Origin of the sequence: Pseudomonas sp. NY15354 (genome assembly GCF_048068075.1) — a bacterium.
GTDB lineage: Bacteria > Pseudomonadota > Gammaproteobacteria > Pseudomonadales > Pseudomonadaceae > Aquipseudomonas > Aquipseudomonas guariconensis_C.
This window is the reverse complement of the sequence record NZ_JBLUPV010000020.1, coordinates 1-56,120: the sequence shown is the minus strand read 5'-3', so window position 1 is coordinate 56,120 and position 56,120 is coordinate 1. Positions and strand designations below refer to the sequence as shown.

The 56,120-nt window shown below is 63.4% G+C and carries 51 protein-coding genes (1 of these 51 running past the window's edge); 28 read left to right on the top strand and 23 right to left on the bottom strand.

The window, feature by feature from the left end; translation table 11 throughout:
- Window positions 1-180: the 3' portion of a thioredoxin family protein gene (locus tag ACNFCH_RS18230; RefSeq protein WP_337158433.1), read on the top strand. It extends 351 nt beyond the left edge of the window; only the last 180 of its 531 coding nucleotides appear in the window; the start codon falls outside the window, past its left edge; its stop codon occupies window positions 178-180.
- 32 nt (window positions 181-212) lie between these two features.
- Here ACNFCH_RS18230 and ACNFCH_RS18225 read toward each other — a convergent pair whose 3' ends face one another.
- Both ACNFCH_RS18225 and ACNFCH_RS18220 read right to left on the bottom strand, forming a co-directional pair.
- Window positions 213-1,358 carry an MFS transporter gene (locus tag ACNFCH_RS18225; RefSeq protein ID WP_337158432.1) on the bottom strand — a complete coding sequence of 382 codons (1,146 nt, stop codon included), beginning with the start codon at window positions 1,356-1,358 and terminating at the stop codon, window positions 213-215.
- Window positions 1,359-1,465: 107 nt separating this feature from the next.
- The gene (locus tag ACNFCH_RS18220) at window positions 1,466-3,148 is read right to left on the bottom strand and encodes an amidohydrolase (protein WP_416743251.1); all 1,683 of its coding nucleotides are present in this window, start codon (window positions 3,146-3,148) and stop codon (window positions 1,466-1,468) included.
- Window positions 3,149-3,379: 231 nt separating this feature from the next.
- Here ACNFCH_RS18220 and ACNFCH_RS18215 point away from each other — a divergent pair, with 231 nt between their 5' ends.
- A complete protein-coding gene (locus ACNFCH_RS18215; RefSeq protein WP_070091257.1) occupies window positions 3,380-4,003 on the top strand; it encodes a TetR/AcrR family transcriptional regulator in 624 nt (207 codons plus the stop codon).
- Window positions 4,004-4,054: 51 nt separating this feature from the next.
- Here the strand turns inward: ACNFCH_RS18215 and ACNFCH_RS18210 are convergent, their stop codons facing one another.
- Both ACNFCH_RS18210 and aroQ read right to left on the bottom strand, forming a co-directional pair.
- Entirely contained in the window at window positions 4,055-4,903 is an 849-nt protein-coding gene (locus ACNFCH_RS18210; RefSeq protein WP_337158430.1) for a shikimate dehydrogenase, read from the bottom strand.
- Window positions 4,900-5,349 carry a type II 3-dehydroquinate dehydratase gene (aroQ, locus tag ACNFCH_RS18205; RefSeq protein ID WP_337158429.1) on the bottom strand — a complete coding sequence of 150 codons (450 nt, stop codon included), beginning with the start codon at window positions 5,347-5,349 and terminating at the stop codon, window positions 4,900-4,902. The genes ACNFCH_RS18210 and aroQ overlap by 4 nt, the downstream gene beginning before the upstream one ends.
- 249 nt (window positions 5,350-5,598) lie before the next feature.
- Between aroQ and ACNFCH_RS18200 the strand changes: the two genes are divergently transcribed.
- The 3 genes from ACNFCH_RS18200 (at window position 5,599) to ACNFCH_RS18190 (ending at window position 11,337) form a co-directional block, all read left to right on the top strand.
- A complete protein-coding gene (locus tag ACNFCH_RS18200; RefSeq protein WP_416743250.1) occupies window positions 5,599-6,861 on the top strand; it encodes a TolC family protein in 1,263 nt (420 codons plus the stop codon).
- A 105-nt stretch (window positions 6,862-6,966) separates the two neighbouring features.
- Window positions 6,967-8,181 carry an efflux RND transporter periplasmic adaptor subunit gene (locus ACNFCH_RS18195; RefSeq protein ID WP_337158427.1) on the top strand — a complete coding sequence of 405 codons (1,215 nt, stop codon included), beginning with the start codon at window positions 6,967-6,969 and terminating at the stop codon, window positions 8,179-8,181.
- A gap of 15 nt (window positions 8,182-8,196) precedes the next feature.
- Complete coding sequence (locus ACNFCH_RS18190) at window positions 8,197-11,337, top strand: efflux RND transporter permease subunit (RefSeq protein WP_416743249.1); 3,141 nt, start codon at window positions 8,197-8,199, stop codon at window positions 11,335-11,337.
- 115 nt (window positions 11,338-11,452) lie between these two features.
- Here ACNFCH_RS18190 and ACNFCH_RS18185 read toward each other — a convergent pair whose 3' ends face one another.
- From ACNFCH_RS18185 to ACNFCH_RS18155, 7 genes are all read right to left on the bottom strand, one after another.
- Entirely contained in the window at window positions 11,453-12,781 is a 1,329-nt protein-coding gene (locus tag ACNFCH_RS18185) for an MFS transporter (RefSeq protein ID WP_337158425.1), read from the bottom strand.
- A gap of 193 nt (window positions 12,782-12,974) precedes the next feature.
- On the bottom strand, window positions 12,975-15,125 hold the full coding sequence (locus ACNFCH_RS18180) for a TonB-dependent receptor (RefSeq protein ID WP_337158424.1): 2,151 nt from the start codon (window positions 15,123-15,125) through the stop codon (window positions 12,975-12,977).
- Between the two features lie 68 nt (window positions 15,126-15,193).
- Window positions 15,194-15,601: a DUF2946 domain-containing protein gene (locus ACNFCH_RS18175; protein ID WP_416743248.1), complete on the bottom strand. Its 408-nt coding sequence runs from the start codon at window positions 15,599-15,601 to the stop codon at window positions 15,194-15,196.
- A gap of 142 nt (window positions 15,602-15,743) precedes the next feature.
- Entirely contained in the window at window positions 15,744-16,517 is a 774-nt protein-coding gene (locus ACNFCH_RS18170; RefSeq protein ID WP_337158422.1) for a ParA family protein, read from the bottom strand.
- Window positions 16,518-16,639: 122 nt separating this feature from the next.
- Window positions 16,640-16,990: a hypothetical protein gene (locus ACNFCH_RS18165; RefSeq protein WP_416743247.1), complete on the bottom strand. Its 351-nt coding sequence runs from the start codon at window positions 16,988-16,990 to the stop codon at window positions 16,640-16,642.
- Window positions 16,991-17,074: 84 nt separating this feature from the next.
- On the bottom strand, window positions 17,075-18,649 hold the full coding sequence (locus ACNFCH_RS18160) for a diguanylate cyclase (protein WP_416743246.1): 1,575 nt from the start codon (window positions 18,647-18,649) through the stop codon (window positions 17,075-17,077).
- Between the two features lie 65 nt (window positions 18,650-18,714).
- Window positions 18,715-19,194 (bottom strand): hypothetical protein, encoded by a 480-nt coding sequence (locus ACNFCH_RS18155; protein ID WP_416743245.1) that lies wholly within the window; start codon window positions 19,192-19,194, stop codon window positions 18,715-18,717.
- Between the two features lie 242 nt (window positions 19,195-19,436).
- Between ACNFCH_RS18155 and ACNFCH_RS18150 the strand changes: the two genes are divergently transcribed.
- The 3 genes from ACNFCH_RS18150 to dgt are packed head-to-tail and all read left to right on the top strand — an operon-like array spanning window position 19,437 to window position 22,257.
- Window positions 19,437-19,628: a hypothetical protein gene (locus ACNFCH_RS18150; RefSeq protein ID WP_416743244.1), complete on the top strand. Its 192-nt coding sequence runs from the start codon at window positions 19,437-19,439 to the stop codon at window positions 19,626-19,628.
- Window positions 19,622-20,992 (top strand): B12-binding domain-containing radical SAM protein, encoded by a 1,371-nt coding sequence (locus ACNFCH_RS18145; RefSeq protein ID WP_416743243.1) that lies wholly within the window; start codon window positions 19,622-19,624, stop codon window positions 20,990-20,992. Before ACNFCH_RS18150 ends, ACNFCH_RS18145 begins: the two co-directional genes overlap by 7 nt.
- 44 nt (window positions 20,993-21,036) lie before the next feature.
- Window positions 21,037-22,257 carry a dGTP triphosphohydrolase gene (gene dgt, locus ACNFCH_RS18140; protein ID WP_416743242.1) on the top strand — a complete coding sequence of 407 codons (1,221 nt, stop codon included), beginning with the start codon at window positions 21,037-21,039 and terminating at the stop codon, window positions 22,255-22,257.
- 14 nt (window positions 22,258-22,271) lie between these two features.
- Here the strand turns inward: dgt and ACNFCH_RS18135 are convergent, their stop codons facing one another.
- Entirely contained in the window at window positions 22,272-22,622 is a 351-nt protein-coding gene (locus tag ACNFCH_RS18135; RefSeq protein ID WP_337158415.1) for a response regulator, read from the bottom strand.
- 231 nt (window positions 22,623-22,853) lie between these two features.
- On the opposite strand from ACNFCH_RS18135, the gene ACNFCH_RS18130 reads away from it, so the two are divergent.
- The 5 genes from ACNFCH_RS18130 to ACNFCH_RS18110 are packed head-to-tail and all read left to right on the top strand — an operon-like array spanning window position 22,854 to window position 29,335.
- A complete protein-coding gene (locus tag ACNFCH_RS18130; protein WP_337158414.1) occupies window positions 22,854-26,303 on the top strand; it encodes a response regulator in 3,450 nt (1,149 codons plus the stop codon).
- Window positions 26,300-27,121, top strand: a complete 822-nt coding sequence (locus tag ACNFCH_RS18125; protein ID WP_416743241.1) for a CheR family methyltransferase — start codon at window positions 26,300-26,302, stop codon at window positions 27,119-27,121. Before ACNFCH_RS18130 ends, ACNFCH_RS18125 begins: the two co-directional genes overlap by 4 nt.
- Entirely contained in the window at window positions 27,118-27,693 is a 576-nt protein-coding gene (locus tag ACNFCH_RS18120) for a chemotaxis protein CheB (RefSeq protein ID WP_416743240.1), read from the top strand. The genes ACNFCH_RS18125 and ACNFCH_RS18120 overlap by 4 nt, the downstream gene beginning before the upstream one ends.
- Window positions 27,687-28,913, top strand: a complete 1,227-nt coding sequence (locus ACNFCH_RS18115) for a hybrid sensor histidine kinase/response regulator (RefSeq protein WP_337158411.1) — start codon at window positions 27,687-27,689, stop codon at window positions 28,911-28,913. Before ACNFCH_RS18120 ends, ACNFCH_RS18115 begins: the two co-directional genes overlap by 7 nt.
- Window positions 28,914-28,957: 44 nt before the next feature.
- Window positions 28,958-29,335, top strand: coding sequence for a response regulator (locus tag ACNFCH_RS18110; RefSeq protein ID WP_337158410.1), 378 nt, complete (start codon window positions 28,958-28,960; stop codon window positions 29,333-29,335).
- 399 nt (window positions 29,336-29,734) lie between these two features.
- Here the strand turns inward: ACNFCH_RS18110 and ACNFCH_RS18105 are convergent, their stop codons facing one another.
- Window positions 29,735-29,920 carry a hypothetical protein gene (locus tag ACNFCH_RS18105; protein ID WP_416743239.1) on the bottom strand — a complete coding sequence of 62 codons (186 nt, stop codon included), beginning with the start codon at window positions 29,918-29,920 and terminating at the stop codon, window positions 29,735-29,737.
- Window positions 29,921-30,232: 312 nt separating this feature from the next.
- On the bottom strand, window positions 30,233-31,045 hold the full coding sequence (gene xthA / locus ACNFCH_RS18100; RefSeq protein WP_337158408.1) for an exodeoxyribonuclease III: 813 nt from the start codon (window positions 31,043-31,045) through the stop codon (window positions 30,233-30,235).
- A 160-nt stretch (window positions 31,046-31,205) separates the two neighbouring features.
- Between xthA and ACNFCH_RS18095 the strand changes: the two genes are divergently transcribed.
- Genes ACNFCH_RS18095 through ACNFCH_RS18085 form a run of 3 tightly spaced genes read left to right on the top strand, consistent with a single transcriptional unit; the run spans window position 31,206 to window position 37,322 of the window.
- Window positions 31,206-31,856, top strand: coding sequence for a GNAT family N-acetyltransferase (locus ACNFCH_RS18095; RefSeq protein ID WP_337158407.1), 651 nt, complete (start codon window positions 31,206-31,208; stop codon window positions 31,854-31,856).
- 52 nt (window positions 31,857-31,908) lie between these two features.
- Window positions 31,909-33,651 (top strand): autotransporter assembly complex family protein, encoded by a 1,743-nt coding sequence (locus tag ACNFCH_RS18090; RefSeq protein ID WP_337158493.1) that lies wholly within the window; start codon window positions 31,909-31,911, stop codon window positions 33,649-33,651.
- Window positions 33,648-37,322, top strand: a complete 3,675-nt coding sequence (locus tag ACNFCH_RS18085; RefSeq protein WP_416743238.1) for a translocation/assembly module TamB domain-containing protein — start codon at window positions 33,648-33,650, stop codon at window positions 37,320-37,322. Before ACNFCH_RS18090 ends, ACNFCH_RS18085 begins: the two co-directional genes overlap by 4 nt.
- An 89-nt stretch (window positions 37,323-37,411) precedes the next feature.
- On the opposite strand, the gene ACNFCH_RS18080 is transcribed toward ACNFCH_RS18085, so the two are convergent.
- Window positions 37,412-37,792, bottom strand: coding sequence for a Mor transcription activator family protein (locus tag ACNFCH_RS18080; protein ID WP_337158405.1), 381 nt, complete (start codon window positions 37,790-37,792; stop codon window positions 37,412-37,414).
- A 408-nt stretch (window positions 37,793-38,200) separates the two neighbouring features.
- On the opposite strand from ACNFCH_RS18080, the gene ACNFCH_RS18075 reads away from it, so the two are divergent.
- Window positions 38,201-38,395 carry a hypothetical protein gene (locus tag ACNFCH_RS18075; RefSeq protein WP_070091226.1) on the top strand — a complete coding sequence of 65 codons (195 nt, stop codon included), beginning with the start codon at window positions 38,201-38,203 and terminating at the stop codon, window positions 38,393-38,395.
- A 36-nt stretch (window positions 38,396-38,431) separates the two neighbouring features.
- Here the strand turns inward: ACNFCH_RS18075 and ACNFCH_RS18070 are convergent, their stop codons facing one another.
- The gene (locus ACNFCH_RS18070; protein ID WP_416743237.1) at window positions 38,432-38,806 is read right to left on the bottom strand and encodes a fe2+ zn2+ uptake regulation protein; all 375 of its coding nucleotides are present in this window, start codon (window positions 38,804-38,806) and stop codon (window positions 38,432-38,434) included.
- 219 nt (window positions 38,807-39,025) lie between these two features.
- Between ACNFCH_RS18070 and ACNFCH_RS18065 the strand changes: the two genes are divergently transcribed.
- A complete protein-coding gene (locus tag ACNFCH_RS18065) occupies window positions 39,026-41,320 on the top strand; it encodes an acylase (RefSeq protein ID WP_416743265.1) in 2,295 nt (764 codons plus the stop codon).
- Window positions 41,321-41,362: 42 nt separating this feature from the next.
- On the opposite strand, the gene ACNFCH_RS18060 is transcribed toward ACNFCH_RS18065, so the two are convergent.
- Window positions 41,363-42,085 (bottom strand): UDP-2,3-diacylglucosamine diphosphatase, encoded by a 723-nt coding sequence (locus ACNFCH_RS18060; protein WP_337158403.1) that lies wholly within the window; start codon window positions 42,083-42,085, stop codon window positions 41,363-41,365.
- On the bottom strand, window positions 42,082-42,582 hold the full coding sequence (locus ACNFCH_RS18055) for a peptidylprolyl isomerase (protein ID WP_070574583.1): 501 nt from the start codon (window positions 42,580-42,582) through the stop codon (window positions 42,082-42,084). The genes ACNFCH_RS18060 and ACNFCH_RS18055 overlap by 4 nt, the downstream gene beginning before the upstream one ends.
- A gap of 236 nt (window positions 42,583-42,818) precedes the next feature.
- On the opposite strand from ACNFCH_RS18055, the gene ACNFCH_RS18050 reads away from it, so the two are divergent.
- Together ACNFCH_RS18050 and cysS are read left to right on the top strand one after the other, a co-directional pair.
- Window positions 42,819-44,522, top strand: a complete 1,704-nt coding sequence (locus tag ACNFCH_RS18050; RefSeq protein WP_416743236.1) for a glutamine--tRNA ligase/YqeY domain fusion protein — start codon at window positions 42,819-42,821, stop codon at window positions 44,520-44,522.
- A gap of 9 nt (window positions 44,523-44,531) precedes the next feature.
- Window positions 44,532-45,914, top strand: coding sequence for a cysteine--tRNA ligase (gene cysS, locus ACNFCH_RS18045; RefSeq protein ID WP_070091220.1), 1,383 nt, complete (start codon window positions 44,532-44,534; stop codon window positions 45,912-45,914).
- 135 nt (window positions 45,915-46,049) lie between these two features.
- On the opposite strand, the gene ACNFCH_RS18040 is transcribed toward cysS, so the two are convergent.
- The 3 genes from ACNFCH_RS18040 to ACNFCH_RS18030 all read right to left on the bottom strand — a co-directional run bounded on the left by ACNFCH_RS18040 (window position 46,050) and on the right by ACNFCH_RS18030 (window position 49,420).
- A complete protein-coding gene (locus ACNFCH_RS18040) occupies window positions 46,050-47,441 on the bottom strand; it encodes a HAMP domain-containing sensor histidine kinase (protein WP_337158401.1) in 1,392 nt (463 codons plus the stop codon).
- Window positions 47,419-48,099 (bottom strand): response regulator transcription factor, encoded by a 681-nt coding sequence (locus ACNFCH_RS18035; protein ID WP_070091218.1) that lies wholly within the window; start codon window positions 48,097-48,099, stop codon window positions 47,419-47,421. Before ACNFCH_RS18035 ends, ACNFCH_RS18040 begins: the two co-directional genes overlap by 23 nt.
- 301 nt (window positions 48,100-48,400) lie before the next feature.
- Complete coding sequence (locus ACNFCH_RS18030; protein ID WP_070091217.1) at window positions 48,401-49,420, bottom strand: branched-chain amino acid aminotransferase; 1,020 nt, start codon at window positions 49,418-49,420, stop codon at window positions 48,401-48,403.
- Between the two features lie 311 nt (window positions 49,421-49,731).
- Between ACNFCH_RS18030 and ACNFCH_RS18025 the strand changes: the two genes are divergently transcribed.
- The 8 genes from ACNFCH_RS18025 to ureG are packed head-to-tail and all read left to right on the top strand — an operon-like array spanning window position 49,732 to window position 55,272.
- Complete coding sequence (locus ACNFCH_RS18025; RefSeq protein WP_337158399.1) at window positions 49,732-50,565, top strand: urease accessory protein UreD; 834 nt, start codon at window positions 49,732-49,734, stop codon at window positions 50,563-50,565.
- 10 nt (window positions 50,566-50,575) lie between these two features.
- Window positions 50,576-50,878: an urease subunit gamma gene (locus ACNFCH_RS18020; RefSeq protein ID WP_337158398.1), complete on the top strand. Its 303-nt coding sequence runs from the start codon at window positions 50,576-50,578 to the stop codon at window positions 50,876-50,878.
- A gap of 10 nt (window positions 50,879-50,888) precedes the next feature.
- Window positions 50,889-51,206, top strand: a complete 318-nt coding sequence (locus tag ACNFCH_RS18015) for an urease subunit beta (RefSeq protein ID WP_337158491.1) — start codon at window positions 50,889-50,891, stop codon at window positions 51,204-51,206.
- Window positions 51,203-52,906: an urease subunit alpha gene (ureC, locus tag ACNFCH_RS18010; RefSeq protein ID WP_337158397.1), complete on the top strand. Its 1,704-nt coding sequence runs from the start codon at window positions 51,203-51,205 to the stop codon at window positions 52,904-52,906. The genes ACNFCH_RS18015 and ureC overlap by 4 nt, the downstream gene beginning before the upstream one ends.
- A 9-nt stretch (window positions 52,907-52,915) precedes the next feature.
- Window positions 52,916-53,395, top strand: a complete 480-nt coding sequence (gene ureE / locus ACNFCH_RS18005; RefSeq protein WP_337158396.1) for an urease accessory protein UreE — start codon at window positions 52,916-52,918, stop codon at window positions 53,393-53,395.
- Window positions 53,396-53,414: 19 nt separating this feature from the next.
- Window positions 53,415-53,960 (top strand): HupE/UreJ family protein, encoded by a 546-nt coding sequence (locus ACNFCH_RS18000; RefSeq protein ID WP_416743235.1) that lies wholly within the window; start codon window positions 53,415-53,417, stop codon window positions 53,958-53,960.
- On the top strand, window positions 53,960-54,634 hold the full coding sequence (locus ACNFCH_RS17995; protein ID WP_416743234.1) for an urease accessory protein UreF: 675 nt from the start codon (window positions 53,960-53,962) through the stop codon (window positions 54,632-54,634). Before ACNFCH_RS18000 ends, ACNFCH_RS17995 begins: the two co-directional genes overlap by 1 nt.
- Window positions 54,635-54,645: 11 nt before the next feature.
- The gene (gene ureG / locus ACNFCH_RS17990) at window positions 54,646-55,272 is read left to right on the top strand and encodes an urease accessory protein UreG (protein ID WP_416743233.1); all 627 of its coding nucleotides are present in this window, start codon (window positions 54,646-54,648) and stop codon (window positions 55,270-55,272) included.
- A 47-nt stretch (window positions 55,273-55,319) separates the two neighbouring features.
- Here the strand turns inward: ureG and ACNFCH_RS17985 are convergent, their stop codons facing one another.
- Both ACNFCH_RS17985 and ACNFCH_RS17980 read right to left on the bottom strand, forming a co-directional pair.
- Window positions 55,320-55,565 (bottom strand): hypothetical protein, encoded by a 246-nt coding sequence (locus ACNFCH_RS17985; RefSeq protein ID WP_337158392.1) that lies wholly within the window; start codon window positions 55,563-55,565, stop codon window positions 55,320-55,322.
- Between the two features lie 9 nt (window positions 55,566-55,574).
- Window positions 55,575-55,853 (bottom strand): hypothetical protein, encoded by a 279-nt coding sequence (locus ACNFCH_RS17980; RefSeq protein WP_337158391.1) that lies wholly within the window; start codon window positions 55,851-55,853, stop codon window positions 55,575-55,577.
- Window positions 55,854-56,120 lie beyond the last annotated feature (267 nt).

Below are 56,120 nucleotides of genomic sequence, written 5' to 3'. Positions count from 1 at the left end.
CTGGGCATCGGTTATCCGGTAGCGGTGGACAACGACTACCGGATCTGGAACGCCTGGGGCAACCAGTTCTGGCCGGCCCACTACTTCATTGACCGTCAGGGACAGGTGCGCCATGTGCATTACGGCGAAGGAGGCTATGATGGGCAGGAGAAAGTGATCCAGGCGTTGCTGGCTGAGTGAGCGCGCAACCGGGGGGCGCTTGGCGCCCCTTTTTATAGAGCCTTCTGACGCTCGCGCATGCCCGCCATGCACTTGAACAGAAAACCGATCGTCACTGCACTGGCGGCGGTGATGAAGATCGACGGCTTGCCGGTCACCTGCAACAGCATCGAGATGAACGCTGGCGCAACCGCAGCCGCACTGGCCAGTGTGATTGGCACCAGTGGGGTGAGCTGGCCCTGAGGGTCGTTGGTGGCGATGGCGCCCATGTAGTAGCTCAGCGCCAGGGCCCAGCCGAAGTTGAGGATGAACAGCGCCACGAACAGGCTCATCGCGCTCGGTGTGCCCCCGCCGAGCAGGACGATGGCCAACAGCACCAGCAACGAGCCCAGGCCGATCATCGGTCCACGGCTGACCCGTGCCCCCAACAGGCTCGGCAGGCCCGAGCCTGGCAGGCCGCCCAGCACGCCCATGCCGAATGCCCAGCCTACTTCCACGGCGCTCAGGCCCTGGTCATGCCCCAGCTGATCGACGAAGCCCCAAACGCTGTAGATCGCCAATTGCAGAAACAACATACCCAGCAATGAATAGCGACCGATGCGCGCCGAGCCCTGGCCGCTGGCGGCCAGCACGGCGCCGCCGGTCACGATCTGGCAGACCGGCAAGGCGATGCAACTGAGGCTGATCAGGCCGAACCAGCCCGCCATCGAGGCGATCGCCAGCGAACTGCCGAACGCTTCGGCCACCAGCGGCAGGGTCGCGGCAGAGAACGCGAAGATGCCGGTCTGCAGGAACAGCACCAGGCCGAAGGAACGGTCCTGTCCCGGCAGGCGGCCGAGGTCGTTGAGGGCATTGGCGTACAGCAGGCCACCGCCAATCCCGGCGAGCAGACGCCAGGCCAGTACCAGCGTGTAACTGGCGCTTTGTGCCGTGAACAGATTGCAGGCCAGCGCCAGCGCCGCAGCCAGGACATAGACGCGGCGCTGGCTGCCTTTTCGGGCCAGCCACGGGCTAAGCAGGGTGCCGAGCACCAGCCCACCCATTTCCATGGCGATCACCAGGCCTTGCTGGCTGAGGGAAAGGGCCAGGCGCTCGGCCATCAGGCCGATGAACATGGGTTGAACGCCGATCACGATGATTGCCGTACTGGCGATGAAGATCAGAGAAGCACGCTGGAGCCGGGAATTGTTGTTGTGCATTGTCGAGGTCCCGATGGATGAAATGGCTGATGCGTGTCGCAGGTAGCCACCCCGCAGCCCGCGCGTTGGCACGACCCTGCGGGGTGACGGGGGCGAAGTGCCTGCGGTCAGGTCAGGGCGCGGTTCAACTGGTCATGGGTGACGTGGCCGTTCATCAGGGTCAGCAGCACCTCGGTCTTGCCGATCTGGTAGCGGTCCAGTTCGAACAGGTCCTGTTCCAGGATGATGATGTCGGCACGTTTGCCTTCGGTGATCGAGCCGATTTCCTTCTCCAGACCCAGCTGATAGGCGCCATTGATGGTGTAGGCGGCGATCAGCTGCGGGATGCTCAGTTTCTCGTGGATGTCCGGCATCACCGGGGCATCGGGTTCGCCGGCCAGCTGCCGGGTATGGCCGGACTCGATGTGCTCCACCGGTCGATGCTGGCAGCGGCACTGGCAGGCCAGACCGTCCATGCCGATGGACACGGTCACGCCCTGTTCGATGAAGCTGCGGAACTTGTACATCGAGGCCCAACGCTCGGGGCCGTAGGACTGTTGGATGGCCTGGGTATAGGCGTCGACCACGCCCCATTGCAACTGGGTATTGGCCATGACGCCGATGCGGCGGAATCGCGGGATGTCGTCCGGGTGGGTGAGGAACGCGTGGGTGATCACATGGCGACGATCGCGCAGCGGATTGCTCGCACTGACGCGCTCGAACACGTCCAGAGCCATGCGCACGGCGCCGTCACCGACGGCATGGACCATCACGTCGATGCCGTTGAGGTCGGCCTCGCGCACGTGCCGCTCGAAGGTTTCCTCCGGCATGGTGGTGCTGCCGCAACTGTGCGGCTTGTCGCAGTAGGGCTCGAGCAGGTAGGCGGTGTGGTTCATCTCGGTGCCGTCGAGCATCAGTTTCAGCGCCTGGGCCTTGACCAGTGGGCTTGCATACTCGGTGCGCAGGGCCTTGAGGCTGGCCACCGGATCCGGGTCGGTGCCCATGTCGATGTAGCTGCCGACCACCCGGAGCTTGAGGCGTTGCTCCTCTTCCAGCCGCATCAGGGTCTGGTACAGCAGCGACTGATCGCCGCTCGGGTCGAGGAAGCCTGCGTCGAACACGGTGGTGATGCCGGCGGCGACCAGTTTCTCCTGCCAAAGGGCGATCGAGCGCAGGTACAGATCGATGCCGACGGGCAGGTAACCCAGGTCGCTCAGGCGCTGCATCAGCAGCGAATAAGCCGCGCCATCGACGATCAGCCCCGTGGGCTCGCCGGTGTGCGGGTCTTTCTCGAACCAACTGGCGCCTTCTTCCACCGGTGGGGTGTCGCGGTCGATGCCCGCGAGTTCCAGGGCCTTGGAGTTGACCCACATGGAGTGGTAGTCGGTGGACAGCAGGCACACTGGCTTGTCGGCGCAGATCGCATCCAGGGTTTCCCGGCGCAGCAAATCCGCAGGTACCAGGGCCTGGACCCAGCCCATGCCGGTGATGGCCTTCTCGTTGGGGTTCTCGTCCACATAGCGTTTGAGCGCGGCCAGCACCTGGTGAGGGTCTTCATGGTTGACGAAGGCCTGATGGGCGAAGGCTGTGGTGGAGAAGTGCCAGTGGGATTCGACGAAGCCTGGCAGCACCAGCTTGCCCTGGGCGTCGATCATGCGCGTGGCAGGGCCCTGGAAAGCCAGCACGCTGCGGTCGTCGCCGACGTGCACGATGCGTTCGCCACGCACCGCCACGGCGCTGGCCCAGGGGCGATGCGGGTCGACGGTGTAGAGACGAGCGTGGTGGATGATCAGGTCGGCATGGTCAGTCATGGCGGTACTCGTGGGCTGGGCGAGGAAGGGCCGCGGACGACAGGCGAGGGTAGGCATTGCAAGGCTCCCGCTGTTTGTTGTTGTCGGGCAGGGTGCGGCCGGTACGGCGTGGTCAGTCGATCACGTGGAAATATTTTTTAATCCATAAAAAGTTTTAGTCAATAAAATTTTTAATCGAATGAGTTTGCCGTTATGCTGAGCACCTACCCGCCAACGCCAGCCAGGAGAGCCATGAGCGGATTGCGCGAACAACAGAAGGCCCTGCGCCGCCAAGCCATCAGCCAGTCGGCCCTGAGCCTGTTCGAGAGCCAGGGGTTCCAGACCACCACCATGGAGCAGATCGCCCGTTCGGCGGCGGTGTCGGTGCCGACGGTCTTCGCCTATTTCGGCAGCAAGCAGGAGATCCTTCTGGAGAAACTGCGCGAGGCAGACCACCGCGCCATCAGCGCCGCGCGTCGGCGTATTCCCGAGCTCGACGACCCGATCGATACCATCTGCTATTTCGAGCGCTGCCTGACCGAGTTCGCCTTCGAAGTGCTGTCGCCGGCGTTGTGGCGAGAGATCTTGCCCCAGGTGATTGCCCTGCTTGGGCCTGATCAGTCGGCGTTGCCTGCGCCCTACAAGCGGGTCAACGATGCGCTGGTGAGCGAAATCGCTGCGCTGTTGGGTGAGCTGCGAGGGTTGGGCAAGTTGCGCGCCGATCTGGATGTCGACTATGCGGCGTTCATGCTCAACGACTACGGGCACTTGCAGCTACTGCGCCTGTGCCGCAGCGAGCCGATGGACCTGGAACGATACTGGCGCGAGGTGCGTGAATCGACTGCGTTCATGGTGCGGGGGATGTTGCCCGCCTGATGACGTGCACTCTGCTTCGCGGGTACGGCGATGTACCCGCGAGCAGGCGCTTCACCCCAGGCTTGCGAAATGTGCCTGCATGCGCCCGGCGTCGGCGCTTCTGCCGGTAAACAGCTCGAAGGCCTTCACCGCCTGGAACACCGCCATGCTGCCGCCATCGAGCGTGCGGCAACCCAGCGCCCGGGCATGGCGCAGCAGCTCGGTCTCCAGCGGGAAGTAAATGATCTCGGCCACCCACAGCCGGGCATGCAACAGGGCCACCGGCAGCGGCGTGCCGGGCAGCTTGGCCATGCCCACCGGGGTGGTGTTGACCAGTCCGTGCGCCCCAGCCACGGCAGCGGCCAGGTCCGTGCCGAGCGATGCCCGGCCTTCGCCGAAGCGGGCGCTGAGGTTGTCCACCAACGCCTGGGCGCGTGAGCTGTCCACATCGAACAGCACCAAGTGGCCCACACCTTCACCGAGCAGCGCATGGGCCACCGCCGAGCCCGCGCCGCCGGCACCCATCTGCACCACCTGGTCACGCGCCACATCCGGTAGGCCACGGCGCAGGCCTTCGGCAAAGCCCAGGCAGTCGGTGTTGTGACCGATCCGTTTGCCATCTCTGAGCACGACCGTATTCACCGCACCGATGCCTTCAGCTTCTTCCGACAGCTCATCGAGTAGCGGCAGGATCGCCTGTTTGAACGGATAGGTGATGTTGAGCCCGGTAAAGCCGGTGCGCTGGGCCGCGTCCAGCAGGCCGGGCAGGGCGCTGTCGTCCAGACCCAGTTGGTCGGCGTCGATCAGCCGGTACAGGTAGCGCAGGGCCTGGGCATCGCCCTCGTGCTCGTGCAGCGCCGGCGTGCGCGAGGCCTGGATGCCACGGCCGATCAGGCCGGCCAGAACAGTGTTCGGGTTCATGCGCATGGCTCCTTGAGCAACTGGGCGAAATGTGTCAGGGCCAGGCGATAGCCGTGGCTGCCAAGGCCGCAGATCACACCCTCGGCGATCGATGAGACGAACGAGACATGACGAAACGGCTCGCGTTTGTGCACGTTGGACAGGTGCACCTCGATGACGGGCAGTTCGCTGGCCACCAAGGCATCGCGAATGGCCACCGAGGTGTGGGTCCAGGCGCCGGGGTTGATCAGGATGCCGGCACAGCGCCCGCGGGCGGCGTGTATCCAGTCGATCAGTTCACCTTCATGGTTGGTCTGGCGGAACTCGATTTGCAGGTCGAGCGCCTGTGCGCAGTCGGCACAGCCTTGGGCCAGGTCGGCGAGGGTTTCGCGGCCGTACTGGTCGGGTTCGCGGGTTCCGAGCAGGTTCAGGTTGGGGCCGTTGAGCACGAGGATTCGGGGCGTCATGGCGGGGCATCGCTTTGTTGTTTTTGAATGCCTTGATATATGTACCACCTGGTTAGTTTCGTCAATTTCCTTCGCCGCTGGCCCAGGAAATGTGTGCGGTTATCGGACGCTGGTATCGTTCTCCTCGCGGGTAAACCCGCACCCACAAGCGCCCGCGCTGTGCTCTGGCCACCTTTCAAAATTGTAATGTTGGTGCCACCGAGCCGATAAGCGGCGCTCTTTACAGTCCCTCGCCATGCTTTCCGACGCTTGCCGACGAGGACTTCAAACGTGCCGTGCAACCGGTTCACTCCCCGCAATACCGCTTTGCTCTGTCTACTGCTGGTTGGCCTAGCGGCGCCCAGCCTGCACGCCGAGCAGCGCCTTAGCCTGCCCCAGGCGATCGAGGCCGCTTACGCCCAGAACCCCGAGCTTGCTGCCGCCAGCCGTGAAATCGGCATCGCCGAAGGCGAGCGGCGCCAGGCTGGGCTGGTGCCCAATCCAGAGTTGTCCTGGGAAGCCGAGGACACCCGCCGCGATACCCGAACGACCACCGTGACCCTCAGTCAGGCCCTGGAGCTTGGCGGCAAACGCGGCGCACGTATCGAGGTGGCCAGCGCCGGCCAGACCGTCGCCCAGCTGGAGCTGGAGCGCCAGCGTAATGGCCTGCGCGCCGATGTGGTGCAGGCCTTCCATGCCGCCTTGCGGGCACAGACCGCCCTAGAGCTGGCGCAGCAGTCCCAGGCCCTGACCGAACGTGGCCTGCGGGTGGTGCAAGGGCGGGTGAAGGCGGGCCAGTCTTCGCCGGTCGAAGCCACCCGCGCCCAGGTCCAGTTGGCCCAGGCGCAGGCTCAGGTGCGCCGTGCCGAGTCCCAGCGCATCGTCGCCAACCAGTCCCTGGCGCGGCTCACCGGCAGCCCTCAGGTGGCCTTCGCTCGCCTGGATGCGGGCGAGCTTTCGCCGGGCCCCGCACCTCGCGCCGAGACCTTGCTCGACAGGGTGTCGCAGACCGCCGACTGGCGCTTGGCCGAGGCGCAGATCCAGCGGGGCGAGGCATCTCTGGGGTCGGAGAAAGCCAAGCGCATCCCCGACCTGACCGTGAGCCTGGGCAGCCAGTACAGCCGCGAGGACCGTGAGCGGGTCAACGTGGTCGGCCTGTCCATGCCGTTGCCGTTGTTCGACCGCAACCAGGGCAATGTGCTGGCCGCCGCGCGCCGCGCCGACCAGGCCCGGGACCTGCGCAACGCCGTGCAGTTGCGCCTGTACAGCGACACCCGCAGCGCCGTCAGCCAGTGGGCCTCGGCGATGCAGGAGGTTCAGGCCTATGACCGCACCATCCTGCCTTCGGCGCAGCAGGCCGTGGACACCGCCACCCGTGGATTCGAAATGGGCAAGTTCGCCTTCCTCGACGTGCTCGATGCCCAGCGCACCTTGATCGAGGCGCGAGGGCTGTATCTGGAGGCCCTGGCCTCGGCCACCGACGCCCGTGCCCAGGTCGAGCGCCTCTACGGCGAGTTGGGCACAAACCCTTGATCCCGTAGGGCTGCATTGCAGCCCTTTGCAGGCGTCGTCTTGTGTCGCGAAAGGGCCGCGCAGCGGCCCCTGTATCAGGACTGCCGATATTTTTCAGGAGCAATGATGGACAACACCCGCAAGATCGCCCTCCTGGCCGCCGCCATCGCCGTGCTCGGCCTTGGCGGCCTGGCCTGGACCCAGACCACCGGCAAGGCTGCCCAGGACGAACACGGCGAGCAAAGCCATGCCCACGCCAGCGCCGCCCAGGACGACGACCACGGCCCTGCTGAGCAGGGCGATGACGCCCACGAGGAACAGGAAGGCAACCTACACCTGTCCGCCCGCCAGATCGAAGCCGCGGGTGTGCAGGTGGTCGCCGCCGCGCCGATGACCTTGGGCACCGCCATCAGCTTCCCCGGCGAGATCCGCTTCGACGAGGACCATACCGCCCACGTGGTGCCCCGGGTGCCTGGGGTGGTCGAGTCCGTGCACGCCGACCTGGGCCAGCCGGTCAAGCGCGGCCAGGTCCTGGCGGTGATCGCCAGCCAGCAGATCTCCGACCTGCGTAGCGAGCAGCAGGCCGCCCAGCGCCGTGCAGAATTGGCGCGGCTGACCTTCAAGCGCGAACAGCAGTTGTGGCAGGAGCGCATCAGTGCCGAGCAGGATTACCTGCAAGCGCGCCAGGCCCTACAGGAGGCCGAGATCGCGCTGACCAACGCCCGGCAGAAAGTCGCCGCCGTCGCCCCGGCCGGTGCAGGCAATCGCTACGAACTGCGTGCGCCCTTCGATGCAGTGGTGGTGGAAAAGCACCTGACCGTCGGCGAAGTGGTCGACGAGACCAGCAACGCGTTCACCCTTTCGGACCTGACCCGGGTCTGGGCCACCTTTTCCGTCACGCCACGTGACCTGGGCCGGGTTACCACCGGGCGTACCGTCACCGTGAGCGCGCCGGATCTGGGCGCCGAAGTCGAGGGCCAGGTCAACTATGTCGGCAGCCTGTTGGGTGAGCAAAGCCGTGCCGCCACCGCCCGTGCCACCCTGGCCAACCCCAATGGCGCCTGGCGTCCGGGGCTGTTCGTCAACATTGCGGTGAACGTCGAGCGCTTCGATGCCGCCGTGGTGGTGCCAGAGGCTGCGCTGCAAACGTGGGAAGAACAGACCGTGGTGTTCGCCCGCACCGAGGAGGGTTTCCAGGCCCGTCCGGTGAAAACCGGTCGGCGTGATTCTGGCCAGGTGGAGATCACCGAAGGCCTGGCCGCCGGTACCCAGGTGGCTGCCGCTGGCAGCTTCGTTCTCAAGTCCGAGCTCGGCAAGGGCTCGGCCGAGCACAGCCACTGATCCGGGGATTTCTTCATGTTCGAACGCCTGATCCAATTCGCCATCGAGCAGCGCCTGGTGGTGATGCTCGCGGTGGTGCTGATGGCTGCCGTCGGCATCAACAGCTACCAGAAGCTGCCGATCGATGCGGTGCCGGATATCACCAACGTCCAGGTGCAGATCAACACCGCCGCGCCCGGCTACTCGCCGCTGGAAACCGAACAGCGCATCACCTTTGCCATCGAGACGGCCATGGCCGGCCTGCCGGGGCTCAAGCAGACCCGCTCGCTGTCACGCTCGGGGCTGTCCCAGGTGACGGTGATCTTCGAGGACAGCACTGACATCTTCTTCGCCCGTCAGCTGGTCAACGAGCGTCTGCAAGTGGCCCGCGAGCAGTTGCCCGACGGTATCGAAGCGGCCATGGGCCCGATTTCCACGGGGCTGGGCGAGATCTTCCTGTGGACCGTCGAGGCCGAGCCAGGCGCGCTCAAGGACGATGGCACGCCCTATACCGCCACGGACCTACGGGTGATCCAGGACTGGATCATCAAGCCGCAACTGCGCAATGTGCCTGGCGTGGCCGAGGTCAACACCATCGGCGGCCATGCCAAGCAGTACCTGATCGCGCCGGACCCAAAACGTTTGGCGGCCTACAAGCTCACCCTCAATGACCTGATCGGTGCTCTGGAAAGCAACAACGCCAACGTCGGCGCAGGCTACATCGAGCGCAATGGCGAGCAGTTGCTGATCCGCGCTCCGGGTCAGGTGGCCTCGGCCGAGGACATCGCCAACATCGTCATCTCCAGCGTCGATGGCACGCCGATCCGTGTCAGCCATGTCGCCCAGGTGAGCCTGGGTCAGGAGTTGCGTTCCGGTGCGGCCACCGAAAACGGCCGCGAAGTGGTGTTGGGCACGGTGTTCATGTTGATCGGCGAGAACAGCCGCACGGTGTCCCAGGCGGTGGCGAGCAAGCTTGCCGATATCAACCGCACGCTGCCCAAGGGCGTGGTCGCGGTGACGGTGTACGACCGCACCAATCTCGTGGAAAAAGCCATTGCCACGGTCAAGAAGAACCTGGTGGAGGGGGCGATCCTGGTGATCGCGGTGTTGTTCCTGTTCCTGGGCAATATTCGTGCGGCGTTGATTACCGCGATGGTCATTCCGCTGTCGATGCTGTTCACCTTCACCGGCATGTTCAGCAACAAGGTCAGCGCCAACCTGATGAGCCTCGGTGCCCTGGACTTCGGCATCATCGTCGACGGTGCGGTGGTGATCGTCGAGAACGCCATTCGCCGCCTGGCCCACGCGCAGCAGCGCCATGGCCGCATGCTGACCCGCGCCGAGCGTTTCCATGAAGTGTTTGCTGCCGCCCGTGAGGCGCGTCGACCGCTGATCTACGGCCAGCTGATCATCATGGTGGTGTACCTGCCGATCTTTGCCCTGACCGGCGTCGAGGGCAAGATGTTCCACCCCATGGCCTTCACCGTGGTGATGGCCTTGCTGGGGGCGATGATCCTCTCGGTGACCTTCGTGCCTGCGGCCATTGCCCTGTTCGTCACCGGCAAGGTCAAGGAAGAAGAAGGTGTGGTGATGCGCACGGCCCGCCAACGCTACGCCCCGGTCCTGGCTTGGGTGCTGCGGCGGCGCAAGCTGGCGTTCGCAAGTGCCGCGGTGCTGGTGGTGTTGTCCGGCGTATTGGCCAGCCGCATGGGCAGCGAGTTCATCCCCAGCCTGAGCGAGGGCGACTTCGCCCTGCAGGCCCTGCGGGTGCCGGGTACCAGCCTGAGCCAGTCGGTGCAGATGCAGCAGCGCCTGGAGCAGACCATCATTGCCCAGGTGCCGGAAGTGGAGCGGGTGTTCGCCCGCACCGGCACCGCTGAGATCGCCTCTGACCCGATGCCGCCGAACATCTCCGATGCCTACGTGATGCTCAAGCCGCGCGAGCAGTGGGCGGACCCTGGCAAGCCGCGCGAGGCGCTGATCGCCGAGGTGCAGCGTGCCGCGGCCAGTGTGCCGGGCAGCAACTACGAGTTGTCCCAGCCGATCCAGCTGCGTTTCAACGAACTGATTTCCGGCGTGCGCAGCGATGTGGCGGTGAAAGTGTTCGGTGACGACATGGAGGTGCTCAACCGCACCGCCGCGCAGATCGCCACCGCCCTGCAGCAGGTGCCCGGCGCTTCCGAGGTGAAGGTGGAGCAGACCACGGGCCTGCCGGTGCTGACCATCGATATCGACCGCGACAAGGCCGCACGCTACGGCCTGAATGTGGGGGATGTGCAGGACGCCATCGCCATCGCCGTCGGCGGCCGCACCGCCGGCACCCTGTACGAAGGCGATCGGCGCTTCGACATGGTGGTGCGCTTGTCCGAAGCCTTGCGTACCGATGTCGATGGGCTGTCGAGCCTGCTGATCCCGGTGCCGGCCAGCAGCGCGTCGGGGGCTGGCCAGATCGGTTTCATCCCGCTGTCGCAGGTGGCCACGCTCAACCTGCAACTGGGGCCGAACCAGATCAGCCGAGAGGACGGCAAGCGGGTGGTGGTGGTCAGCGCGAACGTGCGTGGGCGCGACTTGGGCTCGTTCGTCGAAGAGGCCGAACAGCGTCTGATCGACAAGGTGCAGATCCCGGCGGGTTACTGGACCCGCTGGGGTGGCCAGTTCGAGCAGTTGCAGTCTGCAGCCGAACGCCTGCAGGTCGTGGTGCCGGTGGCGCTGCTGCTGGTGATGGCGTTGCTGCTGATGATGTTCAACAACCTCAAGGATGGCCTACTGGTGTTCACCGGCATCCCATTCGCCTTGACCGGTGGTGTGTTGGCGCTGTGGCTGCGGGACATCCCGCTGTCGATTTCCGCTGGGGTCGGGTTCATCGCGTTGTCGGGCGTGGCGGTGCTCAACGGCTTGGTGATGATCGCCTTCATCCGCAACCTGCGTGAAGAAGGGCGCACGTTGCACGCGGCGATCGAGGAAGGGGCGTTGACGCGCTTGCGACCGGTCTTGATGACCGCCCTGGTGGCATCGCTGGGGTTCATCCCCATGGCCCTGGCCACCGGGACCGGCGCCGAAGTGCAGCGGCCGCTGGCGACGGTGGTGATTGGCGGCATCTTGTCGTCCACCGCGTTGACCTTGCTGGTGCTGCCAGCGTTGTACCAGTGGGCGCATCGGCGTGAGGAGGCGGCCTGAGTCCGTCTGGCATTGGCGGGATGCGCCGATCTGTGGGGCCGCTTTGCGGCCCTTTCGCGGCGCAAGGCCGCTCCTACAGATCGGGCGCTTTTTTCATGCAGGAGCGGCCAACTCTTTACGACAGCGCCCGCGCGGGCTGGCGCTCACCGCCATCCTCATGCAGCGAGATCCGCGAGGTTTCCGGCAAGGCCAACCCACCCACGAGCGCCACCAACGCGATCACCACCAGGTAGAACGCCGGCGCCAGGCTGCTGCCGGTCTGGCTGATCAGCCACGTGGCCATCAGCGGTGCGGTACCGCCGAACAGCGTGTAGGCCACGTTGTAAGTGATCGCCGAGGCGGTGTAACGCGTCCGGGTCGGGAAGCTTTCCGACAGCAACGCCGCCGTGACCACGCCACTGAGCAAGGCACCGACAGCCAGTAGAATCACCCCCAGCAACGCCCCCGACATCGACCCGGAACTGGCCAGCCAGTACGCCGGGAACACCGCCACCATCACCCACAGGCAGGTAAAGCCGATGGTCTTGCGACGCCCCACTCGGTCGGAGAAGGCGCCGGCCAGCGGGCAGCCGACCGCGGCGAACAGCAGTGCCACGGTGGTCACCAGCAGCGACTGGGCCCGGGTGAGGTTGCCGACCATCTGCAGGTAAGTGGAGAAATAGGTGGTGAACATATAGAACGACAGCGCCGTCAGCGAAATGAACGCGCCCAGGTTGCGGATCGCCCGCCCGTGATGGCGCAGGGTTTCCTTGAGCGGCGAATGGCTGTGCTCCTTGCCCTCGGCCATGGCCTCACGGAAGGCCGGGGTTTCCTCCATCCGCCAGCGCAGGTAGAGGCCAACCAGGCCCAACGGCGCAGCGATCAGGAACGGAACACGCCAGCCCCAGCTGCTCATCGCCTCGGCGGTCAGGCTCGCTTCCAAGGTGTAGGCGATCACTGCCGCGCAGGCGAAGGCGGAGAAGGTCGAGACCGGCACGAAACTGCCATAGAAGGCGCGCTTGTCCTGGGGGGCGTGCTCCATCAGATAGGCGCAGGCGCCGGCGTACTCACCGCCTGCCGAGAAGCCCTGCAGGCAGCGCGCCAGGGTCAGCAGCAACGGCGCCGCAAGGCCAATGCTGGCGTAGGTCGGCAGCAGGCCGATCAGGGTGGTGGAGCCGGCCATCAGCAAGATGGTCAGCGACAGGATGCGCTTGCGCCCCAGCCTGTCGCCGAGCGCGCCGAATACGATACCGCCCAGCGGACGCAGGGCGAATGCCACGGCGAACACGGCGAAGGTCTTGAGCAAGGCGACGCTCGCGTCTTCGCCTGTGAAGAACAGGCTGGCGATCAGCGTGGCGAGAAAGCCATAGACGGCGAAATCGAACCATTCGACGAAATTGCCGATGGCCGAGGCGGCGATCACCCGGCGCAAGGTGGCGGGGGATACCTCATGGGGTACGGACATGTGGATGTTCTCCGGTCTTCAAAGGCAGCCTGGGCGCAAGTGCCGTGGTCAGGCCACGGCATCGTTGTTGTGAAGACCAGTAGAACGGCAGGCGGGTGGGCGCGCTTTTTCGTGGGCGACATCGGGATACCTGTTATGGCCGGCCTGGCGAGCGGTGGTGGACCTTTGGGGCTGCAAAGCAGCCCCCAGGGGCTTAGAACCGCACGTCCATTGCCACCTCGACAGTACGCGGCGCCCCCATGTAGTACTGCCCGCCATACGCCTGTTTGGCATACAGCTCATCAGTGAGGTTGCGCACCCGGGCGGTAATCGCGGTGTGCTCGTCCAGTCGATAACGGGCAAAGCTGCCCAGCAGCGTGTAGGCCGGGGCTTGCAGGGTGTTGGCGTTGTTGGCGTAGACCGAGTCGACGTAGCGTACGTCGACGCCCGCCGACCAGGCCGGGGTGAAGCTGTAGGTCAGCCACAGGTTGGCGACATTGGCCGGCACGTTGACCGGTGTGTTGCCCTTGCGCGAAACCGATTGTCCGCCGACCGCTTCGTTGAACGTATCGTACTGAGCATCGACATAGGCATAGTTGCCCTCGGCCAGCAGCTTGGGCGTGACCTGCAGCCGGCCTGACAGCTCGATGCCGCGGGAGGTCTGCTGGCCGGCCTGGACCATCACGTTGGGGTCGTTGGAGTCGCGCACGGCAAAGTCCTTGCGCACGATTTGGTAGACCGCGACCGTCGCCGCGCCACGTCCCTCGAGGAAGTCGAACTTGCTGCCAGCCTCCCACTGCTCGCCCTTGGAAAGGTCGAACAGGCCGACGTTGGAGTAGGTGGCCGAGGCCAGCGAGCCGGCGGGCAGGTCGGCGGCTGTGCTGTATTGCACATAGACGCTCGCTGCAGGGGTGAGGTCGTAGGTCAGGCCGACGCGGCCGCTCAACGGCTCCCAGCGGCGCTCGAAGAACGCCGGGCTGGTGGGCGAGACCGGGCCGTAGTTGTTCACTTCCATGTCCAGATAGTCGTAGCGTAGGGCCGTGAGCAGGGCCAGGCGGTCGGTCAGCTGCAGGCGGTTCTCGGCAAACAGGGCGCGGTTGGTCACCTCGTTATGACGTTGCTTGGTCAGACCTGCGTTCACCCCGGGAATGTCATCGAAGCTGCCAGGGTCGAAGTGGCCCGGATCGACCACATCGCTCCAACTGCCCGAGGTGGGGTAGAGAGTCTGGCGCATGTGTGAATAGTCCAGGCCCAGCGACCACTGGCTGGCAAGGCCCAGCAACTGGTTGTCGTAGCGCAGTTCGATGCGGTCGCCCAGCAGGCGCTGTTCGTGGCGCTGCAGGTAGGGGCTGGAGCGCACCACATCACCTGCGTCGTTGTAGGCGTAGTTCTCGAGGTTGCGGTAGTCGCGCTGGGCGCTGTAGTGATACAGGGTGTTGTGCACGCTCGTGGTGTCGCTGACCTGGTAGTCCAGGATCGAGCGCAGCCAGCGCACCCGCTGTTCATAGCGGCCATCGGCGACGTTGTAGTTCTCGAAGCGCCGGCTGCGGTCGATCTTCATCGTGTTACGGCCCGGCAGGATGGGCGAGCCCCAATAGGGGCTGTCTTCCTTGTCCTCTTGGTACTCCAGGGCCAAGGTATGGGTGAGGTTGGGCGCAAGATCGCTGAGCACGGAAAAGGCCAGGCTGTCGGTCCAGCGCTCGTTGCGGTCCACGTATCCGTTGCCATGCCCACGGCTGAAATCCAGGCGGGCGAAATGCCGGGCATCGGCCGGGTTGCTGGCCAGGGCCTGGTTGACGCCGAAGGCGATTTCCGAGTCGTCGTAGCTGCCATAGCGCACCCGGCCATCGAAGGTGTGTTCATCGCGGCTGGCGAGCTTGGTGAGGGTGTTGATTGAGCCGCCCACGGCACCTGCGCCATGCAGGAACGACGACGGCCCGCCGATCAGTTCGACCCGATCGACGACCCAGGCGTCCACGGGACGGGTGGCGCTGCTATAGCCCAGGTTGATGCCGTTGTAGAGCTGGGTGACCTGGTTCTGGGTAAAGCCCCGATAAGACACGAACCCGCCATAGCCCGGGTTGGCCGAGGCGTTGACGCCGGTCATGGCATTGAGCACGTCCTGGGTGTCCTTGGCGCCACGTTCCTCGATCACGCGCCGGTCCGAGACGCTCACCGAGGCTGGCGTCTGTCGGGCGGTGAGGCCCAGTCGGGAGCCGGTCTGGATCGGCTCGTCCAGTTGCACGCCGCTGGGCGCTTCGCGTTCGCCATCGATGGTGGTGGCGGTCAATTCGACGGGGCTGGCACCCGCCCAGGCGTAGCTGCAGGTGCCCATCAGGAGCATCAGAGAAGTGTTGCGGATCATGTTGTAAGGATTTCCACGCAAAGGTCATGGCTGGCCACGACCACGCACGCAAGCGCGCCCGGTCGGGGTCAGGCTAAGGTTGCTGCTGCGGGGAAGAAGAAGGGGGAGGCGCGGGGATTGAGGGCGGGGCGCAGGTAGCGCGGTGGCGGTTGCGCCCAACTGCGCACGACGATAGGCGAGGGCGCGCGGCCCTGGGCCTGGGTGAAGGTCCAGGCGCTGCTGGTCAGCGGTACCGCCAAGCCGAAGGATGAGCACACCGGGCAATCGAGTTGCGCCATGTGCGAGTCGCTGCCGCTGTCGCCCAGGTCGATGGCCGGGCCATGGTCGCTCGAGATCGAGCAAAAACCCCCGTCCAGCCCGGACAAGCGAAGGCCGCTCATTTGGCCATGATGCAGGCCACACACCAATAGGCTGAACAGGACGCTGGCATAGAGCGTCCAGGCGGTCAGCGAACGTGTCTGGCGGGATATTTTCATGGCGGCGAATCTACCATTCGGATGAATGGTCGTGGTGTGGTGGATTGTCGCAGCATCGTCCGCCTCGAGGCGCGCGGTCGCGTTGGGCGCTGGCGAAGCCTGCGATGGGCCGCACAGCGGCCCCCAGATTCCTGCGCCAGCCTTAGGCTGCCCGCTCCAGCACATCCAGCAGATCGACGAACTCCTGGGACAGTCGGTGCCGGGGCGCCAGGTGCACCAACGGCATCGCCACTTCATGGGACTCGCGCATCTTGATCGAGCTGCTCAAATACACCGGCAGCACCGGCAGGCCCTCGGCGCGCAACTGATCGACCAGGGTCTGGTGCAGGGCCGTACGCCCGGCGAACTGGTTGACCACCACGCCTTCGACCAGCAGGTTGGCATTGTGGTCCTGGCGCAGTTCTTCCACCTCGGCCAGGACACTGCGCAGCGCCTGGCGCGAGAAGCTGTCGCAATCGAACGGGATGAGCAGTCGCTCGGCCGCCACCAGGGCGCTGAAGGTGTAGAAGTTCAAGGCCGGGGGCGTGTCGATGTAGATCCGCTCGTAATCCTGCGAGAGCTCCACCAGCAACTTGCGCAGCTTGTTGATCTTGAACTTGCTTTCGAGCTTGTGCTGCAGGTCGGTGAGGTCCGGGCTGGCAGTGACCAGGTGCAGGTTGTCATAACGCGTTTCGGTGATCGCCACGCGGTGCTTCTTGCCGGCAGCAGCGGCGGACAAGGTCTGGCGGAAGAAATCGGTGATGCCGGCAGGGATCGCGTCGTTGGCAAGGCCGGTGAGGTAGTACGTGGCGTTGGCCTGTGGGTCCAGATCGACCAGCAAGGTCCGGTAACCTTCGGCGGCGCTGGCGGCGGCGAGGTTGCAGGCGATGCTGGACTTGCCGACACCGCCCTTCTGATTGAACACGACACGACGCATGGTACTCATCCCTGATAGTAGGTTGCAGATCGAGGTCAATCCTATGACCGAAAGATGACAGTATTAAGACAAGGCTTGTTACATATCAAGGGGGAAGCCTTGTTCTAGAGCGGGCGCAGTGCTCAGGGCGCTTTGCGACCGTCGTTGATGCCCGAATCACCGGACGATGCAGCGTCATCGACGTCGCCGCTGTTGCCGGTTCCCGGGCCACGCTCGCCGCTGCTGCCCTGGGATGTGCCATCGCCGCCGGTGTTATCGGTGTTGTTGGCATCGGTGCCGCCGTTGCCGCTGCCCATGGCATCGCCGGGGGTGCCGGAGCCCGTGGCTCCGCCATTGCGATCGATGGTGCCGGTGCCGGGAATCTGCTCGCTGGGGGTGCGCACGGTATTGGGGGCGCCCGCTGCCAGCGCCAGAGGGGCGACGGTGCCCAGGCACAGGGCAAGGCTCAGTAACAGCAGGTGGGGGTGTTTCATGGCACGTCTCCTGGATCAGGTCTGCGTGCATTCGAGCCCTCGCACCTGGGCCCGGTGCCGATGCCGCGACGGACGGTGTCAGCCTCAGGCGTCGCTCATCACGCGGTTGCGCCCGGCCTGCTTGGCCGCGTAGAGCGCCCGGTCGGCGCGGTTGAGGGCTTCGCTGGGCGCCTCGAGGCTGTCGGCTTCCCAGCGTGCCACGCCCAGCGAGAGGGTCACCGCGCCCACCGGTTCGATGGGCGTGTCCTGCACGCCTTTGCGCAAGCGCTCGGCCACGGCGAGGGCCGCTTGCAGGCTGGCGTCGGGCAACAGCATCAGGAACTCCTCGCCGCCGGTGCGGCACAACACATCGCCTTCCCGGCAGCAGCGGCGCATCAGTTCGGTCAGCCGACGCAGTACTTGGTCGCCCACCTCATGCCCGTGGCCATCATTGACCCGCTTGAAGTGGTCGATGTCCAGCGCCACGACGCAGAAATCACAGGCCTCGGCCTCCAGCAGCGACAGGCTGAACTCCAGGTGGCGACGGTTGCCCAGGCCTGTGAGCGGATCGGTCTGGGCCGCGCGGTTGAGCCGTCCGATACGCTCCTGCAGCAGGTTGAGCCCGAACAGCAGCGCCCGCTTGAGCTCCGCGGCTTCAAAGTACCAAGCCTTGACCTGTTGTAGGCCTTCGGCCGTACCGGGGCGGTCCAGGGTGCGGGCGCTCGCGGCCAGCTGGCGCAACGGGCGGGTGATGGCCACGGTCAGCCACCAAAGCACCAGGCAGCCCACCAAGGCGAGCGGCGCGGAGATGCCGACCACATCGAGTATCAGGCGCTTGAGCGGCGCGACCGTTTGCGCCAGCGGCTGCTGGGCAACGATGCCCCAGCCGGTGCTGGGCACGGTGGCGAACCCTGCCAGCATGTCCACGCCGGTGCTGTTGCGCACTTGCTGTGTGCCATTGCCCAGCGTCGCCAGCTTATCGATCAATGCATTGCCTTGGACCACCGTGCCTACGCGCTCGGCATCCGGGTGGTAGAGCAGGCGCCGGTTGCGATCGACCACATAGAGGTAGGAGCCATCCTTGTAGAAGTGTTCGCCCAGCAGGCTTTTGAGAATGTTGTGTTCGCGCAGGTACAGAGTGCCGCCTACATAGCCAAGGTAGCGGCCGTTGGCGTCGAAGACAGGTTGCGACAGCACCACCACCAGGTTGTTGGCGGTGGAGAGAAAAGGCGTCGACACCAACGCATGACGCTCGCGCAACGCCTGGGTGGCGCCGGGTGTCTGCAGGCGGGCACCGACCATCTTGCGCAGCGGTGCCGGTGAAATGGCTTGCAGGATGCCCTGGGCATCGACCACGAACGTCGAATTGAAGGCGCTGCTCTGGCGCAGCAGCCTTTCGGTTTCGCTTTGCATCGCCAAGGCATTGCCCTGTTGACGCCCTTGCACCGAGGCACTGAAGGCCAGCTGTTGTAGGGCGTTGCCCAGGAATGTTTCGGTGATCGAGGCCAGCTTCGCGGCGTACACCCGGTTGGCTTCCAGCGCATGGTCGATCAGCAACTGGCGCTGCACGCGGTAGCTGGCGAAATAGCTGGTCAGCAGCATCACGGTGGCGGTGAGTGCCGCGAGTACGAGAATCAGCGTGCGCAGATCCAGGCGCAGGCCTTTCTTGGCGTGTGGCAATCCAGACCTCTTGGGCGGGGAAGAACGATAACCTTACCTGTTACAGGGTTGGGTCGCAGCCGTTTTCAGTCCTTGGGCGTTTCCATCTCGCTCAGCTCGTCCTCGACCTCCTGCATGCGCTGCTCGGCCATGGCTTGCACCTTCTCGTCGCTGGCGCTTTCGCGCATCAAGGCGGTCAGCTTCTCGCTCAGGCGCTTGCCTTCGTCGCTGTTTTCCAACGCCTTGGCTTTTTCAGGGTCATGGGTGGCGGCGACGATGAGGTCGAACTCGGCATCGCTGAAGTGCTGTTCGCTGTAGAGCTTGAACAGATCCTGGCGCTGGTCCTCGGCGGTGAGGTGCTTGCGCAGCACTGCCTGGATCTGCTCCTCGGACAACTGCGGATGCTTGGGCGCGAGCAGCGCGGCGATCTTCTCGATGTTGTGTTCGTAGGCCTCCTGCAGCGGCAGGTTGGCCAGGATCTTTTCTTCGCGGGTGGGTTTTTGGTCGCAGGCGGCGAGGGTGGCGAGCAGCAGCAAGGGGAGCAGCAGGCGAGGGAAGCGAGGCATGGAGTGAGCCTTGATCGGGTTGAGCGGCAAGTGTACTGCAGAACGCTCGGCGGCTTTCGATCCATTGATACGAGCCGCGGCGTCAGGGGGCGGGTTGCAGTTTGTAAGAAGGTGACGGGCCTGCCGGGCAAGGCCTAAACGCCGCGTTTTTGACAGGGTGGCTGGGGAAATCCCTAAATGTGTCCACGCCGGGGCAAGGGATGTCCGCGGCGAAAAATGCCCTCATGACCTGGGAAGCGACCATGAAGAAATGCGTAGTGTATGGCGATCTGCTGTCGGATCGTGCAGCGGAGCAGTACCCCACGATCACACTCTGTGACGCCTGCATCGAGGATGACCGAAGAGCCGGCGAGGTAGGGCAGATCCTGTTCGTGCAGGGCGAATCCGAGGAGGGCGTGTGTGACTGGTGCGCCGGGGAGCCCGGGGAATGTTGATCCGCGCGGGACGCGCACCCGTGCTGTTCGTCTCCGCCGGCTTGCTGCAACCGAAGAAGCGGGACCACGCCCTGGCCCGGCGACAGTTGTACTTGAACTATGGCGCGTTGGGGTTGGCGAGCTTGTGTCAGCGAAACGGCCTTCAGACACTGCTGGTGCATGGCGAGCACGAAGCACCTGATGCGCTCGCCGCACGTCTTCATAAGCAGGGCCTGCTGCGGGCCGATGCACCGCTGATGCTCTCGATGACCAGTTTCTACGCCCTGGAGTGGGCGCAGTTGTTTTGCAGGGCGGTGAAGGAGCTCGCTCCCCGGGTGCGCATAGTGCTTGGGGGACGATGGGTGACAGGGCCTGACAGTGCGTGGTTGCAGGGCAAACTGCCGCAGGTCGACCGGATCGTCCAAGGCCTGGGCGAAGACCTGTTGCCATCGTTGCTGGCATTCGAGGGCCGATGGGACGGACGGGTCTGTGGTTTGAACCATCTATTGGTCGAAGGCCATCGGCGCTACCAGCCCAGCATCGAGACCTCCCGCGGATGCGGCAAAGGCTGTGTGTTCTGCGAAGAGCGAGACGTTCCGCTGCAAAAGCTCAAAGCCCCCGAATTGATCGTCGATGAGCTGCGCCAGCTGGCAGACGACTATGGCGACCACGGCATCCATCCATATTTCCAGTCGTCCTTCTTCCTGCCCAACCCGCGATGGGCCCAGACGCTGGCCGAACAGGTCCAGCGCTGCGATACCCGTATCCTCTGGCGCTGCGAAAGCCGGGTGGACGGCATCAAGCCCGATACGGTCAAAAGCCTCGCCGCGGCGGGCATGAAAGTCATCGACCTGGGGCTCGAGTCGGCGGCGCCCAGGCAAATCCTGGCGATGAACAAGGCGCGGGACCCGGCGCGTTACCTGGAGTCGGCGTCGAAGTTGCTGCAGGCGTGTGCCAGCCATGGCATCTGGGTCAAGGTCAATGTGCTGTTGTACGCCGGTGAAACGGCGGCCACCCTCGAGCAGACCCGTCAGTGGCTCGATGAACATGCCCAGTGCATCAAGGGTGTGTCGGTCGGGCCCGTGGTGGTCTATGGGCCGCCACGCCATAGCGCGGGGTTTCTGGCGCAGTTGCAGGCCCAGGGCGCGACGCCTGTGGACCCCGCGAGTGCCGAGTATTGCGGTATCACCCAGCTGAACTTGAGCCCCGAGCTGGATGCAGCGCAGGTGGAACGCGAGAGCCTTGCGATGTCCAGACGCTACATGCAAAAGCAGGATTACCTTGATCTGAAGCGCTTCTCCTATTACCCACGCGATTACAGTGAGCAGGCGTTCGAGGCGGATGTCGCGGCATCGGATGCGGCCTGCCTGCCGTTTCGGCCATAGCGGCCACGGCGAGTCTCAAGTGCAACCGAAAAAGGGATGAGGATATGTACGACAACGATGTAAAGGCCTACGCCAAGGAACAGGAACTCGAGGCCGCGAAATTGCAGTATCGAGTCTTCGCCCACGACGATGGACGCTCCAATGGACGCCAGGAACTCATGCGCGACTATGCCAGGGTCCTGTATTCCTCATCCTTCCGTCGGCTGCAAGGCAAGATGCAACTGCTGGGAATCGACGCCGGACGTTTCAACCGCAATCGCCTCACCCACAGCCTGGAGGTCGCACAGATCGCGCGCTCGATTGCCATCGACCTCGAGCTCAACGACACCGTCGTCGCCGAGACCGCCGCACTGGCCCATGACATCGGCAACCCGCCGTTCGGGCATCACGGTGAAAAAGTGCTCAACGAGCTGTGCAGCGAGTGTGGCGGGTATGAAGGCAATGCCCAGGCCTTTCGTATTCTGCGCACCCTGGAGCGCAAGCATCATTTGTATGACGGGCTCAACCTCAATGTGCGTACGTTGATGGCGGTGACCAAGTACTTCCATCGTCGCGAGGACAATTCGGCGAAATTCCTCTACGACGAGGACCACCGGTTCCTCACCGACGAACTGGCGCAGCGGGATGTCAACATCACCAAGAGCATCGATGCCCAGATCATGGACCTTGCCGATGAAATCGCCTATGCCGCCCACGACCTGGAAGATGCCTTGAGCTTTGGGCTGATCAGCCTGGGAGAGATCCTCCATGAGTTCAAGATCAGCGATTCCTTCGCCGAGGCGTATCCGATGATGGATGAACTGGCGCAAGCGGTGCAGAGCGATGCCATGCTGTCGCATCGTCTGGGGTCGTCGGAAGAGTACGCGATGGTGTTGAAGAAGGAGCTGACCTCCAAGATCGTCAACACGCTGTGTTCGGATATTGGCCTGGTCGACGGCACACTCGGTTACCAACGCTATGCCAAGTTGGCTGAGGGCCTCAAGAAGCTCCTGTTCAAGGCCATCCTGCGCAAAAAAGACGTCCAGCTCTATGAAAAGCGAGGCGAGCAGGTGATCAAAGGGCTGTTCGAGGTGTACAGCGATGCGCGCTATAACGAGAAAAACAGGCTGCTGCCGCCAGAGCTGCGTTCACTCAAGGCAGACCGGCGCAGGCTGATCACAGACTACATCGCCGGCATGATGGACCTGTACGCCATCCAGGAATACGAGCGCTACTTCGGCAAGGGCAGCCTGGATCGCTACTATTTCGGCGACCCTCGTCAGTAGGGGCGACGCTACGTTCAAGGCGTCCCCAGTATCCCCGTCACCTTGTCCCGCAGTTGATCGATACCAAAGGGCTTGCCAATCAGGTGCATGCCCTGCGGTACATCGAGGCTCTCGGCAAATCCACTGGCAAACAGCACAGGTAACGTCGGTCGCAGCTCGCGGGCCTTGGCTGCCAGCTCCTCGCCGCGCATATCCGGAAGACCTACATCGGTCATCAGCAGTGCCAGCGGCTGGTTGGCATCCTCGAGGATTCTCAAGGCAGCAGCGGCGTTCTCGGCTTCGATGGCGGTGTAGCCCAGTTCGTCGAGCACTTCGACCATCAGCATCCGGACGATGTCGTCGTCTTCGACTACCAGAAGTTGCATGGGGGCGTCCTGTTCAGAGGGGGTGTCCTTATTGGGTGGGTGCGCAGGTGGCAGAAGTTCCCCAGCATAACGGCCCCTGTCGATTGATGGAACGATTGACGCCAGTGGCCTTCAAATACTGGCTAACTGCCCTGCCAGAGCCGGCAAAGCTGGTTAGACTCGCTATAGCGTTCCCCATGCGCAGTGGCCGTCACCTCATTCAATGGACTTTTTTTGCTCGGGCGTTTTCAGATGATTCAAGCAGCCTCGATGGATCAACAGAGCTTTCGCAAACTGTTGAGCCGCAACGTAGGGCTCCCCCTGGGGGTAGGCCTGCTGGGCGCCGTGGCCTTCGTCGCGGTGATCAACTATCTGCTCTCGGCCATGCAATGGGTCGAGCATACCGATCGGGTGATCGGCAATGCCAACGAGACCGTCAAACTGTCGATCGACATGGAAACGGGTATGCGCGGGTTCCTGATCACCGGGGACGAGCGTTTCCTCGACCCCTACGAAGTGGCCAAACCACGCATCTTCAGCAGCCTCCAGGCCTTGCGGGCGATGGTGTTGGACAACGTGCAGCAAACCGAACGCATCGACCGGCTGGTGGCCCTTCAGCACGCCTGGAACGACTTCAGCAGCCAGATGATCAACGCCCGGCGCAATCAGGGCGATTACCAGGCGTCCATCGGCAATGGCCGCGGCAAGCGCCTGACCGATGAGATCCGCAAGGAGTTCGACGACTTCATCGTCAGCGAGCAGCAACTGCGCATGGCGCGCAACGAGAAGGTCAACAGCGTCACGGTCTGGGCGATCACGGCCTTTGTCTTGTTCATCGTCACGCTCAGCGCGTTGCTGGCCTATCTTGGCCGTCGTGACCTGCTGCTGCTGTCGAACAGCTATGTGGACAACCTGCAGGCCCAGCGCCGCGCCACCGAGCGCCTGGAGCACCAGGCCTGGCTGCGCAATGGTCAGACCCAACTGGCCGGGCAGGTGCTGGGCCAACTGACCCTGCCGATGCTCGGCGACAATATCCTGCGCTTTTTCGCAAGCTATCTGGGCAGCGTGGTCGGCGCCTTCCATGTGCGAGACGAACAAGGGCAACTGGTGCGGATGGCCAGCTATGGCCTGGACGCCGACCAGGTCCCCGGGCCATCGTCCACCAGCCAGGGCGGCCTGCTGGACCAGGCGGTCCGCCAGCTGGCGCCGTTGCGCCTGGACAACCTGCCCGAGGACTATCTGCGCCTGAGCTCGAGCCTGGGCAGTGGCCTGCCCCGCAGTGCCTTGCTGATGCCGACCCACGATGATGGCCAGGTCAACGGTGTGCTGGAATTGGGGTTCCTGCGACCTTTGCAGGAACGCGATGTGGAACTGCTGCAGCAGGTGTCGGGCAGCCTGGGCATCAGCATCGAAAGCGCACGCTACCGCCATCGCCTGCAGCAGGTGCTGGCAGAAACCCAACAGCTCAACGAAGAGCTGCAGGTGCAGCAGGAAGAACTCAAGACCGCCAACGAGGAGCTCGAGGAGCAGTCCCGGGTGCTCAAGGAGTCCCAGGCGCACCTGGAGACCCAGCAGGCGGAGCTCGAGCAGACCAACGAGCAGTTGGCCGAGCGCACCGATGCGCTGGGCCGCAAGAATGGCGAGCTCAACCAGGCGCAGATGGAACTGCAGGCCCGCGCCGAGGATTTGCAGCGCACCAATCGCTACAAGTCCGAGTTTCTCGCCAATATGTCCCACGAGCTGCGCACGCCGCTCAACAGCTCGTTGATCCTGGCCAAGTTGTTGGCTGAGAACGCCGAGGGCAACTTGACCGGCGAGCAGGTCAAGTTCGCCGAATCCATCTATTCGGCGGGCAACGACTTGCTCAACCTGATCAACGATATTCTCGACATTGCCAAGGTCGAGGCCGGCAAGCTCGAGGTGCGGCCGCAGGTCACCCAGATCCAGAGCCTGGCCGATGGCTTGCGCAGCCTGTTCCAGCCACTGGCCCAGGACAAAGGCCTGGCGTTCGACGTGCAACTCGAACCCCGGGTGCCGGCAACCCTGCTCACCGATCGCCAGCGCCTGGAGCAGATCCTGAAGAACCTGCTGTCCAACGCCATCAAGTTCACCGAGCACGGCAAAGTCAGTCTGACCATCGACCGACAGGACGACCGCTGCGTCGTCTTCACCGTACGCGATACAGGCATTGGCATCGCGACCGATGAGCACCAAGCGATCTTCGATGCCTTCCACCAGGTCGATGGCACCAGCAACCGTCGCTATGGCGGCACTGGCCTTGGGCTGTCGATCTCCCGCGATCTGGCGCGGCTGCTGGGCGGACAGATCATGGTACAGAGCACGCCAGGGCAGGGCAGCACGTTCAGCCTCGTCCTGCCGGAGCAGCTTGAGGCCGACGAGGTCGAAGCCCCTGCGCCACGGGTGAGCGCGCCAACTCCACCGGCAGCGGTGCCTGCCTCGCCGTTACCTGCCAAGGCACCGGCTTTCGCCGACGACCGCGAGCAGGCGCCGTTCGCCAATCGCTGCATCCTGGTGGTGGAGGACGAGCCGAGTTTCGCCCGCATTCTCTATGACCTTGCCCATGAGCTGGGGTACAGCTGCCTGGTGGCCCAAGGGGCCGACGAGGGTTACGCGCTGGCTGCCCAGTACACGCCGGACGCCATTCTGCTGGATATGCGCCTGCCCGACCATTCGGGGCTGACGGTGTTGCAACGGCTCAAGGAGCAGGCCAGCACCCGGCATATCCCTGTACATGTGATTTCGGTGGAGGACCGCATCGAAGCGGCCATGCACATGGGGGCGGTGGGTTATGCGGTCAAACCGGCCAGCCGCGAGGAGCTCAAGGCGGTGTTCGGTCGCCTGGAGGCCAAGCTCACCCAGAAGCTCAAGCACATCCTGCTGGTGGAGGACGACGACCTGCAGCGCGAGAGCATCGCCCGCCTGATCGGCGATGAGGATATCCAGATCACGGCGGTGGCCCTGGCGCAGGATGCCCTGGCGCTGCTGCGCGAGAATATCTACGACTGCATGATCATCGACCTCAAGCTGCCGGACATGCTGGGCAACGAATTGCTCAAGCGCATGACGTCCGAGACGATCCGTGCCTTTCCGCCGGTGATTGTCTACACCGGGCGCAACCTCACCCGCGAGGAAGAGGCCGACCTGCTCAAGTATTCGCGCTCGATCATCATCAAGGGCGCGCGTTCGCCTGAGCGGCTGCTCGATGAGGTCACGCTGTTCCTGCACAAGGTCGAATCGCAGCTCTCCCATGAGCGCCAGCGCATGCTCAAGACCGCACGCAGTCGTGACAAGGTATTCGAGGGGCGCAAGATCCTGCTGGTGGACGATGACGTGCGCAATATCTTCGCCTTGACCAGCGCCCTGGAACACAAGGGCGCTATCGTCGAGATCGGTCGCAATGGGCGTGAGGCGATCGAGCGGCTGGAGCAGCATCCTGACATCGACCTTGTGCTGATGGATGTGATGATGCCTGAGATGGACGGCTACGAGGCCACCCGATTGATCCGCCAGCAACCGCGCTGGCGCAAGTTGCCGATCATTGCCGTGACGGCCAAGGCCATGAAGGATGATCAGCAACGCTGTCTGCAGGCCGGCGCCAACGACTATCTGGCCAAGCCGATCGAGCTGGACCGCTTGTTTTCCTTGATCCGTGTATGGCTGCCACAACTGGAGCGAATTTGAGCAACGAACGCAACACCGATATCGAGATCCGGCTGTTGATCGAGGCGATCTACCTCAAGTACAGCTACGATTTTCGCGATTATTCCGGGGCCTCGATCAAGCGCCGGATCCTGCATGCCGTGCGCCAGTTCGATTGCCGCACGGTGTCGGCTTTGCAGGAGCGGGTTCTGCACGACCCAGCAATCTTCATGCAGTTGCTGCAGTTCCTGACGATTCCGGTCAGCGAGATGTTCCGTGACCCTGAGCACTTCCTGGCCCTGCGCACGGAGGTGGTGCCGTTGCTGCGCACCTGGCCGTCGCTCAAGGTGTGGATCGCCGGTTGCAGCACAGGCGAAGAGGTCTACTCGATGGCGATCCTGTTGCGCGAAGAAGGGTTGCTGGAGCGCACCATTCTCTATGCAACCGACATCAACCCGCATTCGCTGGAAAAGGCCAAGCAGGGCATCTATCCCCTGCGGGACATGGAGGTCTACGCCGAGAACTACCGTAAAGCGGGGGGGCGCCGGGACTTGTCCGAGTACTACACGGCCGCCTACGGTAATGCGATCATCGACAGCAGCCTGCGCGAGAACGTGACCTTCGCCGACCATAGCCTGGCGACCGACAGCGTGTTTTCCGAAACCCAGCTGGTGTCCTGTCGCAATGTCCTGATCTATTTCAACAAGGCCTTGCAGGACCGCGCCCTGGGCCTGTTCCATGAGTCCTTGTGCCACCGCGGGTTCCTGATGCTGGGCAGCAAGGAATCCTTGGATTTTTCCGCCTACAGCGAGCGGTTCGAAGCGCTCGTGCGGCCCGAACGGATCTATCGCAAGTCATGAGCGGCGTGGAGGCAGTGGTCATCGGTGCCTCGGCGGGCGGCGTCGCGGCGCTGCTCCAAGTGCTGGGCGGGTTGCCTGAAGGCTTCGCCATCCCGGTGCTGTGCGTGTTACACCTGCCCGACGGGCGCCACAGCCAACTGGCCAGTGTGCTGCAACGACGGATTCATCGACCGGTACGCGAGGCCCGCGACAAGGAGGGCATCGCTCCCGGGCTGATCTACGTTGCCGGCCCCGGGTACCATTTGTCGGTGGAGCGCGATCTGAGCCTGTCGTTGAGTCAGGAAGAGCCGGTGCATTTCTCCCGCCCGGCGATCGATTTTCTGTTTCAGTCGGCGGCTGATGCCTATGGTGCCGGCCTTCTGGGCGTGTTGCTCACCGGCGCCAACGAAGACGGTGCTCAGGGGCTGCTCCAGATCAAGAACAGCGGAGGCCGGACCGTCGTCCAAGACCCCCGCGACGCACAGGTCGCGCTGATGCCGGAGGCCGCGCTGGCCTTGCAGCAGCCCGACCATATTCTTTCCCTGAGCGGTATCGGGCATCTGCTCGCTACCCTGGAACCACGCGTATGTTGAGCGATATCACCGCCAAACTGTTGATCGTTGACGATCTGGCAGAAAACCTAGTGGCCCTCGAAGCCCTCATCCAGACTGAGGACCGTGAAGTGCACCGTGCCCAGTCCGCCGAGCAGGCACTGTCCTTGTTGCTCGAACATGAGTTCGCGCTGGCCATTCTCGATGTACAGATGCCTGGCATGAACGGGTTCGAGTTGGCCGAACTGATGCGTGGCACTGAAAAGACCAAGAACATCCCGATCGTCTTCGTCAGTGCGGCGGGTCGCGAGATGAACTACGCCTTCAAAGGCTATGAAAGCGGCGCCGTTGACTTCATGCACAAGCCCCTGGATACCCTGGCGGTCAAGAGCAAGGTCTCGGTCTTCGTCGACCTGTTCCGCCAGCGCAAGGCGTTGGGGCGTCAGCTGGAGGCCTTGGAGCGCAGTCGCCAGGAACAGGCGCAGTTGCTGGCCGAGCTTGAAGTGGCGCGAGGCGAGCTGGAGCGCGCGGTGCGCATGCGCGACGACTTCATGTCGATCGTCTCCCATGAGGTGCGCACACCGCTCAATGGCCTGATCCTGGAAACGCAGCTACGCAAGATGCACCTGGCCAAGGGCAATACGGCGGCGTTCAGTGAAGAACGGCTGCGGGCGATGGTCGAGCGTGACGAGCGGCAGATCAACAGCCTGATCCGTTTGATCGAAGACATGCTCGATGTCTCACGCATCCGTACTGGCAAGCTGTCGATCCGACCCAAAGCGTTCGACCTGGCGCAATTGGTGCGGGGCTTGGTGGAGAACTTCACGGCGCAGGCCACGGCGCTGGAAACCCATATCGAACTGGAGCGTTGCGAGGCGATACCGGGAGAATGGGACGAGTTCAGGATTGAGCAAGTGGTGGCCAATCTGTTGTCCAATGCGTTGCGTTACGGTGAGCGACGGCCCGTGCGGGTGCGGGTGTTCGAGCAGGACGCCATGGCCTGCGTGCAGGTGCAGGATCAAGGGATCGGCATCAGTGCGGCCAACCAGGAGCGTATCTTCCAGCAGTTCGAGCGCGTCGCGGCGCAGCAGTCCAGCGCAGGCCTGGGGTTGGGGCTGTATATCTCCGAGCAGATCGCCCAGGCCCACGGCGGACGCATCCGTGTCGACAGCGAGGAGGGCCAGGGTGCGACGTTCAGCCTTTATCTGCCGTTGGCGACACAGCGTCAACAAAGCGACCAGGCGCAGGCAACCTCTGCCTGAGGGTCGGGTCTGATGGCCACGTTATTGAATACCAAGGCGCAGTTATGAGTGAAGATGCACAAGATGTCGTATTGGTCGTCGAGGATGAGCCGGCGATTCGCATGATCTTGCGTGATTACCTGGCTGGGGAGGGGTATCACGTGCTGGTGGCCGAAGACGGCGAGCAGGCCTTCGCCATTTTGGCGAGCAAGCCGCATCTGGATTTGATGGTGACGGATTTTCGATTGCCGGGTGGGGTTTCGGGCGTGGAGATCGCCGAGCCGGCGGTCAAGTTGCGGCCGGATCTGAAGGTGATTTTCATCAGTGGGTATCCGGCGGAGATTCGTGAGTGCCAGAGTCCTATTGCGCGGCGTGCGCCGATACTGGCCAAGCCGTTTGATCTGGATAGTTTGCGGGAGCAGATTCAGATTCTTTTGCGGTGATTGGTGATTGGTGGTTTTTTAGGTTGTGGGCTTATCCGTTTGATTTATCGACGGTTAGTCACCTTTCCGCCCTTACGGCGGGTCACTTTGGTCTTGGCCAAAGTAACCAAAGCCGCTGCGCCCCCGCATACGGCCCGGCGCTTCGCACCGGGTTCCCTCGCTGCGGTGCCTTACGGGGCCTCGCGGGCTCCGGCTGGCTGCGCCAGCCTCCATCTCGCGACTTCGGCTACGCCGAAGGGCGCTACGCGCCTGCCCCTCCAGACACCTCCGCTCGGCCTGCTGATGGGGCGCAAGTTACGGGCGGTGCCTGGGGTGGCGTTGTTTTTTCAGTGAGGTGGGTGTTGAGTTTTCCGGCCATTCGCGGGTGAATCGGAGCGCCGAACCGCCGCTCTCACAGGCTCACCGCAGCTCTTGAGAACCGCGCAGTCCAGCCTGTAGGATCGGGTTTACCCGCGAATAGGTCGGCACAAACAACAAATAATTAGCTAGTTTGCCGTTGCCGTTGCCGTTGCCGTTGCCGTTGCCGTTGCCGTTGCCGTTGCCGTTGCCGTTGCCGTTGCTTTTGATACGCGATGGACCAGACACCACCAATCGCGACCTCAGGAGGCCGAGTGGAGGTGTCTGTAGGGGCGGGCGCGTAGCGCCCTTCGGCGTAGCCGAAGTCGCGAGATGGAGGCTTGCGTAGCAAGCCGGAGGCCGCGAAGCCCCGTAAGGCACCGCAGCGAGGGAACCCGGTGCGAAGCGCCGGGCCGTATGTGGGAGCCAGCGGTTTTTGCCTACTTTTGCCCAAGAGCAAAAGTAGGTCGCCGTAAAGGCGAAAAGCGCCAGTGGCGCCACCACCAACCCCGGATATTCACACAACCTGAAAGCCCAAGCCCAAGCCCAAGCCCAAGCCCCTCACCCCAGCTCCAACCAAATAGGCGCATGATCCGAAGGCTTCTCCATCCCCCGCAATTCATAATCGACCCCCGCCGCCTTGAGCCGCGACACCAACCCCTGCGACGCCATGATCAAGTCGATACGCAGCCCACGCTTGGGCTCATCCTCGAACCCCCGGCTGCGATAGTCGAACCAACTGAACCGGTCATCCACCTCAGGATGCAAGTGCCGGAAACTGTCGACCAACCCCCAGCCTTTCAACCGCTCCATCCATTCGCGCTCCTCGGGCAGGAAACTGCACTTGCCCGTACGCAGCCAGCGCTTGGCGTTGTCCGCTCCTATACCGATATCGCAGTCCTGGGGCGAAATGTTCATGTCGCCCATCACCAGCAAGGGTTGCTCGCTGCTGAACTGGCCTTCGAGCAACGCCTGCAGGTCCCCATAGAATCGTTGCTTGGCCGGAAACTTGGTGGGGTGGTCACGGCTTTCTCCCTGGGGGAAGTAACCGTTCATGACAGTGATAGGGGTGCCGTGGGCATCGGCAAAGGTGCCCCAGATGAAACGGCGTTGGGCATCTTCCTCGTCGCCAGCGAAGCCTTTGAACAACGACAGAGGCTCACGACGCGAGAGCAGGGCCACGCCATAGTGGCCTTTCTGGCCGTGATAGTGCACGTGATAGCCCAAGGCCTGCACGTCGGCCAACGGGAACTGATCGTCGCTGACTTTGGTTTCTTGCAGGCCGATGACGTCTGGCTGGTGCTTGTCGATCAGCGCCGCCAGCTGATGCGGGCGCGCGCGCAAGCCATTGATGTTGAACGAGACGATCTTCATTGAAAGATAATCCTGATAAAAGCAGGGATGCTAGCTGACATCGGCCACCATCACCAGCATGGCACCCTATGGCCCAGGCTGCTAACGTGCCAAGGCAGCTGAAACGATACACTCAAAGCGTTTCCCGGCCGCCACGTCCGTTCCAGGAGGATCACTCGCAATGCCCGATGTCACTGCCACCTCGGCCCGTGTTTGTTTGCTCGATGATGGATACCACCCCGAGGTGCGCTCGCTGCTGTATCACGCCTATCGTCACGATCCCACCCTTGCCTATGTCTTCGAGGCCCAGCGCCCGGGGTATGAGCGGCGCCTTCGAATGATGCTGCGTGAATGGGTGCGGCAGCACTTCTACCTTCAACTGCCTGCCATCGGCTTGCTGGTGGACGACCGTCTGGTCGGGGTGGCGTTGATCGTGCCCTCGCTGCGGCGCCTAGGCGTGACCGACAGCTGGGCCTGGCGTCTGCGCATGACCCTCGGCACGGGTGTACGCTGCACCCGCCGCTACCTGGATTACCACGCGGCCCTGTCCAGTGCCTTGCCACCGGGCAGGGTGCATGTGTTGTCGCTGGTGGGCGTGCATCCGCAATATCAGCGGCAACGTTATGGAGAGCAATTGTTACAAGCTGTACATGACTGGTGTGGCGAAGACCCGACGAGCCAAGGCGTGGTGCTCAATACTGGAAATGCCCATTTTCTGGCGTTCTACCAGCGTGTGGGCTATCAGGAAGTGGGGGAAATCGCGGTAGGACCGATCCGTGAGCGCGTTTTCATGCGCCCGAATCCGGCGTTCACGGAGACTGTGATTGGGTAAGACGTTCGACAAGCGACACCCTCAACGGGTCGCCTCTGGTAGCATGCGCCGCATGACGTATTCAGGAAGACTAACCTGGGGCCTGATTCTTTGGGTCGCCAGTACCGCAGCATGGGCCCAGAGCGAATTGAAGGTGCAGGTCAAACCTGCCAACAAAGCGCTCAAGAGCAACATCGAAAACTACATCGGCAGTCTCGGGAACCGCGACGAGGAGGCCTTGCTACGATTCAGTCGTGGCGCCCAGGAGCAGGCGCGCAAGGCCGCCCAGGCCTTGGGCTACTACCAAGCGCAGATCGACAGCGAGGTCAAGCCGCCGAGCGACAAGGATCAGCCCCCGCAACTGATCATCAGCATCGAACCCGGCGAGCCTGTGCACTTGCGCAACGTAACCGTGCGTATCGAAGGGCCGGCCAGCGAGCTCAAGGCATTTCGCATTCCCGACAGCAAGGCCCTGCGCCCAGGCGAGCCACTCAACCACGGTATTTATGAAGATGCCAAACGTCTGATCCAGAACCAGGCCTCGCGTTACGGTTTCTTCAGCGGGCACTTCGTCCGCCAGCGCCTTTCGGTCGACCCCCAGGCGGGCGTGGCTGATATCGAACTCATCTACCAAAGTGGCCCACGCTACCGCATGGGTGCTGTCACGTTCGGCGGCGATACGCCCCTGGACAACGACCTGCTGCAGCGCATGGTCTCCTTCAAACCCGGCACACCCTATGATTCCGAGCTGATCGCCGAGCTCAACAACGACCTCCAATCGAGTGGCTATTTTGAAGGCGTACGCGTCGACGCGGCGCCGACCGCGGCGGTCAATGAAGAAATACCGGTGGATGTCCACCTGCAAACCCGCAAGCCTCGGACCATGGGGCTGGGCCTTGGGTTTTCGACCGACGTCGGGCCTCGCGGCAAGGCCAACTGGACCCGCCATTGGGTCAATGCCCAAGGGCACAGCTATGGCTGGGAGACCGAACTGTCTGCCCCGCGGCAAAACGTCGGCCTGTGGTACGACGTGCCACTCGACCCGCCGCTGACCGACAAGCTGCGCTTTGCTGGCGGTTACCAGAACGAGGAGATCGCCGGTACCGATACCGTGAGCAAACTGTTGACCGTGGGCCCGGAGTGGCACAGCAAGCTGCCCAGCGGCTGGCAGCGGGTGGTCTCGCTCAAGTACCAGCGCGAAGAGTACCGCCTGGGCGACGATTCGGGCCTGAGCAACCTGTTGATGCCCGGGGTCAGTTTCTCTTACCTGCGCAGCGACAACCGCATCGATCCGCACAATGGCTACCGGCTGCAGTTCGACCTGCAAGGGGCGAAGGAAGGGCTGGTGTCCGATACCAATCTGTTGCACGGCAACGTGCTCCTCAAGGGCCTGACCACCCTCGGTCAACGCCACCGCCTGCTCGGTCGTGTGCAGTTCGGCGGCAGCGCCACCAATGGCTACAAGAACAACATTCCGCCTTCGCTGCGCTTTTTCGCAGGTGGCGACCAGAGTGTGCGTGGCTACGACTATCAGAGCCTGTCGCCGAAAAACAGCGACGGCGACCGTATCGGCGGCCGCTACCTGGTGGCAGGCAGCGCCGAGTACCAGTACTCGGTCGCCGAAAAGTGGCGCGTGGCGACGTTCATCGACCAGGGCAATTCATTCAATACGCTGGAACTGCCCAGCCTCAAGACAGGCGTCGGTATCGGCGTGCGCTGGGTTTCGCCGGTGGGGCCGTTGCGCCTGGACCTGGCCCGGGCGCTGGATGAGGACGGAGGTTTCCGCTTGCATTTCTCCATGGGGCCTGAGCTGTGACGCGTGCGTTCAAACCCATTCTTCTGACCTTGCTGGCGTCACTGCTGTTGATCGCCTTGGCCGTTGGCCTGCTGTTGGGCACCGAGGCGGGCAGCCGCTGGGTGCTGGGGCGTGTGCCGGGTCTTGAGGTCACTGATTTCGAGGGGCGTCTGGGCGCGGGCTGGCAGGCCAGCCGGCTGGTCTGGGCCAACGGCGACAACCGGGTGGAGCTACAAGGGCCACGGTTGGCGTGGTCGCCCACCTGCTTGCTGCGCGCCACGCTGTGCGTGAAGCGCCTGCAGGCCGAGCGCATCGACATGGCCTTTGCGCCAGCAGAGGCCGCGCCCGACAGCGGGCCATTGCAACTGCCAGCCCTGCGCCTGCCGATCGCCATCGAGCTGGGGGAGGTCAAGGTCGGCCAATTGCGCCTGGACGGCAGCGATTTGCTGGGCGACCTGCAATTGGCCGCACACTGGAATGTCGGCGGCCTGCGCATCGATACCCTGCAACTGAAACGGGACGACCTGCACCTTAGCTTGCAGGGCGAGCTGCAGCCTGAAGGCGATTGGCCGTTGCAGTTGGCCGGGACCGTGCAATTGCCCGTCGTGGACGGCAAGCCCTGGCAATTGGCCCTGACGGCCAAGGGCGAACTGCAGAAAACCCTCGCACTGGATGCCACCAGCAGTGGCTACCTCGACGCCCATCTGACCGGTGAATTGCAGGCGCTGGCCGAACACCTGCCGGCCACCCTGAGTATTCGCGCCGATGGCTTCAAGCCTTCGGCATCGTTGCCCGACACCCTTCAACTCAACCAGTTGCGGCTCGACGCCACGGGCGACCTGCTCAAGGGGTATCGACTGGCCGGGTCCGCCAGTCTGCCTGCCGAGCAGGGTCCCATTGGCCTGGTGCTGGGCGGGTTGGTGGATGCCAAGGGCGCGCGCCTGGATGTATTGGATCTCAATGCCAGCGAGACCCAGCGGGTCAAGCTGCAGGCTCGTGCCGACTGGCAGAAGGGGCTTGAGGCCGACGCAAGCATCGACTGGTTGGACTTTCCCTGGTTGCGCCTCTATCCCCTGGAGGAGGCTCCCCAGGTCACCCTCAAACGCTTCAACGCCCAGGTGCAGTACCGCGACGGCAACTACAAAGGCGATTTCAAAGGCGATCTCGACGGCCCCGCCGGTGCGTTCAATGTGGCCAGCCCGTTTGAGGGTGACCTGAGCCAGGTGCGCTTGCCACAGCTGGCCTTGACGGCCGGGCAGGGCAAGGCTGCCGGTAGCGTTGCCGTTCATTTCGCCGATACGTTGGCCTGGGATGTCGATCTGCAACTGTCGGGGCTGGACCCTGCATTCTGGCTGGCCGAGATGCCAGGCACCCTGGCCGGCCCCCTGCGCAGCAAAGGCGAGCTGAAGAACGAGCGCTTGCAGCTGCAGGCCCAGCTGGATCTCAAGGGGCGCTTGCGTGGTCAGCCCGCCGTGCTCAAGGTGGAAGCCGAGGGCGCAGGCGAGCGCTGGACATTGGGTACCCTCGCGGTGCAACTGGGTGACAACCGCATCAATGGCAGCGGTAGCCTGCAACAACGCTTGGCCGGTCGCATCGACCTCAATCTGCCACGCCTGGGCCAGCTCTGGCCGCACCTTCAGGGCCGAGTGAATGGCCGTTTGGATGTCGCCGGTACGCTGCAGGCGCCGCAAGGGACTTTGACCCTGCAGGGCCAGCAACTTGGCCAGGCGCAGAATCGGGTCCAGCGCCTGGACCTGGACGCCAAGCTGGACAGCGCCCAACGCGCCTTGATTACCCTCAAGGCTGACAATATCCGCCTGGACGAAACTGCCCTGGGCAATCTCGATATCAGCGGCAAAGGGGATGTCCGCCAGCAGGCAGTCACCCTCGCGCTCGAGGGCCCGCAGCTCAAGCTGAATCTGGCACTGGACGGTCAGCTGGCCAAGGGTGATTGGCGTGGCCGTCTGGCAGAGGGCCGTATCCAGGCCGGTGGCCAGGATTGGCGCTTGCAAGCCCCGGCGAAGCTGCAGCGCCTGGTCAGTGGCCAGCTTGATCTGGGCGCGCATTGCTGGCGCGCCGGGCAGGCGAGCCTGTGTGGCGAGGACCAGCGGCTGATGCCGGAGCCGCGGCTGCGCTATCACCTCAAGCAGTTCCCGCTGGACAGCCTGGCCCAGTGGTTGCCCAAGGATTTCGCCTGGCAGGGCCTGCTCAATGCCGACATCAACCTGGACATGCCCAATGCCGGACCCAAGGGCACCATCCGCGTCGATGCCAGTGGCGGCACGCTGCGGGTTCGCGACCAGGACCGCTGGATCGATTTCCCGTACCAGGTACTGCGACTGGACAGTACCCTCGCGCCACGTCGGGTCGACACCCGCCTGGACTTTCGCGGCGAGCGCCTGGGTGAGCTGAGCCTGACCACTCGAATCGATCCGCTGGGCAAGAACAAGCCGCTGTCAGGCGACTTCCGCCTGGCGGGCCTGGACCTGTCCGTGGCGCGTCCCTTCGTGCCGATGGTCGAGCGCCTCACTGGCCAGCTCAATGGCAGCGGTCGTTTGTCCGGCACCCTGTTGAACCCGCAGGTCAATGGCAACCTGGCGCTCAGTGGTGGCGAAGTCAGTGGCGCGGAGCTGCCGGTCAGCCTCAAGAACCTCTCGCTGCAGGCGCTGATCGCCGGTGAGCAGGTGCAACTGAACGGCAATTGGCAAAGCGGCGATGCCGGGCGCGGTCAACTGGACGGCAATCTGACCTGGGGCCAGGCTCTGGCCATGGACCTGCGTCTGAAGGGCCAGCAGTTGCCCGTGAGTGTCGAGCCCTACGCTGCCCTCGAAGTCGCGCCAGACCTGACCATCCGGCTGGTCGATGACAAGCTGGCGGTCGCGGGCAAGGTGAGGGTGCCCAAGGGCAAGATCACCGTGCGCGAGTTGCCACCGTCGACCGTCAAGGTGTCGGATGACACGGTGATTGTCGGCCACCAGACCGAAGAGGGCGCGCCGCCCATGGCGATCGCCATGGACGTCGATGTGGAAGTGGGGCAGGACAAACTGTCGTTCAAAGGCTTTGGCCTGACCGCCAACCTGCTTGGTCATGTGCACATCGGCAACGACATGGACACCCGAGGCGAACTCAGCCTGGCTGACGGCCGTTATCGCAAATACGGTCAGAACCTGATCATCCGGCGGGCACGCCTGCTGTTCGCAGGTCCAATCGACCAACCGTACCTGGATATCGAAGCGATCCGTCGGGTCGACGATGTCATCGCTGGCATTCGCCTCAGCGGCAACGCCGAACAGCCGACCACCAAGGTGTTCTCGGAACCGGCCATGAGCCAGGAGCAGGCATTGTCCTACCTGGTACTGGGTCGACCCCTGACGGCCACGGGCGAGGATAACAACATGCTGGCTCAGGCAGCCTTGGGGCTGGGTCTGCTGGGTGGCGAGGAGTTGACGGGCGGCCTGGCCTCGAGCCTGGGTATCGAAGACTTCCAACTGGGCTCCGAGGGTTCGGGCAACTCCACCAGCGTGGTGGCCAGCGGTAACATCACCGAGCGCCTGAGCCTGCGCTACGGCGTTGGAGTGTTCGAGCCGGCCAATACCATCGCGTTGCGCTACAAGTTGAGCAGGAAGGTCTTCTTGGAGGCGGCCAGCGGTCTGGCCAGTTCCTTGGACATTTTCTACAAGCGCGACTTCTGAATGCTTCACAGCCTTCAGCAAACGTTTCCAGTGCCTCATCCCGTCAAGGGGTGGGGCGCCTTGCTGTGGGAAAAGTGCTCAAACAAGCTTTAGTGTGCGTGGCCTTCCTGTCGGCGGATATTGCCGATCTGACGCAGGCTCAAGCCATACTTGTCCGCCAACAGGCTGCGCGAAAGACCTTCGGCGCTTTCCTGCTTGATCTGCAGGTTTCGCAGTTGGCGTTGGAAGTGATCCGGCTTCGGGATTTCCAGCGCGACACCGGCAAAACGCTTGATCAAGCTCTGCAAAGCCTCCGGGGGTAATATATCGGCAAGCTTGGTACGTTCAAGGTGCTTGGGGATGTACTTGGGGCGCCCGCCGTAGGCGCAGGTCAGCCGGTAGGCATTCTCGATGCCGATGCATTCGATCAGCGATTGCAGGGAGTGGGGCAGTTGGGCGATATCGATACGATTGAGGTCTGGCAGTTCCATTGGTGATTCCTCGGAGAATTAAGCAAGCGCAGGGCGTGGGGTTCATGATGAATGGCGGGCGGGCTTTGCCTCAGTGGGCGAAGTCATCGTCGGCCTGGGCTTGATTCTCCGGCAGCCGCAAGTGGGGTCGCTAGGCGCCAAGCGGATCGGCAGGTGTAGCCTTCTGGCGCGAGAATGTGCAGGCAGCGAGGGTCGATTACGTAGGATGTAGCGTCAACAAAGCTCTGAAAGCCTTGATAACTCGTCTCTAGTTTGCATTGCGCATTGGAGGGTGACGTACCTTCAAGCCCTAGAAAGCCGATGCCCTGGCGCGGTCATAAGCAAAAGCGCCGCCTACGACGGGGGACGTTGTATCATGGCCTCGGCTCGTCGCGAGCCTTATGTCCCTGATGTCGCAAGGAACCTTCGATGACACATGTGCAACGCCTAAAATATTCGATCCTGATCATCCTGGTGGTGCTGGGCATCATGCTGGGTCTGTCCTATCTGCAAAAGCAGGGGACCATTACCGAGCAGACCTTCCAGTACATCGCCATCGCCATTGCGGTGATCGTGGTGGTGATCAATGCAATCCTGCGTCGCAAGGTCGGGCCCAAGCCTTGACCCAGGCGGGCCGGCTGCGTCAGGCCGGCCGTGGATTCAACGGGGTGCGGTTTGCTCGAGCACGGCCCGGGCTTCGGGATTGAGGCTATAGCACTTGTCGTTGCCCAGGCTGATCACACCTTCGGCGCACAGCCGCTTGAGTACCTCGCGCACGCTGAGAAACGACAGCGGGATGTCCAACTGCTCCAACTGCGCATGGATGCCGCGCACCCCGATGCTGCGCCCGTCGCGGTCGGCGGTGTGCAGTGCATCGATGACTTTGAGGCGGATCAGGCTCGTACGCAGGCCAAAGGTTCGCAGCAATTCGCGGATCTGCTCATTGCCGGTACGCACCTGGGGGCTGGCAATTGCCCTGGCCCCGGCCGCATCCAGACTGGTGATGCGCTGTAACGCGGGTTGTGGGTTGTACATGTGAATGCTCCTTTTCGTGGACTGTCCCGAAATCATGGGTGCCTCACTTAATAGGACGAATGAGCCGGGCAAAACTGCAGCCTTGGGCGATAAAAAATCGCGGCTTTGTGTTCTTGACGTCGCATTGGGTTGGGTTGCGTAAAATTTTCATCGGGCTGTTCGTCTGACCGGGATGACCCTTCCAATCCAGGAGTGCCCGTGTCCATACGTCCGCGTCACATGACTCACCTAGGCCTGGCAGCCCTGCTGCTTACCTCAGGCCTTGCCGCGCATGCCCTCGAAGCTACTGGCGAGGCGTCGGCGCAGATCCGCCGGACCAGCTTTGGCGTCCCGCATATCCTGGCCAAGAACGAACGAAGCCTGGGCTATGGCATCGGCTATGCGTATGCCCAGGACAACCTTTGCCTGTTGGCCGACCAAGTGCTGACCGTCAATGGGGAGCGCGCGCGTTACTTCGGTGCCCAGGGCAAGACGATCGAGCAGCGCGACAACCTCGACAGCGATATGTTCTTCGCCTGGCTTAATGCCGACTCAGCGGTCAAGGCCTTCCTACAGGCCCAGCCAGCGTCGATGCGCCAACGCCTGGAGGGGTACGCAGAGGGCTACAACCGAGCACTGGCCGAGCGCAAGCTCCAAGGCTTGCCGACTGAATGTGGCCACGGCGACTGGGTACGGCCGATCTCCAGCCTGGATTTGGTCAAGCTCACGCGCCGGTTGCTGGCGGAGGGGGGGATCGGTCAGTTCGTCGAGGCGCTGGTGGCAGCCACGCCGCCGCAAGCGGCCGCGCGGCGGGAGGGGCGGGACTTCAGCGCGGCGCTGGCGCGCCAGGCGCAGTTCGCCTCGGCCCGAGGCAGTAATGCGGTTGCAGTCGGCTCCGAGCGTTCGACCACCGGCGGCGGCCTGTTGCTGGGCAATCCGCATTTCCCGTGGGTAGGTGGCATGCGCTTCTATCAGATGCAACTGACCATCCCCGGGCAATTGGATGTCATGGGTGCCGCGTTGCCGGGCCTGCCACTGATCAACATCGGCTTCAACCGTCATCTGGCCTGGACGCACACCGTCGATACGTCCAAGCACTTCACCGTGTACCGCTTGCAACTCGACCCGAAGGACGCCACGCGCTACCTGCTCGATGGCAAGTCCGTGCCACTGACCCGCCAGACCCTGAGCGTGACGGTCAAGGGTGAAGATGGCCAGTTGCGGCAGGTCCGGCGACAGGTCTATGCCTCGACGTTCGGCCCCGTGGTGCAGTGGCCCGGCAGGCTGGATTGGGACGCGCAGCATGCCTACAGCTTGCGCGATGCGAACCTGGACAATACCCGGGTGTTGCAGCAGTGGGATGCGATCAACCGTGCCGACGGTCTGGGCCATTTGGAGCAGGCGGTGGGGCAGATTCAGGGCATTCCATGGGTCAACACGCTGGCTGTCGACGCAGCGGGCCGTACCGCGTATCTGAACCAGTCAGTGGTGCCCTACGTCGACCAGCCGCTGTTGGCGCTCTGTGGCGATCCTGCGGCGATCGAGCCGCTGGTGGTGCTGGACGGCTCGCGTAGCGCGTGCCAATGGAAGATCGATGCGCAGGCGGCCCAGCCGGGGATCTTCCCGGCTCGGCTGCTGCCAAGCCTGGAACGCCGCGATTTCGTGCAGAACTCCAATGACCCGGCCTGGTTGGCCAACCCCGCGCAGCCATTGACCGGCTACTCACCGCTGGTCAGCCGCGAAGGCCAGCCGCTGGGCCTGCGCAGCCGCTTTGCCCTGCAGCGTCTGCAAGGGCACGGCAAGCTGGGGCTGGCGCAATTGCAACGCATGGTGCTGGATAATGAGGTGTATGCCGCAAGCCTTGTGCTCCCGGACCTGCTGGCCTGGTGCAAGACTGCCCCCGTCGATGTGCTGGCGGTGTGCGCGAGCCTTGCTGCCTGGAATGGCAAGGCAGATATCGACAGCGGCATAGGCCTTGTGCACTTTGCCAATATTGCCCAAGCGTTGGCCGAACACCCTGAAAACTGGCGTGTGGCATTCGACGCCGCCGACCCGTTGCACACACCGCGCGGGCTGGCGGTGGAGCAGGCGACGGTCAGCAAGCGTGTGCACGAGGCGGCGAGGGCTTCATTGCAGCAGGTGAGTGAGGCTGGCATCACCGCCAAAGACACCTGGGGGCAGATCCAGCAGGCTGCCGATGGCACGCCAGTGTCGGGTGGGCCTCAGGAACTTGGCGTGTACAACGCGATGTACAGCGTGCCTGTGGGGGCGGGTAAGCAGCAGGTCGTCAGTGGCACCAGTTACCTGCAGTTGGTCAGTTTCACCCGGCAGGGGCCACAAGCGTTCGGGTTGCTCGCGTTTTCTCAGTCAAGCGAGGCCGCATCGCCCTATGGCAGTGACCAGACCCGTGCGTTCTCGGCCAAGCAATTGGCGTCGATACCGTTCACCGAGGCGCAGATCAAGGCTGATCCTCAGTATCGACAGTATGTGATCAGCGAGGGGGACAAGGCCGTGGTGGCTGGCACAGGTCACTGAGCCAAGACGGGGCGCTTTGCGCCCCAATCGCGGCCGCCCGAATCAGGGGAAGTCGAACGGGGCCAGTTGGAAGCCCTGTTCGTCGACCTGTAATGCCCAGCCGCGACGGTCCCAGTCACCCAGCACGATGCGCCGGGCCGGTGCCCCCTCGACCACCAGCTTGTGAAGCGCTGGTCGGTGGGTATGGCCGTGCACCAAGGTGCGAACGCCATGGGCCGCCATTACCTTGGGGACTTCCTCGGGCGTGACATCGACGATCTCGGTGGACTTCATGCGGGTCTGCGACTGGCTTTCGCTGCGCAGCTTGCGCGCCAGCTTCTGCCGGGTGGACAGCGGCAGATGACGCAAAATCCATAGGCTCAGCGGGTTGCGCAGGTAGCGACGCAGCTTCATGTAGGCCAGGTCGCGGGTGCACAGGGTGTCGCCATGCATCAGCAGCACGGGCTCGCCACCGAGTTGCACGACGCTGGGGTCGGCCAGCAGTGTGCAGCCCGCCGCTTCGCAGAAGGCCTCACCGATCAGGAAGTCGCGGTTGCCGTGCATCAGGTAGATCGCCGTGCCGCTCTCGCTCAGCCGGCGCATGGCCTGGCAGATCGACTGCTGGAAAGGCGTCATGGCATCGTCGCCGATCCAGGCTTCGAAGAAATCACCGAGAATGTACAGCGCCTTGGCATGCCGGGCACGGCCATCGAGCAGATCAAGAAACGCCCGGGTTATGTCCGGGCGTTCTTCTTGCAGATGCAGATCGGAGATCAGCAGGATCACTCAATGATCTCGGCTTTCTCGATGATCACGTCGTCCTTCGGCACGTCCTGGTGGCCGGCCTTGGAGCCGGTGGAGACGCCTTTGATCGCGTCGACCACGTCGCGGCCTTCGATCACTTCGCCGAACACGGCGTAACCCCAGCCCTGGACGTTCTTGCCGCTGTGGTTGAGGAAGTCGTTGTCAGCCACGTTGATGAAGAACTGCGCGGAGGCGGAGTGCGGCTCCATGGTGCGGGCCATGGCGATGCTGTATTTGGCGTTCTTCAGGCCATTGTCGGCCTCGTTCTGGATTGGCGAGCGGGTCGGCTTTTGCTTCATGCCCGCTTCGAAACCGCCGCCCTGGATCATGAAGTTGTTGATCACACGGTGGAACACGGTGCCGTTGTAGTGGCCGTCCTTGACGTACTGGACGAAGTTTTCGACGGTTTTCGGTGCCTTTTCGCCGTCCAGTTGCAGGACGATGTCGCCGTGGTTGGTGCTCAGTTTGACTTTGGACATGCTGAATTCGCTCTTTGAAAGGCATTCGGGAAATAGGCTGCGCAGGGCGCGTACTGTCACCTGACGCAGGATCGGGCGACCGCGACACAAGACGCGCGTCGGCCATTTTGCATGGCTTGCGACAAATCGCGCCAGTTTGTCGGTGCCCGGCTGTCAGCAGCTTGACTGCTTCGGCTATGATAGGCCCTTTGATTCAATCGGCCTACCCAGACCGAATACCAGCATTCAAGGATCCTATGAGCAAGCCCACTGCCGATAACGCGCCCAACGCCGCTGCCAAAGGCGCCCCCGCCGTCCCTGCGAACTTCCTGCGGCCGATCGTCCAGGCCGACCTGGACTCGGGCAAGCACAGCAGCATCGTCACCCGTTTCCCGCCGGAGCCCAATGGTTACCTGCACATCGGCCACGCCAAGTCGATCTGCGTGAACTTTGGTCTGGCCCAGGAGTTCGGGGGTGCCTGTCACCTGCGTTTCGACGACACCAACCCGGCCAAGGAAGACCAGGAGTACATCGACTCCATCCAGCGTGACGTCAAATGGCTGGGCTTCGAGTGGGCAGGCCCGGTGCGCTACGCCTCGGACTACTTCGACCAACTGCACGACTGGGCCGTGGATCTGATCAAGTCGGGTAATGCCTATGTCTGCGACCTCACCCCCGAGCAGGCCAAGGAATACCGCGGTAGCCTGACCGAGCCAGGCCGCAACAGCCCGTTCCGCGACCGCAGCGTCGAGGAGAACCTCGACCTGTTCGCGCGCATGAAAGCCGGTGAATTCAAGGATGGCGAGCGCGTGCTGCGCGCCAAGATCGACATGGCGTCGCCGAACATGAACCTGCGCGACCCGATCCTGTACCGCATCCGCCATGCCCACCACCACCAGACCGGCGACAAGTGGTGCATCTACCCCAACTACGATTTCACTCACGGTCAGTCGGACGCCATCGAGGGCATCACCCACTCGATCTGCACCCTGGAGTTCGAAAGCCATCGTCCGTTGTACGACTGGTTCCTGGACAAGCTGCCGGTACCGGCGCACCCGCGTCAGTACGAGTTCAGCCGCCTGAACCTGAACTACACCATCACCTCCAAGCGCAAGCTCAAGCAACTGGTGGACGAAAAGCACGTCGACGCCTGGGACGATCCACGCATGTCGACCCTGTCGGGCTTCCGTCGCCGCGGCTACACCCCGGCCTCGATCCGCAACTTCTGCGAGATGATCGGCACCAACCGCTCCGACGGCGTGGTCGACATGTCCATGCTCGAGTTCAGCATCCGTGACGACCTGGACCGCACCGCGCCGCGCGCCATGTGCGTGCTGCGTCCGTTGAAGGTGGTCATCACCAACTACCCGGAAGGCAAGGTCGAGCAGCTCGAGCTGCCGCGCCACCCGAAGGAAGACATGGGCGTGCGTGTACTGCCGTTCTCCCGCGAGCTGTATATCGATCGCGACGACTTCATGGAAGAACCGCCGAAGGGCTACAAGCGTCTGGAACCCGCCGGTGAAGTGCGCCTGCGTGGCAGCTACGTGATCCGTGCCGACGAAGCCATCAAGGACGCCGACGGCAACATCGTCGAGCTGCGCTGCTCGTACGATCCAGACACCTTGGGCAAGAACCCCGAGGGCCGCAAGGTCAAGGGCGTGATCCACTGGGTGCCGGCCGAAGGCAGCGTCGAGTGCGAAGTGCGTCTGTACGACCGCCTGTTCCGTTCGGCGAACCCGGAGAAGACCGAGGAGGGCGGCAGCTTCCTGGACAACATCAACCCGGATTCGCTGCAGGTGCTGACCGGCTGCCGCGCCGAGCCGTCGTTGGCCCAGGCCGCGCCCGAGGACCGCTTCCAGTTCGAGCGCGAAGGCTACTTCTGCGCCGACCTCAAGGACAGCCAGCCGGGCCGTCCGGTGTTCAACCGCACTGTCACCCTGCGTGACTCCTGGGGCAGCTAAGGAATCGCCGTGCTTACCATCTACAACACCCTGAGCAAGACCAAGGAAGCCTTCAAGCCCCTGGACGGCAACAAGGTGCGCATGTACGTGTGCGGCATGACCGTGTACGACTACTGCCACCTGGGCCATGGGCGCAGCATGGTCGCCTTCGACCTGATCACCCGTTGGCTGCGCAAGAGCGGCTACGAGCTGACTTATGTGCGCAACATCACCGATATCGACGACAAGATCATCAATCGTGCCAATGACAACGGCGAGCGCTTCGATGAACTGACCGCGCGCATGATCGATGCCATGCACGAGGACGAGCGCCGCCTGAACATCCTGCCGCCGGATCAGGAGCCACGTGCCACCGATCACATCCCCGGCATGCACGCGATGATCCAGACCCTGATCGACAAGGGCTACGCCTACGCTCCGGGCAATGGCGACGTGTACTACCGGGTCGGCAAGTTCGTCGGCTACGGCAAGCTGTCGCGGCGCAAGATCGAAGACCTGCGCATCGGCGCGCGGATCGAAGTCGGCGAGGCCAAGCAGGACCCGCTGGACTTCGTCCTGTGGAAAGCCGCCAAGCCGGGCGAGCCGAGCTGGGAGTCGCCCTGGGGGCCAGGCCGTCCGGGTTGGCACATCGAATGCTCGGTGATGTCCACCTGCTGCCTGGGCGAGAGCTTCGATATCCACGGTGGCGGCAGCGACCTGGAGTTCCCACATCACGAGAACGAGATCGCCCAGAGCGAGGCGGCTACCGGCAAGCCTTACGCCAATGCCTGGATGCACTGCGGCATGATCCGTATCAATGGCGAGAAGATGTCCAAGTCGTTGAACAACTTCTTCACCATCCGCGACGTGCTCGACAAGTATCACCCGGAGGTGGTGCGCTACCTGCTGGTGGCCAGCCACTACCGCAGCGCCATCAACTACTCCGAAGACAGCCTGCGTGAGTCCAAGGGCGCCCTGGAGCGCTTCTACCACGCGCTGCGCGGCCTGCCGCGTGTCGAGGCCAAAGGGGGCGAGGAGTTCGTCGAGCGTTTCAGCGTCGCGATGAACGATGACTTCGGTACGCCTGAGGCCTGCGCCGTGCTGTTCGATCTGGTGCGCGAGATCAACCGCCTGCGTGAAAACGATCCGGAGGCCGCTGCAGGTCTGGCGGGTCGCCTGCGTGAGCTGGGTGACGTGCTGGGCGTGCTGCAACTGGATGCCGACGACTTCCTGCGCGCCGGTGCCGAGGGCAAGGTCGATGCCGCCGAGGTGGAAGCCTTGATCCAGGCGCGTCTGCAGGCGCGTGCGGACAAGAACTGGGGCGAGTCCGACCGCATTCGCGACCAGCTGGCCGCCATGGGTGTGGTGCTGGAAGACAGCAAGGGCGCAACCACCTGGCGCCTGGCTGACTGATCGATGCCTTGAGTGGGGGCTGCTGCGCAGCCCTTTCGCGGCACAAGGCCGCTCCTACAGGTTTTGTGCAACGCTGTTGTACACCTGTAGGAGCTGGCGACACCCTGCGATGGGGCGCGTAACGGCCCCATTCGATTATCGGGACGTAGCGCCCACCGGGCAATGCAACACCAATTTGGCTCCGCCCAGCTCGCTGCTTCCCACCTCCAGGCGGAACCCATGCAGGTCGACGATCGCGGCGACGATCGACAGTCCCAGCCCGAATCCTGGATGGCGATGGCCTTCCTCACTGCGATAGAAGCGCTTCAACACCGCTGCGCGCTCCTGCTCTGGAATCCCCGGCCCGCTGTCTTCGATGGCAATCGTCAGGCCGCTGGCATACTCACGCGCCTGGATCCGTACTTGCCCGCCCTGGGGGGTGAACTTGATGCCGTTGCCCACCAGGTTGGCCAGTGCCTCGAACAGCAGTTCCCGGTCCCCGTGCAGCACCGGCAGTTGCGCCGGTTGCTCCAGGGTCAAGCGAATACCGCCATCTTCGGCCAGCGGTAGGTAGAAGTCGTGCAACTCCATCAGCAGGGCATGAGGGTCGAGTTCGACGAATCCGGCGCGACGCTGACGGTCTTCCAGTTCGCTGATACGCAGCAGGCCGCGAAAGCGCGCCATCAGCGTGTCGGTCTCGGCAATCGCTTGTTCCAGGGCTTGGGCTTCGGGCGCGTTGTCGCCGCCTTGCTGGCGGATCCGGTAAAGCTGTGCCCGCAGTCGGGTCAGGGGTGTTCGCAGGTCATGGGCGATGTTGTCGCAGACGCCCTTCACCTCGTGCATCAGCCGCTCGATGCGATCGAGCATGGCGTTGACGATGGCTGCCAGCATGTCCAGCTCGTCACGCCGCGCCGAGAGCGGCAAGCGATGGGTCAGGTCTCCGGCCACGATCAGCTCGGCCTGGGCCTGGATCGCTCGGATACGTTTGAGCGGTCGCCTGCGCAGCAGATACCACCCCGCGAAACCGGGGATCAAGGTCAGGGAGATGCCCCAGAGCAAGGCGTGGAGGATGATCCGGGTGACGACGAACAACGAACCGTTGTCGCGCACCAGTACCAGCCAACGGCCATCCTTTATGCGGATCGCCACGGCATCGCAGCTGTCGCGGGGCAGGTGCGGGTCATCCGCGTCCAGGCACCGCTTGAGTTCGTGGACTTCGCCATCGAGGCCGAGCTCCGGTGGGATGAAACGCACCCGTCCCCCAATGGGATTGAGCTGGGCGTCGAACAGCCCGTAGGCGTCGAAACCGCGTTCCTCGAACGCCTGGCTTGCGATCAGCGCGTCGTCGAGCTGCTTGCCGCTCATGTGCGAGAACAGGTGCTGGCGTTGCAGCATGGAGTGGCGGGTGAGCTTGTTCAGGTAGCTGGAAACCTCGAAGTACAGCACCCCCATGAGGATGCTGCTCCACGCCACGAAGAGGAAGCTGTACAGCGCCAACAGGCGGCTGGTCGAAGAGCTCCAGCCCTTAGACGGGTTCGGCAATGGCATAGCCGGAGCCCCGCACGGTACGGATGAGCGGGTTCTGGCCAGGCGGATCGATCTTCTTGCGCAGGCGACCGATGTGGACGTCGATCAGGTTGGTGCCGGGGTCGAAGTGGTAGCCCCAGACTTCCTCGAAGATCATCATCCGGGTGATGACCTGGCCGGCGTGGCGCATCAGGTATTCCAACAGCTTGTATTCGGTGGGCAGCAGGTTGAGGGTCTGCTCGCCGCGGCGTGCTTCGTGGCTGATCAGGTCCAGCTCGAGGTCGGCGACCTGCAGGCGGGTCTGGGTCATGGGCACGCTGTTGCGCCGCAGCAGCACCTCGACCCGGGCGGCCATCTCATCGGAGGCGAACGGTTTGGTCAGATAGTCGTCGCCACCGGCGCGCAGGCCGCGCACGCGCTCATCGACGTCGGACAGTGCGCTGATCATCAGGATGGGCGTGGCGATCTTCAGGTTGCGCAGGGTGGTAACGATGGTCAGGCCATCGACCTCGGGCAACATGCGGTCCAGGGTGATCAGGTCGTAGCCACCACCGATGGCCTTGGACAGGCCTTCACGGCCATTGTCGGCCCAGTCCACTTCCAGGCCATGGCTGGACAGTTCGGCGACGATCTCCTGGGCGGTGACGGCGTCGTCTTCGATGGTCAGTACGCGGGGCATGCTAGTACCTGGGCAGCGATTGGAGAGTTGATTGTGCCAAAGAATAGACACTGCGCGATTTAAGAAAAATTCATCTGCTGCATCAAGACCTGATCGGCCGGTGTCCGTGGGGCCGAGATCACCCTTGGACCTTCGGTGAACGGGCGGGCGCATTCGCGGGTAAACCCGCTCCCACAAGGCTTGCGGGGACCTTGTTGGAGCGGGTTTGCCCGCGAAGGGCGCACCGCCAAAGGAGGGTATGGCCAATGAAAACGGGGCATGCCATCACTGGCATGCCCCGTTTTCATTGGAGGGCGAAGCCTCAGGCGACCTTGACGATCCAGCCTGCTGGCGCTTCGACGTCGCCGCTCTGGATGCCGGTTAGCTCGTTGTAGAGCTTCTGGGTGACCGGGCCGACCTTCTCCAGGTCGTGGAACACGTGCAGCTTGCCGTTGTATTCGATACCACCGATCGGGGTAATGACGGCGGCGGTACCGCAGGCACCGGCTTCGACGAAGCGATCGAGCTTGCTGATCTCCACGTCACCTTCGACCACTTTCAGGCCCAGGCGCGAGGCAGCCAGTTCCATCAGCGACAGGCGGGTGATGCCCGGCAGGACGGAGGCCGATTTCGGGGTGACGAACTCGTTGTCCTTGGTGATGCCGAAGAAGTTGGCCGAACCGACTTCCTCGATCTTGCTGTGGGTCAGCGGGTCCAGGTAGATGGCATCAGCGAAGTTGTTCTTCTTCGCTTCGGCGCCTGGCATCAGGCTGGCCGCATAGTTGCCACCGACCTTGGCAGCGCCGGTGCCTTGCGGGGCGGCGCGGTCGTAGCTGGAGATCGTGAAGTTGTGCGGCTTCATGCCGCCCTTGAAGTACGAGCCGACCGGGATGGCGAAGATCGAGAAGATGAACTCCGGCGCGGTGCGAACGCCGATGTTGTCGCCAGTGCCGATGACGAACGGACGCAGGTAAAGGGCGCCTTTACCGTGCGGCGGCACGAAGCGCTCGTTGGCCTTGACCACTTGTTTGCAGGCCTCGATGAACACATCGGTCGGCACCTGCGGCATCAGCAGGCGGGCGCAGCTGCGCTGCATGCGGGCGGCGTTCTGGTCAGGACGGAACAGGTTGATCGAGCCGTCCTTGCAACGATAGGCCTTCAGGCCTTCGAAGCATTGCTGGCCATAGTGCAGGGCGGTGGAGCCTTCACTGATGTGCAGCACGTTGTCTTCGGTCAGGGTGCCTTTGTCCCACTCGCCGTTGCGCCATACGGACAGGTAGCGCTTGTCGGTCTTGATATAGTCGAAGCCCAGCTTGTCCCAGTTAATGCTCTCGTTACTCATGACACCCTCTTGTATTGCCTAGGGCCTGATCGCTCAGGCTGCTTTTATATGCGCACCTCGCCACGATAATACATCCGCCGCGGATCCGAAACGTCCAGTCATGAATTGGCCAGACTGGCGACCGGCTGGGTCGACACTTGCGAAGACGCAGTGCGCTGAATCTTTTCACTCGGCCTCATCCGCAGAGTTGGCCCGTTATCTGCTGTGTCCCTACCAAAGAATCTGATCGAGTGGTCAGGCCTGCAGGGCGTCCAGTGCTGCACCTGACCCGCTTGGCGGCCATGAAGCCGCGTGTTTTCGGGGGCTGGGGTATGTCGTTTGCGCAGCGCAAGGAACAACTGGAGCAACAACCCGGCTGGAGCGCCTGCCTTCAGTTGCGCTTCATTCAGCGCGAAGGGGTGACCCGGCTTGGTGCACGACGCCACTTCGGTCCTCTTTTGGTGCAGCGCCCGTTCCATCCCGAAGGTGCGCCGTGCCATGTCTATGTCCTGCATCCGCCAGGTGGCATCGTCGCAGGTGACCGACTGGAGCTGGATGTCCATCTCGAGCCTGGCAGCCACGCACTGCTGACCATGCCCGGGGCGAGCAAGTTCTACCGCAGCATCGGGCCAACCGCGCGGCTCGAGCAGCGGTTCCATCTGGCGGCGGGCAGTACCCTGGAGTGGCTGCCCCAGGACAGCATCTTCTTCAGCGGCGCTCGCGCCAAGCTCGACAGCCGCTTCACGCTCGAACCTGGTGCTCGGTTGCTGGCCTGGGAAACCCTGTGCCTGGGCCGACCGGTGATGGGGGAGCGCTTCGAACAGGGCGCGCTCGACAGCCGCTTGTGCATCGAACTGGCAGACGACCCAGGGTTGCACGAGCGCCTGCGCATTGAAGCCGCGGGGGTGGACAAGCTTGGCGGCCACCCTCTGATCGCCACCGTTTGCGCAGCACCCGCCAACTCGGCGCTGCTCGAGCGCGTGCGCCAGGCTCTGGAGGGCCTGGGCAATCCTGCTGGCGCCACCTTGCTGGGCCCGTTGCTGGTGATCCGCCTGCTCGACCACGACAACCAACACCTGCAATCCACCCTGCAGCGCCTCTGGTACCTGCTGCGTCCGGCTGTTCTTGGCCTGACGCCGTGCCCGCCGCGCATCTGGGCCACCTGAGAGAGGCGCCATGGAACTGACCCCGAGAGAGAAAGACAAACTGCTGCTATTCACCGCGGCATTGCTGGCCGAGCGGCGATTGGCCCGAGGCTTGAGGCTCAACTATCCAGAGGCGGTGGCGCTGATCAGCGCCACCGTGCTCGAAGGCGCCCGGGATGGGCGTAGCGTCGCCGAGCTGATGAGCCTGGGCCGTGAGGTGCTGGGCCGAGAGCAGGTGATGGAGGGCGTGCCCGAAATGCTCCATGACGTCCAGGTCGAGGCGACCTTTCCCGACGGCACCAAGCTGGTGACCGTACATGACCCCATTGTCTGAGGAGCCGAGCATGATCCCCGGAGAAATCCAGGTCGCTGGCGGCGACATCGAGCTCAACAAGGGCCGCCCGACTGTCAGCGTAAGTGTGGCCAACCATGGCGACCGACCGGTGCAGGTCGGGTCGCACTATCACTTCTATGAGGTCAACGACTGCCTGGTCTTCGAGCGTGAGAGGGCCCGGGGCTATCGCTTGGACATTCCGGCCGGCACTGCGGTGCGCTTCGAACCCGGCCAGGCCCGCACCGTGCAGTTGGTGGCCTATGCCGGTAAGCGGGAGGTGTATGGCTTCCAGGGCAAGGTCATGGGCGCACTGGAGGGCAAGGCATGAGTCGGCTATCCCGGCAGGCCTATGCCGACATGTTCGGGCCGACCGTCGGCGACCGTGTGCGCCTGGCCGATACCGCCCTGTGGGTCGAGGTGGAAAAGGACTTCACGGTCTATGGCGAAGAGGTCAAGTTCGGTGGTGGCAAGGTCATCCGCGATGGCATGGGCCAAGGCCAGATGCTCGCCGCCTGGGCGATGGATCTGGTGCTGACCAACGCCTTGATCATCGATCACTGGGGCATCGTCAAGGCCGATATCGGCGTGCGTCACGGGCGTATCGCGGCGATCGGCAAGGCGGGCAACCCTGATGTACAGCCGAGTGTGACCGTCCCCATCGGGCCGGGCACCGAGGTGATCGCCGCCGAGGGCAAGATCGTCACGGCGGGCGGAATCGACTCGCACATCCACTTCATTTGCCCGCAGCAGGTGGAGGAGGCGTTGACCAGCGGCGTTACCACATTCATTGGCGGCGGCACCGGGCCGGCCACCGGTACCAATGCCACCACCTGTACGCCCGGCCCTTGGTATCTGGCGCGCATGCTCCAGGCCGCGGATAGCCTGCCGATCAATATCGGCCTGCTGGGCAAAGGCAATGCCTCGCGGCCCGAAGCCCTGCAGGAGCAGATCGCCGCTGGTGCGGTAGGCCTGAAACTGCACGAGGACTGGGGCTCCACGCCGGCAGCCATCGACTGCTGCCTGGGCGTTGCCGAGGCGCTGGACATCCAGGTGGCGATCCACACCGACACGCTCAACGAGTCCGGGTGTATCGAGGACACCTTGGCCGCCATCGGTGATCGCACCATTCATACCTTTCACACCGAGGGCGCCGGTGGTGGTCATGCGCCGGACATCATCCGCGCGGCGGGCCAGGCCAATGTCCTGCCGTCCTCGACCAACCCGACACTGCCCTACACCGTGAACACCGTCGATGAGCATCTGGACATGCTCATGGTCTGCCACCACCTGGACCCGAGCATCGCCGAGGACGTGGCCTTCGCCGAGTCGCGCATACGTCGGGAGACCATCGCCGCCGAGGATATCCTGCACGACATGGGCGCCTTCGCCATGACCTCCTCGGACTCCCAGGCCATGGGCCGGGTGGGCGAAGTGGTGCTGCGCACCTGGCAGGTGGCGCACCAGATGAAGCTGCGTCGTGGGCCATTGCCGCCCGACAGCGACTACAGCGACAACTTCCGGGTCAAGCGCTACATCGCCAAGTACACCCTCAATCCGGCACTGACCCACGGCATCGCCCATGAGGTGGGGTCGGTGGAGGTGGGCAAGCTCGCTGACCTGGTGCTTTGGTCGCCAGCCTTCTTCGCCGTCAAGCCGGCTTTGGTGCTCAAGGGCGGGATGATCGTCACGGCGCCCATGGGTGATATCAACGGCTCGATTCCGACGCCGCAACCGGTGCATTACCGGCCGATGTTCGGCGCCCTCGGCGCCGCCCGGCAGGCCACGCGCATGACCTTTCTGCCTCAATTGGCGATGGACAGGGGCCTGGCCGAAACGCTCGGTCTGCGCAGCCTGATCGGTGTGGCCCATGGCTGCCGCCGAGTACGCAAGGCCGACATGGTCCACAACAGCCTGCAACCGCGCATCGAGGTGGATGCCCAGACCTATCAGGTGCGCGCCGACGGCGAACTGCTGGTGTGCGAGCCGGCCTGCGAACTGCCGCTGGCCCAGCGTTATTTTCTGTTCTGAGGAAAGCCCATGATTGTCCTGACCCGCCGCCTCACCGAAGCCGGCCCTGAGACTGGCAGCGTTACCCTGGACGTGGACAGCCGCATCAAGAGCCGTCTGCGCATCACCCTGGACGATGGCCGCGAGGCCGGCCTGATGCTCGAGCGAGGGCACCTGCTGCGTGGCGGCGAGCTGCTCGGTGATGCTGAAGGTCGCCATGTAGTGCGGGTGCTGGCCGCGCCCGAGCAGGTGTCCACGGTGCGCTGCACCGATCCACTGTTGCTGGCCCGCGCGGCCTATCACTTGGGCAACCGCCATGTGCCACTGCAGATCGAGCCTGGCCTGCTGCGTTTCCAGCACGACCATGTCCTGGACGACATGCTGCGCGGCTTGGGCCTGAGCGTGGTGACCGAGCGGGCGCCTTTCGAGCCTGAAGCCGGCGCCTACCAGAGCGCGCCCCATCGCCACGACCACGATCACCCATTCGTGCGCCTGCCCGTCCTTTGCTGAGCCATCCTGGGAGTTTTCAATGAGAAAGACGTTTGCCGTTGTCCTGCTGCTGGTGGCCCTGCCAGCCTTCGCCCACCCCGGCCATGACACCAGCCCTTTGCGCGATGGCCTGCTGCATCCGCTGACCGGCCTGGATCATTTGCTGATGTTGCTGGGGACCGGCGTGCTGTCGGCCTTGACCCGACGGAGCCTGGGCCTGCCGCTGACGACCTTGGCGATGATGGTCGGCGGTGCGGTATTGGGCCACCTTTTCGGTGATGTGCTGGGTATGGAGACGATGATTTCCATGTCGCTAGGGGTAATCGCAGGCGCCTTGCTGCTGCCACGTCGGCAAAGGTTGCTGGCGTGGGTCATGCCGATGTTCGCCCTGTTCCATGGCTGGGCCCATGGCGTGGAGGCTACACCCAGCGCATTCTGGCTGTTCGGCTCAGGTTTCGTTCTCGTCAGCACGCTGCTGCTGGCAGTGGGCTTTGCCTTCGGCTGCCTGTTGCGTCGTCACACGGGCCTGCAGAAGGCCGTCGGTGGGGGGATGCTGGCGGGGGCGGCTTTGGTGCTGGCCGGTTGATGGACGTCGACCTCGCGCTGCTGCGCCTACTACAGCTGGCCAGTCCAGGCCTGCCGGTAGGCGGCTTCACCTATTCCCAGGGGTTGGAGTGGGCTGTGGAAGCCGGTTGGGTGCACGATATTGCAACCTTCGCTGCCTGGCAGCGCGAGCAAGTGCATGACACCCTCGGTTACCTCGATTGGCCTGTTTTGGCGCGGCTCTATCACGCCTGCCAGGCAAATGATGCCGGCGCCTTCGCCCATTGGAGCCGCTTCGTGCTGGCCAACCGTGAGACTGCCGAGTTGCGGCTGGAAGAACAGCAGCGTGGCAGTGCAATGGCGCGCCTGCTCGATGGCTGGCAGTTGGGACAGGCCCCGGCCTGGCGGGCCAGTCTTGAACTCAGCCAACTGAGCGGCATGGCCTGGCTTGGCGCGCACTGGTCCATACCGTTGCGTCAGTTGGCCTTGGGCCATGGTTTCGCCTGGCTCGAAAGCGCGGTGATGGCTGGAGTCAAGCTGGTGCCGTTCGGCCAGCAAGCCGCCCAGACGCTGCTGCGTGACTTAGGGCAGGCGCTGCCTGCCGTGCTCGACCGCGCCTTGGCGCTGGACGATGACCAGCTCGGTGGCAGCCTGCCGCTGCTCGCGATCGCCTCGTCCCGTCACGAAACCCAATACACCCGTTTGTTCCGTTCTTGAGGAAGACGTTCATGCAAAGTCATCAACCCCCCCTGCGCGTCGGGGTCGGCGGCCCGGTCGGCTCCGGCAAGACCGCATTGCTCGAAGCCCTGTGCAAGGCCATGCGCGACCACTACCAGATCGCTGTGGTCACCAACGACATCTACACCAAGGAAGATCAGCGCATCCTCACCGAGGCTGGTGCCCTGGAGCCTGAGCGTATCGTCGGGGTGGAGACCGGTGGTTGTCCGCACACGGCGATCCGCGAAGACGCCTCGATGAACCTGGCTGCCGTGGAGGCGCTGGCGCGCAAGTTTGGCAATCTCGATGTGATTTTCGTCGAAAGCGGAGGCGACAATCTCAGCGCGACGTTCAGCCCCGAGCTCGCTGACCTGACGATCTATGTCATCGATGTCGCCGAAGGCGAGAAGATTCCCCGCAAGGGAGGGCCAGGCATCACCAAGTCGGATTTTCTGGTGATCAACAAGACCGATCTGGCGCCTTATGTCGGCGCCTCGCTGGAGGTGATGGCGCGCGATACCCGACGCATGCGCCCAGAGCGGCCGTGGACTTTCAGCAATCTAAAGAAGGGGGAGGGGTTGCAGGCGGTGATCGATTTCGTCGTAGAGCGTGGGATGTTGGGAGGTGGCGCTCCTTGAGTGGGGCTCAATGAGCGCGAACCAGGCTGGCAGTTAGATCCGCGATATCAGGGGGACGTTGAAGGTGATTCGGCCCAACGATCGCGCGTGTCGAACAGGTGCCAGCCTGTCATGACGAACAAGACAGGCCAGAAGATTTCGCTGTTGGCACAGAGCGAAACATGATGGGGCCCCAGAATATTTATGGCGCCGAAGCAAAAAAAAATAATGCCGAGCCATTGTCTTGCGCGTTGATTGCGAAGCTGTTTGTCCAACAGGATATGGGTAATGAGCCATGGAATGAGTTCGTACATGCTAAGTTCCTAAACTTTAATGACAAAGGAGCTGTTCGTATGTTGAGGTCCAATGCCACCCCTGACCTGTGCTTCTATATGAACAAGCACATCCCCAGCGTGAAGCTTCCCTAATTTTCGATTGGCCCAGTTGTAGGTTGAAGCACCTATGATTGCCGCGGGTACTGGGCCGACGGGCTTGAACGCGCTGCTTGCTAAAGCAGCCGAAACTTTGGAAACCGTTGAACGAGCATCGTTGATGGCATCCGCCTGATGACGCTTCAAAGGCTGGGAAACACTGATGGTCATGAAACAAGTGCGTTGTGCCGAGAGCATTCGGTCATAGCGTGCGATAAACCGCTGTTGAGATTTCAGAATTTTTCGAGTGGGCAGGGGTGAAAATCAAGTGTTTCAACTGCTCTCGTTGGTAAGCGCTCACGGTTAACTTAAATACCGTATAAGTAATGAATCGCCCCTGGTTTTCTAGACACTCTCCAAGCTCAGGAAATAGCGTTTCTCATACTCTACTGGAGACAGCTGCATAGCACTGCTGTGTCGGCGTTTAGGGTTATAGAA

Excerpts from the sequence above, each read along its gene's own strand:
- ureE (WP_337158396.1), top strand. The coding sequence starts at position 52,916 with ATGATTGTCCTGACCCGCCGCCTCACCGAAGCCGGCCCTGAGACTGGC.
- ACNFCH_RS18000 (WP_416743235.1), top strand. The coding sequence starts at position 53,415 with ATGAGAAAGACGTTTGCCGTTGTCCTGCTGCTGGTGGCCCTGCCAGCC.
- ACNFCH_RS18155 (WP_416743245.1), bottom strand. The coding sequence starts at position 19,194 with ATGCCTCGCTTCCCTCGCCTGCTGCTCCCCTTGCTGCTGCTCGCCACC.
- xthA (WP_337158408.1), bottom strand. The coding sequence starts at position 31,045 with ATGAAGATCGTCTCGTTCAACATCAATGGCTTGCGCGCGCGCCCGCAT.
- ACNFCH_RS18220 (WP_416743251.1), bottom strand. The coding sequence starts at position 3,148 with ATGACTGACCATGCCGACCTGATCATCCACCACGCTCGTCTCTACACC.
- ACNFCH_RS18120 (WP_416743240.1), top strand. The coding sequence starts at position 27,118 with ATGAGCGGCGTGGAGGCAGTGGTCATCGGTGCCTCGGCGGGCGGCGTC.
- ACNFCH_RS18150 (WP_416743244.1), top strand. The coding sequence starts at position 19,437 with ATGAAGAAATGCGTAGTGTATGGCGATCTGCTGTCGGATCGTGCAGCG.
- ACNFCH_RS18095 (WP_337158407.1), top strand. The coding sequence starts at position 31,206 with ATGCCCGATGTCACTGCCACCTCGGCCCGTGTTTGTTTGCTCGATGAT.
- ACNFCH_RS18040 (WP_337158401.1), bottom strand. The coding sequence starts at position 47,441 with ATGCCATTGCCGAACCCGTCTAAGGGCTGGAGCTCTTCGACCAGCCGC.
- ACNFCH_RS18175 (WP_416743248.1), bottom strand. The coding sequence starts at position 15,601 with ATGAAAATATCCCGCCAGACACGTTCGCTGACCGCCTGGACGCTCTAT.
- aroQ (WP_337158429.1), bottom strand. The coding sequence starts at position 5,349 with ATGACGCCCCGAATCCTCGTGCTCAACGGCCCCAACCTGAACCTGCTC.
- ACNFCH_RS18080 (WP_337158405.1), bottom strand. The coding sequence starts at position 37,792 with ATGGAACTGCCAGACCTCAATCGTATCGATATCGCCCAACTGCCCCAC.
- ACNFCH_RS18090 (WP_337158493.1), top strand. The coding sequence starts at position 31,909 with ATGACGTATTCAGGAAGACTAACCTGGGGCCTGATTCTTTGGGTCGCC.
- ACNFCH_RS18075 (WP_070091226.1), top strand. The coding sequence starts at position 38,201 with ATGACACATGTGCAACGCCTAAAATATTCGATCCTGATCATCCTGGTG.
- ACNFCH_RS18180 (WP_337158424.1), bottom strand. The coding sequence starts at position 15,125 with ATGATCCGCAACACTTCTCTGATGCTCCTGATGGGCACCTGCAGCTAC.
- ACNFCH_RS18185 (WP_337158425.1), bottom strand. The coding sequence starts at position 12,781 with ATGTCCGTACCCCATGAGGTATCCCCCGCCACCTTGCGCCGGGTGATC.
- ureG (WP_416743233.1), top strand. The coding sequence starts at position 54,646 with ATGCAAAGTCATCAACCCCCCCTGCGCGTCGGGGTCGGCGGCCCGGTC.
- ACNFCH_RS18110 (WP_337158410.1), top strand. The coding sequence starts at position 28,958 with ATGAGTGAAGATGCACAAGATGTCGTATTGGTCGTCGAGGATGAGCCG.
- ACNFCH_RS18165 (WP_416743247.1), bottom strand. The coding sequence starts at position 16,990 with ATGAAACACCCCCACCTGCTGTTACTGAGCCTTGCCCTGTGCCTGGGC.
- ACNFCH_RS18195 (WP_337158427.1), top strand. The coding sequence starts at position 6,967 with ATGGACAACACCCGCAAGATCGCCCTCCTGGCCGCCGCCATCGCCGTG.
- ACNFCH_RS18050 (WP_416743236.1), top strand. The coding sequence starts at position 42,819 with ATGAGCAAGCCCACTGCCGATAACGCGCCCAACGCCGCTGCCAAAGGC.
- ACNFCH_RS18020 (WP_337158398.1), top strand. The coding sequence starts at position 50,576 with ATGGAACTGACCCCGAGAGAGAAAGACAAACTGCTGCTATTCACCGCG.
- ACNFCH_RS18130 (WP_337158414.1), top strand. The coding sequence starts at position 22,854 with ATGATTCAAGCAGCCTCGATGGATCAACAGAGCTTTCGCAAACTGTTG.
- ACNFCH_RS18190 (WP_416743249.1), top strand. The coding sequence starts at position 8,197 with ATGTTCGAACGCCTGATCCAATTCGCCATCGAGCAGCGCCTGGTGGTG.
- ACNFCH_RS18065 (WP_416743265.1), top strand. The coding sequence starts at position 39,026 with ATGACTCACCTAGGCCTGGCAGCCCTGCTGCTTACCTCAGGCCTTGCC.
- ACNFCH_RS17995 (WP_416743234.1), top strand. The coding sequence starts at position 53,960 with ATGGACGTCGACCTCGCGCTGCTGCGCCTACTACAGCTGGCCAGTCCA.
- ACNFCH_RS18145 (WP_416743243.1), top strand. The coding sequence starts at position 19,622 with ATGTTGATCCGCGCGGGACGCGCACCCGTGCTGTTCGTCTCCGCCGGC.
- ACNFCH_RS18170 (WP_337158422.1), bottom strand. The coding sequence starts at position 16,517 with ATGCGTCGTGTCGTGTTCAATCAGAAGGGCGGTGTCGGCAAGTCCAGC.
- ACNFCH_RS18035 (WP_070091218.1), bottom strand. The coding sequence starts at position 48,099 with ATGCCCCGCGTACTGACCATCGAAGACGACGCCGTCACCGCCCAGGAG.
- ACNFCH_RS18055 (WP_070574583.1), bottom strand. The coding sequence starts at position 42,582 with ATGTCCAAAGTCAAACTGAGCACCAACCACGGCGACATCGTCCTGCAA.
- ACNFCH_RS18070 (WP_416743237.1), bottom strand. The coding sequence starts at position 38,806 with ATGTACAACCCACAACCCGCGTTACAGCGCATCACCAGTCTGGATGCG.
- ACNFCH_RS18210 (WP_337158430.1), bottom strand. The coding sequence starts at position 4,903 with ATGAACCCGAACACTGTTCTGGCCGGCCTGATCGGCCGTGGCATCCAG.
- ACNFCH_RS18015 (WP_337158491.1), top strand. The coding sequence starts at position 50,889 with ATGATCCCCGGAGAAATCCAGGTCGCTGGCGGCGACATCGAGCTCAAC.
- ACNFCH_RS18225 (WP_337158432.1), bottom strand. The coding sequence starts at position 1,358 with ATGCACAACAACAATTCCCGGCTCCAGCGTGCTTCTCTGATCTTCATC.
- ACNFCH_RS18030 (WP_070091217.1), bottom strand. The coding sequence starts at position 49,420 with ATGAGTAACGAGAGCATTAACTGGGACAAGCTGGGCTTCGACTATATC.
- ACNFCH_RS18025 (WP_337158399.1), top strand. The coding sequence starts at position 49,732 with ATGTCGTTTGCGCAGCGCAAGGAACAACTGGAGCAACAACCCGGCTGG.
- ureC (WP_337158397.1), top strand. The coding sequence starts at position 51,203 with ATGAGTCGGCTATCCCGGCAGGCCTATGCCGACATGTTCGGGCCGACC.
- ACNFCH_RS18215 (WP_070091257.1), top strand. The coding sequence starts at position 3,380 with ATGAGCGGATTGCGCGAACAACAGAAGGCCCTGCGCCGCCAAGCCATC.
- ACNFCH_RS17980 (WP_337158391.1), bottom strand. The coding sequence starts at position 55,853 with ATGACCATCAGTGTTTCCCAGCCTTTGAAGCGTCATCAGGCGGATGCC.
- ACNFCH_RS17985 (WP_337158392.1), bottom strand. The coding sequence starts at position 55,565 with ATGTACGAACTCATTCCATGGCTCATTACCCATATCCTGTTGGACAAA.
- ACNFCH_RS18115 (WP_337158411.1), top strand. The coding sequence starts at position 27,687 with ATGTTGAGCGATATCACCGCCAAACTGTTGATCGTTGACGATCTGGCA.
- dgt (WP_416743242.1), top strand. The coding sequence starts at position 21,037 with ATGTACGACAACGATGTAAAGGCCTACGCCAAGGAACAGGAACTCGAG.
- ACNFCH_RS18135 (WP_337158415.1), bottom strand. The coding sequence starts at position 22,622 with ATGCAACTTCTGGTAGTCGAAGACGACGACATCGTCCGGATGCTGATG.